At 72.1% G+C, this 56,563-nt stretch carries 54 protein-coding genes and 1 pseudogene (1 of these 55 cut by a window edge); 39 read left to right on the plus strand and 16 right to left on the minus strand.

The annotated features are described in order from the left end of the window. Positions 1–143: 143 nt before the first annotated feature. From mshD to pstB, 8 genes are all read left to right on the plus strand, one after another. On the plus strand, positions 144–1,193 hold the full coding sequence (mshD, locus tag J5Y04_RS37720; protein WP_209417062.1) for a mycothiol synthase: 1,050 nt from the start codon (positions 144–146) through the stop codon (positions 1,191–1,193). Between the two features lie 289 nt (positions 1,194–1,482). Beyond that, a complete protein-coding gene (locus tag J5Y04_RS37725; protein WP_209417063.1) occupies positions 1,483–3,660 on the plus strand; it encodes an RNA degradosome polyphosphate kinase in 2,178 nt (725 codons plus the stop codon). 192 nt (positions 3,661–3,852) lie between these two features. Then, positions 3,853–4,938: a CHAD domain-containing protein gene (locus J5Y04_RS37730; RefSeq protein WP_209417064.1), complete on the plus strand. Its 1,086-nt coding sequence runs from the start codon at positions 3,853–3,855 to the stop codon at positions 4,936–4,938. A gap of 82 nt (positions 4,939–5,020) precedes the next feature. Beyond that, positions 5,021–5,446, plus strand: coding sequence for an NUDIX hydrolase (locus J5Y04_RS37735; protein WP_209417105.1), 426 nt, complete (start codon positions 5,021–5,023; stop codon positions 5,444–5,446). A 264-nt stretch (positions 5,447–5,710) separates the two neighbouring features. After that, entirely contained in the window at positions 5,711–6,844 is a 1,134-nt protein-coding gene (gene pstS, locus J5Y04_RS37740) for a phosphate ABC transporter substrate-binding protein PstS (protein WP_307853514.1), read from the plus strand. Positions 6,845–6,988: 144 nt separating this feature from the next. Beyond that, a complete protein-coding gene (pstC, locus tag J5Y04_RS37745) occupies positions 6,989–7,969 on the plus strand; it encodes a phosphate ABC transporter permease subunit PstC (RefSeq protein ID WP_209417065.1) in 981 nt (326 codons plus the stop codon). 76 nt (positions 7,970–8,045) lie between these two features. After that, on the plus strand, positions 8,046–9,122 hold the full coding sequence (pstA, locus tag J5Y04_RS37750) for a phosphate ABC transporter permease PstA (RefSeq protein ID WP_209417066.1): 1,077 nt from the start codon (positions 8,046–8,048) through the stop codon (positions 9,120–9,122). A gap of 70 nt (positions 9,123–9,192) precedes the next feature. Continuing rightward, on the plus strand, positions 9,193–9,969 hold the full coding sequence (gene pstB, locus J5Y04_RS37755) for a phosphate ABC transporter ATP-binding protein PstB (RefSeq protein WP_209417067.1): 777 nt from the start codon (positions 9,193–9,195) through the stop codon (positions 9,967–9,969). A gap of 138 nt (positions 9,970–10,107) precedes the next feature. Here the strand turns inward: pstB and J5Y04_RS37760 are convergent, their stop codons facing one another. Then, on the minus strand, positions 10,108–11,103 hold the full coding sequence (locus J5Y04_RS37760) for an inorganic phosphate transporter (protein WP_209417068.1): 996 nt from the start codon (positions 11,101–11,103) through the stop codon (positions 10,108–10,110). Positions 11,104–11,108: 5 nt separating this feature from the next. After that, the gene (locus tag J5Y04_RS37765; RefSeq protein ID WP_148643415.1) at positions 11,109–11,729 is read right to left on the minus strand and encodes a DUF47 domain-containing protein; all 621 of its coding nucleotides are present in this window, start codon (positions 11,727–11,729) and stop codon (positions 11,109–11,111) included. 492 nt (positions 11,730–12,221) lie between these two features. Here J5Y04_RS37765 and J5Y04_RS37770 point away from each other — a divergent pair, with 492 nt between their 5' ends. Then, positions 12,222–12,614 (plus strand): metal-sensitive transcriptional regulator, encoded by a 393-nt coding sequence (locus J5Y04_RS37770; RefSeq protein WP_209417069.1) that lies wholly within the window; start codon positions 12,222–12,224, stop codon positions 12,612–12,614. A gap of 9 nt (positions 12,615–12,623) precedes the next feature. On the opposite strand, the gene J5Y04_RS37775 is transcribed toward J5Y04_RS37770, so the two are convergent. Beyond that, positions 12,624–12,821 (minus strand): hypothetical protein, encoded by a 198-nt coding sequence (locus J5Y04_RS37775; protein WP_209417070.1) that lies wholly within the window; start codon positions 12,819–12,821, stop codon positions 12,624–12,626. A gap of 172 nt (positions 12,822–12,993) precedes the next feature. Beyond that, positions 12,994–13,902 carry a hypothetical protein gene (locus J5Y04_RS37780; RefSeq protein ID WP_209417071.1) on the minus strand — a complete coding sequence of 303 codons (909 nt, stop codon included), beginning with the start codon at positions 13,900–13,902 and terminating at the stop codon, positions 12,994–12,996. Positions 13,903–14,061: 159 nt separating this feature from the next. On the opposite strand from J5Y04_RS37780, the gene J5Y04_RS37785 reads away from it, so the two are divergent. Next, on the plus strand, positions 14,062–14,253 hold the full coding sequence (locus J5Y04_RS37785; protein WP_209417113.1) for a hypothetical protein: 192 nt from the start codon (positions 14,062–14,064) through the stop codon (positions 14,251–14,253). A 60-nt stretch (positions 14,254–14,313) separates the two neighbouring features. Here the strand turns inward: J5Y04_RS37785 and J5Y04_RS37790 are convergent, their stop codons facing one another. Both J5Y04_RS37790 and J5Y04_RS37795 read right to left on the minus strand, forming a co-directional pair. Then, a complete protein-coding gene (locus tag J5Y04_RS37790; protein WP_209417072.1) occupies positions 14,314–15,030 on the minus strand; it encodes a phosphatase PAP2 family protein in 717 nt (238 codons plus the stop codon). Positions 15,031–15,222: 192 nt separating this feature from the next. After that, a complete protein-coding gene (locus J5Y04_RS37795) occupies positions 15,223–16,428 on the minus strand; it encodes an NlpC/P60 family protein (RefSeq protein WP_374106203.1) in 1,206 nt (401 codons plus the stop codon). 239 nt (positions 16,429–16,667) lie between these two features. On the opposite strand from J5Y04_RS37795, the gene J5Y04_RS37800 reads away from it, so the two are divergent. The 6 genes from J5Y04_RS37800 to J5Y04_RS37825 all read left to right on the plus strand — a co-directional run bounded on the left by J5Y04_RS37800 (position 16,668) and on the right by J5Y04_RS37825 (position 24,277). After that, the gene (locus tag J5Y04_RS37800) at positions 16,668–17,018 is read left to right on the plus strand and encodes a hypothetical protein (RefSeq protein ID WP_241002623.1); all 351 of its coding nucleotides are present in this window, start codon (positions 16,668–16,670) and stop codon (positions 17,016–17,018) included. A 167-nt stretch (positions 17,019–17,185) separates the two neighbouring features. Then, on the plus strand, positions 17,186–18,001 hold the full coding sequence (locus tag J5Y04_RS37805) for a hypothetical protein (RefSeq protein ID WP_307853515.1): 816 nt from the start codon (positions 17,186–17,188) through the stop codon (positions 17,999–18,001). Further along, positions 17,991–19,286, plus strand: a complete 1,296-nt coding sequence (locus J5Y04_RS37810) for a hypothetical protein (RefSeq protein WP_245206275.1) — start codon at positions 17,991–17,993, stop codon at positions 19,284–19,286. Before J5Y04_RS37805 ends, J5Y04_RS37810 begins: the two co-directional genes overlap by 11 nt. Positions 19,287–19,293: 7 nt before the next feature. Continuing rightward, positions 19,294–20,868 carry an SCO6880 family protein gene (locus J5Y04_RS37815; RefSeq protein ID WP_209417073.1) on the plus strand — a complete coding sequence of 525 codons (1,575 nt, stop codon included), beginning with the start codon at positions 19,294–19,296 and terminating at the stop codon, positions 20,866–20,868. An 18-nt stretch (positions 20,869–20,886) separates the two neighbouring features. Continuing rightward, positions 20,887–22,236: an ATP-binding protein gene (locus J5Y04_RS37820; protein ID WP_209417074.1), complete on the plus strand. Its 1,350-nt coding sequence runs from the start codon at positions 20,887–20,889 to the stop codon at positions 22,234–22,236. Positions 22,237–22,483: 247 nt separating this feature from the next. After that, a complete protein-coding gene (locus J5Y04_RS37825) occupies positions 22,484–24,277 on the plus strand; it encodes a bifunctional UDP-sugar hydrolase/5'-nucleotidase (RefSeq protein ID WP_209417075.1) in 1,794 nt (597 codons plus the stop codon). A gap of 67 nt (positions 24,278–24,344) precedes the next feature. Here the strand turns inward: J5Y04_RS37825 and J5Y04_RS37830 are convergent, their stop codons facing one another. The 5 genes from J5Y04_RS37830 to J5Y04_RS37850 form a co-directional block, all read right to left on the minus strand. Next, positions 24,345–25,838: a cell wall metabolism sensor histidine kinase WalK gene (locus J5Y04_RS37830; protein ID WP_209417076.1), complete on the minus strand. Its 1,494-nt coding sequence runs from the start codon at positions 25,836–25,838 to the stop codon at positions 24,345–24,347. A gap of 68 nt (positions 25,839–25,906) precedes the next feature. Beyond that, positions 25,907–26,680 carry a response regulator transcription factor gene (locus tag J5Y04_RS37835; RefSeq protein ID WP_209417077.1) on the minus strand — a complete coding sequence of 258 codons (774 nt, stop codon included), beginning with the start codon at positions 26,678–26,680 and terminating at the stop codon, positions 25,907–25,909. Positions 26,681–26,760: 80 nt separating this feature from the next. Then, positions 26,761–28,008 carry a S1C family serine protease gene (locus J5Y04_RS37840; protein ID WP_209417078.1) on the minus strand — a complete coding sequence of 416 codons (1,248 nt, stop codon included), beginning with the start codon at positions 28,006–28,008 and terminating at the stop codon, positions 26,761–26,763. An 89-nt stretch (positions 28,009–28,097) separates the two neighbouring features. Next, positions 28,098–29,150 (minus strand): LacI family DNA-binding transcriptional regulator, encoded by a 1,053-nt coding sequence (locus tag J5Y04_RS37845; protein WP_209417079.1) that lies wholly within the window; start codon positions 29,148–29,150, stop codon positions 28,098–28,100. Positions 29,151–29,295: 145 nt separating this feature from the next. After that, the gene (locus tag J5Y04_RS37850; RefSeq protein WP_209417080.1) at positions 29,296–30,027 is read right to left on the minus strand and encodes a response regulator transcription factor; all 732 of its coding nucleotides are present in this window, start codon (positions 30,025–30,027) and stop codon (positions 29,296–29,298) included. Positions 30,028–30,758: 731 nt separating this feature from the next. On the opposite strand from J5Y04_RS37850, the gene J5Y04_RS37855 reads away from it, so the two are divergent. The 7 genes and pseudogenes from J5Y04_RS37855 to J5Y04_RS37880 all read left to right on the plus strand — a co-directional run. Further along, positions 30,759–31,052, plus strand: a complete 294-nt coding sequence (locus tag J5Y04_RS37855; protein WP_209417081.1) for a MoaD/ThiS family protein — start codon at positions 30,759–30,761, stop codon at positions 31,050–31,052. Positions 31,053–31,057: 5 nt separating this feature from the next. After that, positions 31,058–32,539, plus strand: coding sequence for a hypothetical protein (locus J5Y04_RS37860; protein ID WP_209417082.1), 1,482 nt, complete (start codon positions 31,058–31,060; stop codon positions 32,537–32,539). Positions 32,540–32,693: 154 nt separating this feature from the next. Then, entirely contained in the window at positions 32,694–33,410 is a 717-nt protein-coding gene (locus tag J5Y04_RS37865; RefSeq protein WP_209417083.1) for a DUF2993 domain-containing protein, read from the plus strand. Positions 33,411–33,646: 236 nt separating this feature from the next. Then, positions 33,647–33,727: an Ms5788A family Cys-rich leader peptide gene (locus J5Y04_RS44090; protein WP_350517234.1), complete on the plus strand. Its 81-nt coding sequence runs from the start codon at positions 33,647–33,649 to the stop codon at positions 33,725–33,727. A gap of 255 nt (positions 33,728–33,982) precedes the next feature. Then, the gene (locus tag J5Y04_RS37870; RefSeq protein ID WP_209417084.1) at positions 33,983–34,816 is read left to right on the plus strand and encodes a sulfurtransferase; all 834 of its coding nucleotides are present in this window, start codon (positions 33,983–33,985) and stop codon (positions 34,814–34,816) included. Positions 34,817–34,857: 41 nt separating this feature from the next. Next, positions 34,858–35,148, plus strand: a complete 291-nt coding sequence (locus J5Y04_RS37875; RefSeq protein ID WP_093861460.1) for a DUF1416 domain-containing protein — start codon at positions 34,858–34,860, stop codon at positions 35,146–35,148. An 81-nt stretch (positions 35,149–35,229) separates the two neighbouring features. Further along, positions 35,230–35,481 (plus strand): annotated as a pseudogene (locus tag J5Y04_RS37880) (DUF3099 domain-containing protein); the annotation flags it as partial. 89 nt (positions 35,482–35,570) lie between these two features. Here J5Y04_RS37880 and J5Y04_RS37885 read toward each other — a convergent pair. Further along, positions 35,571–35,954, minus strand: coding sequence for a DsrE family protein (locus J5Y04_RS37885; protein WP_148643399.1), 384 nt, complete (start codon positions 35,952–35,954; stop codon positions 35,571–35,573). Between the two features lie 273 nt (positions 35,955–36,227). On the opposite strand from J5Y04_RS37885, the gene J5Y04_RS37890 reads away from it, so the two are divergent. From J5Y04_RS37890 to J5Y04_RS37900, 3 genes are all read left to right on the plus strand, one after another. Then, a complete protein-coding gene (locus tag J5Y04_RS37890; RefSeq protein WP_209417110.1) occupies positions 36,228–36,812 on the plus strand; it encodes an FABP family protein in 585 nt (194 codons plus the stop codon). Positions 36,813–36,972: 160 nt separating this feature from the next. Next, complete coding sequence (locus tag J5Y04_RS37895; protein WP_148643398.1) at positions 36,973–37,437, plus strand: Fur family transcriptional regulator; 465 nt, start codon at positions 36,973–36,975, stop codon at positions 37,435–37,437. A gap of 10 nt (positions 37,438–37,447) precedes the next feature. Continuing rightward, positions 37,448–38,410 carry a folate-binding protein YgfZ gene (locus J5Y04_RS37900; RefSeq protein WP_209417086.1) on the plus strand — a complete coding sequence of 321 codons (963 nt, stop codon included), beginning with the start codon at positions 37,448–37,450 and terminating at the stop codon, positions 38,408–38,410. Positions 38,411–38,494: 84 nt separating this feature from the next. Here the strand turns inward: J5Y04_RS37900 and dtd are convergent, their stop codons facing one another. Next, entirely contained in the window at positions 38,495–38,935 is a 441-nt protein-coding gene (dtd, locus tag J5Y04_RS37905) for a D-aminoacyl-tRNA deacylase (RefSeq protein ID WP_148643396.1), read from the minus strand. A 548-nt stretch (positions 38,936–39,483) separates the two neighbouring features. Between dtd and J5Y04_RS37910 the strand changes: the two genes are divergently transcribed. The 3 genes from J5Y04_RS37910 (at position 39,484) to J5Y04_RS37920 (ending at position 41,481) form a co-directional block, all read left to right on the plus strand. Further along, positions 39,484–40,119 (plus strand): ABC transporter substrate-binding protein, encoded by a 636-nt coding sequence (locus J5Y04_RS37910; RefSeq protein WP_245206276.1) that lies wholly within the window; start codon positions 39,484–39,486, stop codon positions 40,117–40,119. A gap of 74 nt (positions 40,120–40,193) precedes the next feature. Then, a complete protein-coding gene (locus J5Y04_RS37915) occupies positions 40,194–41,153 on the plus strand; it encodes an asparaginase (RefSeq protein WP_209417087.1) in 960 nt (319 codons plus the stop codon). A 112-nt stretch (positions 41,154–41,265) separates the two neighbouring features. Then, positions 41,266–41,481 (plus strand): dodecin, encoded by a 216-nt coding sequence (locus J5Y04_RS37920; RefSeq protein WP_148643393.1) that lies wholly within the window; start codon positions 41,266–41,268, stop codon positions 41,479–41,481. 291 nt (positions 41,482–41,772) lie between these two features. Here J5Y04_RS37920 and J5Y04_RS37925 read toward each other — a convergent pair whose 3' ends face one another. Then, positions 41,773–42,264 carry an inorganic diphosphatase gene (locus tag J5Y04_RS37925; protein ID WP_148643392.1) on the minus strand — a complete coding sequence of 164 codons (492 nt, stop codon included), beginning with the start codon at positions 42,262–42,264 and terminating at the stop codon, positions 41,773–41,775. Between the two features lie 76 nt (positions 42,265–42,340). Here J5Y04_RS37925 and dacB point away from each other — a divergent pair, with 76 nt between their 5' ends. From dacB to folE, 6 genes are all read left to right on the plus strand, one after another. Beyond that, positions 42,341–43,981 carry a D-alanyl-D-alanine carboxypeptidase/D-alanyl-D-alanine-endopeptidase gene (dacB, locus tag J5Y04_RS37930; protein ID WP_209417088.1) on the plus strand — a complete coding sequence of 547 codons (1,641 nt, stop codon included), beginning with the start codon at positions 42,341–42,343 and terminating at the stop codon, positions 43,979–43,981. A gap of 132 nt (positions 43,982–44,113) precedes the next feature. Next, positions 44,114–45,292, plus strand: coding sequence for a zinc-dependent metalloprotease (locus J5Y04_RS37935; RefSeq protein ID WP_209417089.1), 1,179 nt, complete (start codon positions 44,114–44,116; stop codon positions 45,290–45,292). 298 nt (positions 45,293–45,590) lie between these two features. Beyond that, entirely contained in the window at positions 45,591–46,718 is a 1,128-nt protein-coding gene (tilS, locus tag J5Y04_RS37940; RefSeq protein ID WP_209417090.1) for a tRNA lysidine(34) synthetase TilS, read from the plus strand. A gap of 71 nt (positions 46,719–46,789) precedes the next feature. Continuing rightward, on the plus strand, positions 46,790–47,344 hold the full coding sequence (gene hpt / locus J5Y04_RS37945) for a hypoxanthine phosphoribosyltransferase (protein ID WP_045692298.1): 555 nt from the start codon (positions 46,790–46,792) through the stop codon (positions 47,342–47,344). 238 nt (positions 47,345–47,582) lie between these two features. Next, on the plus strand, positions 47,583–49,634 hold the full coding sequence (gene ftsH / locus J5Y04_RS37950) for an ATP-dependent zinc metalloprotease FtsH (protein WP_209417091.1): 2,052 nt from the start codon (positions 47,583–47,585) through the stop codon (positions 49,632–49,634). A gap of 110 nt (positions 49,635–49,744) precedes the next feature. After that, a complete protein-coding gene (gene folE, locus J5Y04_RS37955; protein WP_209417092.1) occupies positions 49,745–50,350 on the plus strand; it encodes a GTP cyclohydrolase I FolE in 606 nt (201 codons plus the stop codon). A 21-nt stretch (positions 50,351–50,371) separates the two neighbouring features. On the opposite strand, the gene J5Y04_RS37960 is transcribed toward folE, so the two are convergent. Next, a complete protein-coding gene (locus J5Y04_RS37960; RefSeq protein ID WP_209417093.1) occupies positions 50,372–51,160 on the minus strand; it encodes a ferritin-like domain-containing protein in 789 nt (262 codons plus the stop codon). A gap of 130 nt (positions 51,161–51,290) precedes the next feature. Beyond that, positions 51,291–52,451 carry an esterase family protein gene (locus J5Y04_RS37965; protein WP_209417094.1) on the minus strand — a complete coding sequence of 387 codons (1,161 nt, stop codon included), beginning with the start codon at positions 52,449–52,451 and terminating at the stop codon, positions 51,291–51,293. A gap of 376 nt (positions 52,452–52,827) precedes the next feature. Here J5Y04_RS37965 and J5Y04_RS37970 point away from each other — a divergent pair, with 376 nt between their 5' ends. The 4 genes from J5Y04_RS37970 to folB form a co-directional block, all read left to right on the plus strand. Next, on the plus strand, positions 52,828–54,663 hold the full coding sequence (locus J5Y04_RS37970; RefSeq protein WP_209417095.1) for a phosphatidylglycerol lysyltransferase domain-containing protein: 1,836 nt from the start codon (positions 52,828–52,830) through the stop codon (positions 54,661–54,663). Between the two features lie 86 nt (positions 54,664–54,749). Continuing rightward, positions 54,750–55,655 (plus strand): dihydropteroate synthase, encoded by a 906-nt coding sequence (gene folP / locus J5Y04_RS37975; RefSeq protein ID WP_374106204.1) that lies wholly within the window; start codon positions 54,750–54,752, stop codon positions 55,653–55,655. Between the two features lie 31 nt (positions 55,656–55,686). Then, positions 55,687–56,169, plus strand: a complete 483-nt coding sequence (locus tag J5Y04_RS37980) for a nuclear transport factor 2 family protein (RefSeq protein WP_174315652.1) — start codon at positions 55,687–55,689, stop codon at positions 56,167–56,169. A gap of 247 nt (positions 56,170–56,416) precedes the next feature. Then, positions 56,417–56,563: the start of a dihydroneopterin aldolase gene (folB, locus tag J5Y04_RS37985; RefSeq protein ID WP_030288941.1), read on the plus strand. Its footprint extends 213 nt past the window's final position; the window shows 147 of its 360 coding nt (coding positions 1–147); it begins with the start codon at positions 56,417–56,419; the stop codon falls past the right edge of the window.

Here is a 56,563-nt window from a genome sequence, read left to right on the forward strand (position 1 = left end):
AAGCTAAGCCTCACAGCGCCGATGGTACTGCAGGGGGGACCCTGTGGGAGAGTAGGACGCCGCCGAACAATCATTCACAAAGAACCCCCGATCCATCACGGATCGGGGGTTCTTTGCATTTCCGGTTGACGTATCGTCAGGGCATGGACGATCAGGACGCTCAGCAGGAACGGGTCTACAACGGCACTCCGGCGACCGGCGAGGGCGCCGTGGTCGCCCGGGAGGTACTGCCGCCGGAGTCGCGGGACGGCGCACTGCGCGTCCTGGCCGCAGCCCAGTCCGTGGACGGCCGGGAGGCGGTGTCCGAGCAGGGGCGGCTCCGGTTGCGCTCCTCGGACGCGGCCCGCGCGGGCGTGATCCACTTCGTGCAGCGGGCCGGCAAGGAGCCGGGGGACGAGGCCGGAACCGGCCTGGACGTCGTCGGCTACGGCCAGCTCGAAGTCCCGCAGGCCGGCGCGGCCAACCCCTCCGCCGAGCTGGTGGTCGCCCCGGACGCCCGCGGGCGCGGGTTCGGCCGTCCCCTGGTGGACGCCGTGCTCGCCGAGGCCCGCCGGGCCGGCCGGGACCACGTCGACTTCTGGGTGCACGGGAGTCACCCGGCCGCCCGCCGACTGGCCGAGCGGTACGGTGCCGAGCTGGTCCGCGAGCTGCGGCAGATGCGCCGGACCGGGCCGCAGGCCGAGGAGGTCGCCCTCCCGGACGGCGTCGAGCTGCGGACCTTCCGTCCGGGTGCCGATGACGCCGAGTGGCTGCGGCTGAACGCGCTGGCCTTCGCCCACCATCCGGAGCAGGGCGCCTGGACCGCGCGGGACCTCGCCGACCGGCTGGCCGAGCCGTGGTTCGACCCGGCGGGCTTCTTCCTCGCGACCCGTGACGGCAGGGTCGTGGGCTACCACTGGACCAAGGTGCACCCGGCGACGGCCACCGGGCCGGCCCTCGGCGAGGTGTACGTGGTCGGGGTGGACCCGGCCGAGCAGGGCAGCGGCCTGGGCCGGGCGCTCACCGCGGCCGGTCTGCGGCACCTCACCGGCGGCGGCCCGGGGGAGCGCGGGCTGGAGACCGTACTCCTCTACGTCGATGCCGACAATCCGGCCGCTGTGCGGGTATATGAACGGTTGGGGTTCACCATCCACGAGGTGGACCTGATGTACCGCGCCGAGTACCGCACACACCGGGAGCCGAGCGGGGTATAGCGGAGAGTCGGGTTCCGGGCAACGGGCCGGTCGCACAAACACCAGCCCGACCGCGACCCTGACCGACTCAGCTTTCCTCCTGGCCATGCGGTGTTTACCGTGGATTCAATTGCTGCCGTGAAGATCACAGGATGAAGTCCGTAGTGTCTCGCTCGTGCAGCGTCGGCGGCGCCCGCCGGCCGGTCCCGTGTTGACCGCGCCGGGCGGGTGGGCGTTGGCGTTGGGCGAGGACGACGGCCCGCAGAGCCTGTCGCGTCCGGACCCCGTCCTGCTGGAGGAGCTGGAGCCCATGAGCATTCCTCGCCCCGTCTCTGCCCCGCTGTCCCCTCCGGCCAGGATGTCCAGCGCCCTGGGGATACCGCCGGAGCTGCCGGCCGCGGACGAGCAGGACCTCGACGAGCTTCCCCAGGGTCGCTTCCTGGACCGTGAGCGCAGCTGGCTCGCGTTCAACGAGCGCGTCCTGGAGCTGGCCGAGGACCCGGCGATCCCGCTGCTGGAGCGCGCCAAGTTCCTGGCGATCTTCGCGAGCAACCTGGACGAGTTCTTCATGGTCCGGGTGGCGGGCCTGAAGCGCCGGATCGCCACCGGAGTGGCCCAGCGCAGTGCCTCCGGCCTCCAGCCGCGTGAGGTGCTGGACCTGATCTGGACCCGCTCGCGCGAGCTCATGGCCCGGCACGCCGCCGCCTTCCAGCAGGAGGTCCTGCCGGACCTCGCCGCCGAGGGCATCGAGATGGTCCGGTGGCCGGAGCTGGCGGAGAAGGAGCAGGCCCGCCTGCACACCCTGTTCCGGCAGAAGATCTTCCCGGTGCTCACCCCGCTGGCGGTGGACCCGGCCCACCCCTTCCCGTACATATCGGGGCTCTCCCTCAACCTCGCCGTGGTCGTCCGCAACCCGGTCTCGGGCCACAAGCACTTCGCCCGGGTGAAGGTCCCGCAGTCCCTGGCCCGCTTCCTGGAGGCCTCGCCGCAGCGGTACGTGCCGCTGGAGGACGTGATGGGCGCGCACCTGGAGGAGCTCTTCCCGGGGATGGAGGTGCTCGCGCACCACGCCTTCCGCGTCACCCGGAACGAGGACCTCGAAGTCGAGGAGGACGACACCGAGAACATCCTCAAGGCGCTGGAGAAGGAGCTGATGCGGCGGCGCTTCGGCCCGCCGGTGCGGCTGGAGGTCGAGGAGTCGATCGACCCCTACATCCTGGACCTGCTGGTGCGGGAGCTGAACATCACCGAGGCGGAGGTCTTCCCGCTGCCCGGACCGCTGGACCTGACGGGTCTGTTCGGCATCGCCGACCTGGACCGCCCGGAGCTGAAGTACCCGAAGTTCGTGGCCGGCACGGCCCGCGGGCTGACCGACGTCGAGTCGGCCTCGCAGCCGGACATCTTCGCCGCGATGCGGGAGCGGGACGTGCTGCTGCACCACCCGTACGACAGCTTCTCCACCTCCGTGCAGGCCTTCCTGGAGCAGGCCGCGGGCGACCCGGACGTGCTGGCGATCAAGCAGACGCTGTACCGGACGTCCGGCGACTCGCCGATCGTCGACGCGCTGATCGACGCGGCGGAGTCCGGCAAGCAGGTGCTCGTCCTGGTCGAGATCAAGGCGCGCTTCGACGAGCAGGCCAACATCAAATGGGCCCGCAAGCTGGAGGAGGCCGGCTGCCACGTCGTCTACGGCCTGGTGGGGCTGAAGACACACTGCAAGCTGTCGCTGGTGGTCCGCCAGGAGGGCGACACCCTGCGCCGCTACTCGCACGTGGGCACCGGCAACTACCACCCGAAGACGGCCCGGCTCTACGAGGACATCGGACTGCTGACCTCGGACCCGCAGGTCGGCGCCGACCTCTCGGACCTCTTCAACCGGCTCTCCGGCTACTCGCGCCGGGAGTCCTACCGCCGGCTGCTGACCGCGCCGCGCGGGCTGCGGGACGGGCTGATCTCGCGGATCCACGGTGAGATCGCCCACCACCGGGAGGGCCGCCCGGCGTACGTGAAGCTCAAGGTCAACTCGATCGTCGACGAGGCCGTGATCGACGCGCTCTACCGGGCCTCCCGGGCCGGGGTGCCGGTGGACGTCTGGGTGCGCGGGATCTGTGCGATCCGGCCCGGGGTGCCGGGACTGAGCGACAACATCAGGGTCCGCAGCATCCTCGGACGCTTCCTGGAGCACTCGCGGATCTTCGTCTTCGGCAACAACGGCGATCCCGAGGTGTGGATCGGCAGCGCCGACATGATGCACCGCAACCTGGACCGCCGGATCGAGGCGCTGCTGCGGATCACCGACCCGGCCCACCGGGCCGAGCTGTCCGGGCTGATCGACCTCGGGGTGTCGGACGAGACCGAGTCCTGGCACCTCGGGGCGGACGGGGCATGGGAACGGCACGCCCAGGACGCCGACGGGAAGGCGCTGCGGCACGTCCAGGACCTGCTCATCGACTCGCGCCAGCGCCGCCGGGCCGCCGCGGCCCGGTGACCGGGCCCCGCTGCCACGGCGCCCGGCCACGACCACCGACGCGGACGACCGCGACCGGGGCCGAGGCGGGCCACGGACGCGGGCCACTGATGCGAGCCACTGATGCGAGCCGCTGAGCGGTCGGGGAGCCGCCGCAGCGGTCGGCCACCAGCCCCGGGGGACGGCCCCGGGGGAACGGGGATCTACCTAGTCATGACCGATGCGCCGATGACGGCCCAGGCGGCCTCCACAGCGACCGCCGGGGACGTCCTCTCCAGCCATCTCACCGCCCAGGCCGGCGTCTTCCTGCGTGCGCTGCCGCAGGCGGTGGGCGAGGTCGGCGCCAGACCGGGGACGGCCGTCGTCCCTCCCGTCGGCACGGCGGACCTGCTGCGGGCGGTGCGGCGGATCGGCGGGCTGCTGCACACCTTCGGCGCCACGTTCGAACAGACCTGGGCGCAGGAGTCGCGCACCGAGCTGCGCTGGCTGCTCAACCTGCTGGCGCTGGAGCCGGGGTACGTCCGCCGGTCGGCCCGGCTGCTCGGCGCCCTGGACGCGCTGAGCGGCACCGAGGCGGACGGCCCCGGGATGCTCGCGGGTCACGCCGGGGCGCCGAAGGCCCGGGCGCTGCTCGACCGCCAGCTGACCCTGGCGCGGACCAGGGCGCACACGTCGGTGCTCCAGGAGCTGCGGTCGGCGCGGCTGCACGCGCTGGCGGACCGGATGACGCTGCTGGTCTCCGAGGCACCGCTGCTGGAGGCGGCCGACGGCCGGGCCGGTGCGGTGCTGCTGCCGCAGGCCGCGGCGGCGTTCACCGCGCTGACCGCGAGCGCCCAGCAGCTGCCGTTGCAGCGGGCCTCGACCCCGTACGGCGGGGACGGACTGCGCCGGCTGGGCTCGGTTCCGCCCGCCCGGGGCGTGGTGGACGCGGACGCGGCGCTGGCGGCGGACGACGCGCCGTGGGGCCGGGTGCGGATCCTGGTGAAGCGGGCCCGGTACGCACTGGAGGTGTGCGGACGGCCGACCGCGGAGCTGGACGAGCTGGACGAGGTGCTGGGCCGGCACCAGGAGGCGGCGGACGCTGCGGTCACCGCCGCCACCGCGGCACGGACGCCGAGGATCACACCCGCCACCGCGTACGTGCTGGGCGTGGTGCATGCTGATCAGCGACTGGAGGTGGAGGCGGCGCGGTACGCCTTCGGCCGCCGGTGGCCCGAGCTCCCGCCAGGCCTGGACGGCTGGCTGGAGATTCCCCCGGCCGAGGGCTGGGGGCCTTCCCCCGCACCCCGGATGGCATGAGTTGCGCAACCGCCTGAGCACCGAGCAGGCCGACGGTCCCTCCACGAGCAGCCGCCCGGTCGGCGGGCGGCCGCCGGTCGTCCTGGCGGCGGGGGCGGTGCTCTGGCTGCCCGGGCGGCCGAAGAAGAGCGGCCGGCTGGGGCGGCCGCGGATCGCGGTGATCCACCGGCCCAAGTACGACGACTGGAGCCTGCCGAAGGGCAAGCTCGACCCGGGGGAGGGCGTGGTGGAGGCGGCGCTGCGCGAGGTGCGCGAGGAGACCGGGTTCTCCTGCGTGCTGGGGGAGGAGCTGCCGGCCCAGCACTACCTGGCGCAGGGGCGTCCCAAGGAGGTCCGGTACTGGGCGGCGGTGCCGTCGGCCGGGGCGTTCCGGCCCAACCGGGAGGTGGACCGGCTGGAGTGGCTGACGGCCGGGAAGGCCCGTGCCCGGCTCACGCACGACCGGGACCGGCTGCTCGTGGACGCGCTGCTGGAGGCGCTCGGGGCGAGGCCGGTCCGGCGGTCCTGAGGTCCCGTCGCGGGTCGTGAAGGAACGATGGAAGTGATCTCCCCGCGCCCTTGCCGTGACGCAACCGTTACTACCTGACGTAGTTTCCTGCCATCCGTTCGAGGTTCACTCCCCGTTCACTTACGACCGGCTGTCGTGTCACTTCCCCGGCCTAACTTCGGGTTCACCGGAGGGCCGAACGGGCCCCGGACCACAGCAAAACCCGCGCCACGCCGTGTTCGCACGGCCCGCGCGCCGGGCAATGCCACAGAAAGGGACACCCCTGTGAAGCTCCAGCGGAACGGCCGCTCCAAGGCCCTCGCCATCGGTGCCATGGCGCTCGTCAGCTCGCTGTCGCTCGCCGCGTGCGGTTCGGACGAGAACAACAACAACGCCGGCGGCTCCGGCAGCGGCTCCGCCTCCGCCGCCGCCATCAACTGTGGCAGCAAGCCCACCGCCCTGATCGCCGCGGGCTCCACCGCGCAGGGCACCGCGATCGACGTGCTGAAGACCAACTTCGGCGCGGCCTGCTCCGGCGCCAGCATCAACTACGGCGGCGGCGGCTCCGGCGCGGGCGTCCAGCAGTTCACCCAGGGCAAGGTCCAGTTCGCCGGCTCCGACTCGGCGCTGAAGCCGGCCGAGGTCGACGCCACCAAGACCACCTGCACCGGCGGCCAGGGCATCAACCTGCCGCTCGTCGCGGGTCTGATCTCGATCGTCTACAACGTCGAGGGCGTCGACAACCTGGTCCTGGACGGCCCGACCACCGCCAAGATCTTCGACTCGCAGATCACCAAGTGGAACGACCCGGCGATCACCGCCCTGAACCCGGGCGCGAAGCTGCCGGACGCCGACATCCAGGCCTTCCACCGCTCGGACGACTCCGGCACCACGGACAACCTGACCAAGTACTTCGCCAAGACCTCCGGTGGCGCCTGGTCCTACCCGGCCAGCAAGACCTGGGCGGGCAAGGGCGGCCAGTCGGCCAACACCTCGGCCGGTGTCGCGGCCCAGGTGAAGCAGGTCAAGAACTCGATCAGCTACGCCGAGCTGTCGTACGCCCAGATCAACAACCTGAAGAGCGCCGCCATCAACACCGGCGCCTCCAAGCCGGTCGAGGCCACCGCCGCCAACGCCGCCAACACCTTCGCCAAGGCCAAGATCGCCGGCACCGGCAGCGACCTGGCGCTGACCCTCGACTACGCGACCAAGGACGAGGGCTCGTACCCGCTGGTCCTGGTCACTTACGAGATCGTCTGCGACAAGGGCAACAAGGCCGACACCCTCGACACGCTGAAGGCGTTCCTGGCCTACGGCATCAGCGACGCCGGCCAGAAGGCGATCGGCGAGAAGGGCTACGTCCCGCTCCCCAAGGAGCTGACGGACAAGGTCAACGCGGTCATCCCGACCCTGGCCTGACCCAGTGGACCTCCGGTGGAGCGGCCCCGTGGACGAGGGGGGCCGGGGCCGCTCCACCGGAAGCAGTGACCGAGAAGCACGTCCGGGGCACCGCCGCCAGGGTGCCGCCCCCTCGGGGCAGCACCACCAGACCGGAGTAGACCAATGACTTCATCATCCCCTGCCGCCCCGCGAGGCAGGGAACGCCGCAAGCGCGACAGCCGTGTCGGCGACAAGATCTTCATGAACCTGTCCCGCGGGTCGGGCATCCTGCTGCTGGTCGTCATGGCCGCCATCGCAGGCTTCCTGACCTGGCGCTCGGGCATCGCCCTGGGCAAGAACGAGGGCAACTTCCTCACCACCTTCGAGTGGACGCCGGACGCCCCGAAGCCGGTCTTCGGCATCGCCGTCCTCGCGTTCGGCACCATCGTCAGCGCGCTGATCGCGATGACGATCGCCGTCCCGGTGGCCATCGGGATCGCGCTGTTCATCTCGCACTACGCGCCGCGCCGGATCGCGCAGCCGTTCGCCTACCTGGTGGACCTGCTCGCGGCGGTGCCCAGCATCATCTACGGCCTCTGGGGCGCGCTCTTCCTGGTGCCGCACCTGGACGGCCTGACCAGCTGGCTGGACGAGTACCTCGGCTGGACGTACATCTTCGACCAGTCGCGCGCCGGCACCACGCCGCGCACCCTCTTCACCGTGGGCATCCTGCTGGCGATCATGATCCTGCCGATCATCACCGCGGTCAGCCGCGAGGTCTTCCGGCAGGTGCCGCGGATGCACGAGGAGGCGGCGCTCGCGCTCGGCGCGACCCGCTGGGAGATGATCCGCACCGCGGTGCTGCCGTTCGGCCGCCCCGGCATCATCTCGGCGTCGATGCTCGGCCTCGGCCGCGCGCTCGGCGAGACCATCGCGGTCGCGGTGGTGCTCTCCTCCAACAACGTCCTCTCGCTGCACCTGCTCGACCCGGGCGGCGGCACCTTCGCGCAGAACATCGCGCTGAAGTTCAGCGAGGCGCAGCCCTTCGGCCGGGACGCGCTGATGGCCTCCGGCCTCGTCCTGTTCGTGATCACCCTGCTGGTGAACGGTGCCGCGCGGCTGATCGTCGCCCGCCGCAAGGAGTACTCGGGGGCCAACGCATGAGCGAGCGCAGCGAGCGAATCAGTAAGAGGTGCGTGGTGCGCGCATGCGCCCCGACGAGCTTTGCGAGGAGGGCCGCATGAGTTCCGCTACGACCTCGGTTCCGGCGGACGCGCGCCCGGTCGGCCGCCCGCTGACCGCCAACCGGCTGCCCAAGTGGGCCCCGGCCGCGACCACCGCCGGCTCGATCGCCCTCGGCTGCGGCATCGGCGCCCTCGGCGGCCTGGAGAGCCACATCCAGTGGGGCCTGATCTCCGCGCTCCTCTTCCTGGCCATCAGCTACCTGTCCTCGGCCAGGGTCGAGGGCCGCCGTCAGGCCAAGGACCGGCTCGCCACCTCGATGGTCTGGGTCGCCTTCATCCTGGCCGTCATCCCGCTGCTCGCGCTGACGGTCTACACGGTCCAGCAGGGCGCCGAGGTGGTGGACGGGAACTTCCTGAGCCACTCCATGAAGGGCGTGCTCCAGTCGGGCCCCGGCGGTGGCATCTACCACGCGCTGATCGGGACCCTGCAGCAGGTGCTGCTGGCCTCCCTGATCGCCGCGCCGATCGGTCTGCTGACCGCCGTCTACCTCGTCGAGTACGGCCGCGGCCGGCTCGCCAAGGCGGTCACCTTCTTCGTCGACGTCATGACGGGCGTCCCGTCGATCGTCGCCGGTCTGTTCATCCTCTCGCTGTGGAACCTCGCCCTCGGCTTCAACTACTCCGGCTTCTCGGGCAGCCTCGCGCTGGCGATCCTGATGATGCCGGTGGTGGTCCGCTCGACCGAGGAGATGCTGAAGCTCGTCCCGAACGAGCTGCGCGAGGCGTCGTACGCGCTCGGTGTGCCGAAGTGGAAGACCATCCTGCGGATCGTCCTGCCCACCGCCATCGGCGGCATCACCACCGGTGTGATGCTCGCGGTCGCCCGCATCACGGGTGAGACCGCCCCGGTGATGATGCTGGTCTTCGGTGCCGACTACATCAACAACAACCCGTTCGACGGGCCGCAGCAGTCGCTGCCGATGTACATCTGGCAGCAGTACGCGATGGTGAACAACCAGTACGGCTACGCCCGTGCCTGGGGTGCGGCGCTGGTGCTGATCGCCTTCGTGATGGGGCTCAACCTCATCGCCCGGGGCATCGCACGCTGGCGCTCGCCCAAGGCCGGCCACTGAGCCTCCGACTGACGTACGACACGGATTCCCGAGCGGCCCCCGGCCGCGGGCTGAGAGAAGACGAAAGATCATGGCCAAGCGCATCGACGTCAGCGGACTGTCCGCCTACTACGGCACCACCAAGGCCATCGAGGACATCTCGATGAGCATCGAGCCCCGCTCGGTGACGGCCTTCATCGGCCCCTCCGGCTGCGGCAAGTCCACCTTCCTGCGGACCCTCAACCGGATGCACGAGGTGATCCCCGGCGCCCGCGTCGAGGGCAAGGTGCTCCTGGACGACGAGAACCTGTACGCCTCGAACGTCGACCCGGTCGCGGTCCGTCGTTCGGTCGGCATGGTCTTCCAGCGCCCGAACCCGTTCCCGACCATGTCGATCTACGACAACGTGATCGCCGGCCTGAAGCTCGCGGGCGTGCGCAAGAAGTCCGTCCTGGACGACGTGGTGGAGAAGTCCCTCAAGGGCGCCAACCTCTGGAAGGAGGTCCACACCCGGCTGAACAAGCCGGGGGCCGGCCTCTCCGGCGGCCAGCAGCAGCGCCTCTGCATCGCCCGCGCCATCGCGGTCGAGCCGCAGGTCCTGCTGATGGACGAGCCCTGCTCCGCGCTCGACCCGATCTCCACCCTCGCCATCGAGGACCTGATCGGCGAGCTGAAGAACCAGTTCACCATCGTCATCGTGACGCACAACATGCAACAGGCGGCCCGCGTCAGCGACCGTACCGCCTTCTTCAACCTGGCCGGGGTCGGCCAGCCGGGCAAGCTGATCGAGCTGGACGACACCCAGCGGATCTTCTCCAACCCGTCCGTGCAGGCGACGGAGGACTACATCTCGGGCCGCTTCGGCTAAGGAGCGCCTGGGACACGGACTGCTTCGCGGTGCTGCATGGCGGTGCCGCCGCGAAGTATGAAGAAGGGCCCGCCCCCGAGATGTGGGGGCGGGCCCTGTCAGTTCCACCGGAACCGCGTCCGCGGCGGTCCGGGGTGCTCAGCCCCAGAAGAGGTGGACGAACCAGTACATCAGCGCTGCGACGACGGCGGCCGCCGGCATCGTGATGAACCAGCCGAGCACGATGTTCTTCGCCACGCCCCAGCGGACCGCGCGGATCCGCTTGGTGGCGCCGACGCCCATGATCGCCGAGGTGATCACGTGGGTGGTGGAGATCGGCGCCTTGAAGACGAACGACGTGATGTACATGACGGTCGAGGCGGTGGCCTCGGCCGCGAAGCCCTGCGGCGGGTCCAGCTCGATGATCTTGCGGCCGAGGGTCCGCATGATCCGCCAGCCACCCGCGTAGGTGCCCAGCGAGAGCATGGTGGCGCAGGAGATCTTGACCCAGGTCGGGATGTCATTGCCGGTCTGGTGGCCCGAGATGGTGAGCGCCATGACCACGATGCCCATCGTCTTCTGGGCGTCCTGCAGGCCGTGCGCCAGCGCCATCGCCGCGGCGGACGCGGTCTGGGCGACCCGGAAGTTGCGCTTGGCGCGGTGCGGGTTGGCCCGCTTGAAGATCCAGAGGATCGCCAGCATCACCAGGAAGCCGCCGATCAGGCCGACGATCGGGGAGACGATCATCGGGATGACGATCTTGTCCAGGACGCCGCTCCAGATCACCTCGGTGCCGCCGGCCAGCGCCGCGCCCACCATGCCGCCGAACAGCGCGTGCGAGGAGGAGGACGGGAGGCCGAAGTACCAGGTGACCAGGTTCCAGGTGATCGCGCCGACCAGCGCGGCGAACAGGATCGCCATGCCCTGGTTGCCGGTCGGGGTCTCGATGATGCCGCTGGAGACGGTGTGCGCCACGCCGCTGCCGAGGAAGGCGCCGGCCAGGTTCATCACCGCGGCCATCGCGAGCGCGGCCCGCGGGGTCAGCGCCCGGGTGGAGACCGAGGTGGCGATGGCGTTCGCGGAGTCGTGGAAGCCGTTGGTGTAGGTGAAGAAGAACGCAACGCCGAGGACGGCGATGAGTGCAGCCATGTCCACGAGGGTCAGGACTCCTTGACGGCGATGGTCTCCACCGTGTTGGCGACGTGCTCGAAAGCGTCCGCCGCCTCCTCAAGGACGTCCACGACCTGCTTGAGCTTGAGCACCTCGATGGCGTCGTACTGGCCGGAGAACAGGTGGGCGAGCAGCTTGCGATGGATCTGGTCGGCCTGGTTCTCCAGCCGGTTGACCTCGATCCAGTACTCGGTGAGGTTGGACATGGTCCGCAGGTTCGGCATCGCCTCGGCGGTGAGCTCGGCGGCGCGCGCCAGCACCTCGATCTGCTGCTCGATCCCCTTGGGCAGGGTCTGGATGTCGTAGAGGACGACCAGGTCGACGGCCTCCTCCATGAAGTCCATGATGTCGTCCAGCGACGACGCGAGGCTGTAGATGTCCTCGCGGTCGAAGGGCGTGATGAAGGACGAGTTCAGCTGGTGGAAGACGGCATGGGTGGTGTCGTCCCCGGCGTGCTCGGCGGCGCGCATGCGCTCGACGATCTCCGCGCGGGCCGACACGTCTGCCCCCAGCAGTTCCAGCAGGAGCTTCGACCCGACGACGAGGTTCTCCGCGGCCGCGGCGAACATGTCGTAGAAGCTCGTCTCCTTCGGGGTCAGGCTAAAACGCACGGAAATCTCCGATGTGCGGGGTAGGGACTGAACGATGCTAGGTGCAACCAAGCGCAATCGCGCAAACGGGGTGGTGGGGAGGAGCCGGAACCTCCCCTTCCGGTTGGCCGCCGCAGCAGTGGACCCGGCCCGCACACCCATGTGCGGACGTGAGCCCTCAGTCTGACGGAACCTCGTACGGATTGCCCCTGCCGTGCACGTGGAAGACGGCGGTGTCGGTCCGGACGGAAGCACCCCTCCGGCGGTCGTCCGTCCGGCGCCTTCCAGCCGCTCCCGGCCCGTTCCGGGCGTGCTCCAGCCTGCGCCGGACCGGGTCCGGACCGGGACCGGACCAGCGCCGGACCAGCGCCGGACCAGCGCCGGACCGGGTCCGGACCGGGGCCGTGCCCGCTCGGGGCCTGCGGACCGGGCCGGAGGAACACCAGGACCGGTCACGGTGTTGGACACTGGTGGTCGACGCAGCCACCGAGGCACCCAGACGAAGGCGGGCCGATGACCACGACGGAAGCGCGCACCGAGCCGGACCACGCGCCCGGTACCGAACCGAACGGTGACCAGCCCGCGCCGGCCGCCGCCGAGGCGGCCCCGCACACCGGGCACGGGCAGCACGGGTACAGCGCCCAGAAGGACGCCCACCTCAAGCGGCTTCGCCGGATCGAGGGCCAGATCCGCGGCCTCCAGCGGATGGTCGACGAGGACGTCTACTGCATCGACGTGCTCACCCAGGTGTCGGCCAGCACCAAGGCCCTGCAGTCCTTCGCGCTCTCGCTGCTGGAGGAGCACCTGCGGCACTGCGTCGCCGCGGCCGCCGAGGAGGGCGGCACCGAGCTGGACGCCAAGGTGGCGGAGGCCACCGCCGCGATCGCCCGGCTGCTGCGCAGCTGACGAGGGGCGCTACCGCCCGCCCCCCGGCGGCCCGTCGGCGGACGCCCCGCCGTCGGGCCGGTCCAGCAGCACCTCGTCGATCCGTTCGGTCGGCAGCCGGTCGTCGGTACTGGCCGTGGCGGCGATCATCAGCTCACCGGCCAGGTCGATCTCGTCGAGGGCCGCGTCGTCGTGGCCGCCGCTGCGGCCGCCCGTGGACGAAACCACCTGCACCACCCCTTCAGCGCCTCGCCAGCCCGGGCGGCAGCCACCCGACGTCCAGCCTAGGCACTTCGGAGCCCGCCCACATGGCACGGACGGGCCATCTCGGCGCCGCCGAAACGGGTGGGCCCACCCTCTCCGGGTGGCCCACCGACACCGGCGGCGCCCCTGCGTCAGGCTACTTCGGGCTCTCCGTGGGCTTCATCGCGTAGATGTCGGAGGCCGGCGGCTCGGCCGCCTCGACCGGCTTGCCGAAGTCGGCCAGCGAGGTGGTCGACGTCACCTTCACCTGGTCCTTCGCCTCCTTGGAGCCGGCCACCCCGGCGAAGGTGAACACCTCGACCACCTTGTGCAGCCGGCCCTGCTCGTCCAGCCAGGCGTCGTACGGGACCTCCTTGACCGTGAAGGTCTGCGCCGCCATCCGCAGGCCGTCCCCGCCCCGCCCGCCGGTGGCCTCGGCCGCCTTGGTGAGGTCCAGGGTGCCGCGGTAGTGCTTCAGCGCCACCCCGCCGACCGTCTCGGTGCCGACCAGGTCCGCCTTCTGGGCCCCGCGCAGCGCACCGGTGGCGGAGGCCGGGTCGGTGGCCCCGCTGGAGACCAGGTTGCCGTCCGGCAGCTGGCGCACGTCCAGCTTGACCCACTTGCCCTCGGGCACCTTGGCGCCGCTGTTCTGCAGGTAGACGGTGCCGGGCAGGACCACCTCGACGATCTTCCCGGTGGTCGCCGCGCCCGGCGGCACCGCCACCTCCAGCCGCCCGATCCGCTTCACGTAGTCGTAGCCGCCGGTGCCGGTGAAGACGGCCTTCTTGTCGGCGGACTCGGTGACCAGCTCGGTGCCGGTGTGCGCGGAGCCCGTCCGGCCGGTGATGTCGGCGGCGTTGCGGACGGCCGTCAGCGGGTCGGCGGAGAGCTGGTCCGGGGCGGCGGCCTTCCGGTCGGCCGAACCGCTGGAGGCCCCGGAGCCGCCCGTACAGCCGGTCAGCCCGGCCAGGGCGGCGGCGACCACGAAGGCCCCGGCCGCCGACCGCAGGTGTGGCAGCGGGCGGCCGTGCCGCCGGCCGCTGCGCTGCACGCCGGTCATCTTCATCTCGCGACAACCCCCTCGGGCCCGACTGCCCCGCCGGCCACCACCACCGGGTGGGCAGAGCTCTTGCCGGGCAAACGAGTTGAGGCCCGAGGGGTTACGCGGAACCCGGCGCGCACTGGACGTCGCGCGCCGGGGTCCCGGAGCGTTACGGTGAGGCGCGTGCACAGTGAGCTGCCGGCTGACCCCGGCACCGCCCGGATGCCCGAGCACCGCGTTGCGATCAGCGAGCGCGGTTCCTTCTGCTTCGCGACCTGTAGCTGTGGCTGGTTCTCACCGGCCCGCCGCTCCCGCGACCTGACCCGGCGCGAGGCCGCCGACCACCTCGCCGCGAACGACGGCCCCGGGTCGTAGCCCGCTCCCGGCCCCCGGCCCGCGTGCGGCCCGGGGAAGGTGGGGGAGGCGGGGAAGGGCTCAGGCGGCCAGGTCGGACTCCGGCGGCTGCTCGTCGGTCCGGACGGTGCCGCGGCCCTCGCCGCCCCGCCGCCGGCCGCCGCGCGGGCGGGGACCGCTCTGCGGTGCCCGGATCAGCGGTGCGGCGACGGTGCGGCCCAACGCGTGGCAGAGCGGGACCAGGACGGCCATCGCGATCGGCGCCAGCAGCAGGACCACCGCGGTGGCGAGCGCGAAGCCGCCGATCACGTCGGTCGGGTAGTGGACGCCCATGAACATCCGGCAGAAGCCCTGGAGCAGGGCGAGTCCGCCGGCGATCCAGCCCAGCCGCCGGTTCACCAGGAACAGCGCCACCGCGATGCCCATCGACATCGTCGAGTGGTCGCTGACGAAGGAGTGCGTGCCGGCCTTGCCGTCCACCAGCACGTCCAGCCCGGCGTGGTCGACGAACGGGCGCGGCCGGTCCACGATGGCGGCGATCGGCAGGTTGGCCAGCTCGGCGATGGCGACCGACAGCGGAGCCCACAGCAGGCCCGCGACGGCCACCGGGGCGTCCGGGCGGCGTCTCGCCTGCAGCCAGCCGACCAGGCCCAGCAGGGCCAGGCCGATCAGGATGCCGTATTCGCCGATCCAGGAGACCAGGTGGTCCAGCCACTCCGGGGAGCGCTTGGCAAGGCCGTTGACGGCGTAGAGCAGGCCGAGGTCGGGGTTGGTCGTGTCGGCAAGCGGCGTCGACACGCCGCACCTCCTTCTGGTCCGCAGCAGCTGTTGGTTCCGGCCGTGGCCCCGCCCGCCCCTCCCTGCCGGGAAGGTGACGTGGGGCCATCGGACACAACGTCATAACCGATGCACAGCGTTCCACGGAAACACGCAGTTATGGAAACTTGACTCAGCGTCCACAGGGCGCGCACACCCGGCGGTCCGGGGCGGTCAGCTCTTTGCAGGTGTTTGACCTGGACCTGCCGGAGCGGGCCCGGCGGCGACGGCCGCCCGGGAGGTCGGGGCGGCCGGTGCCGCCGCGGCGGCCGCCGGGTTGGCCGGGTTGGCCGGAGTGGACTGGCCGCCCGGAGCCGGGCCGGCCGGGGCGGGATCGGCCGGGCGGCTCGGGGCGGTGATGCTGCCGTCCGCGTTGCGCCCCGGCAGGGCCTGGGCGCCGTCCGAGGTGACCCGGGTGGCGCCGATGTACTCCCTGGTGTCGATCTTGTCGTAGCGGATCACCGCGCCGGTGTGCGGAGCGTTGATCATGTAGCCGCCGCCGACGTAGATGCCGACGTGGTGGATGCTGCGGGGGTCGGTGAGGTCCGTCGCCCAGAACACCAGGTCTCCCGGGCGGAGCTGGTCGCGCGAGGGGTGCTGTCCGGCGTACCACTGGTCGTTGGCCACCCGGGGGAGCGTGATGCCCACGCTGGCGTACGCGGCCTGGGTGAGCCCGGAGCAGTCGAACCGCCCGTTCTGCGAGGGCAGCCCCTCGCCACCCCACAGGTACGGGGTGCCGAGCTTGGTCTGCGCGAAGTAGATCGCGCCGGACGACTGCTGGGAGACCTCCACCGGCGCCGTCGGCGCGGTGAAGCTGCGGGCCATCGCCTGGATGTTCTTCACATAGCCCTGCGTCTCCCGGTACGGCGGCACCCCGTTGTACCTCGTCACCGCGTACGGGCCGGCGTTGTAGGCGGCCAGCAGGTTGGCCTGGCGGTCGCCCGGCACCTTGGCGACGTCCTTGGCGAGCGCGCAGTCGAACGTGGCCGCCGAGGCGATCGCGTCCAGTGGGTCCCAGACATCCTTCTTGCCGTCATTGTTGCCGTCCGTGCCGTATGTTCCCCAGGTCTCCGGCATGAACTGCGCCATTCCCTGCGCGCCCACGCCCGACCGGGCGCGCGGGTCGAAACCGCTTTCCTGGTACAGCTGCGCCGCGAGCATCGGCGGGGAGATCTCCGGACAGAGCGAGCCCCACTGCTGGATCGGCCCCTGGTAGGCCGCCGGAACGGTGCCCGGCGAGAGGGCGGCGCGATTGGCCGACTGCTGCGGCGTACCACTCGCCGCATACGTCCCGACCGTGACAAGTCCGATGAAGCCGACCGCGACAACTCCCGCAGCGGCGGCGGCCGTACCGGCCTTCCGGAGTACCATCAGCACCATCCCGACGAATCGTCAGTCGAAGTGTCCCGGAAGGCGTTGCTCACCGCAATCATCAGAGATACAAAGAGTGAGCGCTATCCTTCGTACGGTGGACATCCTCGCGTACGTGTCCCATACCTCACGACCAATCCGCGAGAAGCAGCCAAGTCGACATCAGATCTGGCCAAGAATAGGCACCGACCCTTCGCGCGGACGGGGTCTGGGCCCTTGAATTTGCCTGATCGGGCGGTGAGATGGAAATGAACCTGAGCAGCGTGAACAGCATCGCGATCGGCCACCTGGCCGAGGACCCTCCTAAGAAGCCGAATATCGACACCATCATCGGCGGGATCGCCCCCGACTGGGGCCCGTTCGCGAGTCTCGGGTCGGAGGCCCGGGTGATGGTCGAGGTCGTCATGGCCGTGGCGATCCTGGCCTGCCTCGGCATCGCCGTCTGGGGCGCGGCCAAGCAGCGCATCGGCGCCACCGCCATGCGCGACAGCTTCGGTGCCGAACAGGGCAAGGGGCTGATCATCGCCGGGCTGACCGGCGTGTTCATCATTGGATCACTCGGCACTCTGTTCACCATTGTCTACGGCATGGCCATCTGACGATCGGACAGCAAGGACGGGACCGGCGGTGAGCCCGCCCGGCCGTCCGGCCGTCACGATCCGCCGGAGTCCCCGCCGGGAGTCCACCCACCACCCCGCCCTCCGCGCCCGCCCACGGGCGGAGGGGCCCCGGAGCCGCCCCGGCTCCCCGCACCAGGAGGGCCGCCGTGCCGTTGTCCGACGACCAGCCGCACACCCGTACGCGGCTGCCGGTCGGTGAACAGCCCTCTTCCCAGCCGCCCGCCCGTCAGTCCCGGCCGCTGCGCACCATGCTGACCGTCCTGGTGGTCGTCACCCTGCTCGTGGTCGCGATCTCCATCGCCAACCGCGGCAAGGCCGACCCCGGCACCACCGCGGGCCGCTCCGCCGACGCCGCCCCCACCGCGGCCTCCGGCGCCGGGCCCGCCCCCAGCGGCGACCAGCCCGTGAGCACCACGAGCAACGGCATCGCCAGCGGCTTCCCGCACACCGACCAGGGCGCGCAGTCGGCCGCCGCCAACTACGCGGTCGCCATCGGCTCCGCCGACATGTTCCGCACCGACAGCCGCCACACCATCGTCGCCACCATCACCGACCCGTCCGCCACGGCAGCCCTCCAGAGCCGCCTGGACCAGGGGTTCAGTGGCGACACGGCCGCCCGCTACGGCCTCGACGCCCAGGGGCGCGCCCCCAAGGGGCTCACCTTCGTCAGCCGCACCGTTCCGGCCGGCACCAAGTCGGTCGGCTACAGCGATGCCGACGCCAAGGTCGAGGTCTGGTGCACCGGCCTCACCGGCCTCGCCGGCGAACGCTCCGTCCAACCCGTCACGGAGAACTGGTTCACCCTCACCCTGAGCCTGCGCTGGACGGGCGCCGACTGGAAGCTCACCGACTACGCAAGCCGGCAGGGCCCAGCCCCGATGCCGGGCGACCAACAGGCCGCCACCGCCGAGGAGATCACCGGCGCCGTCCAGCAGTTCGGGGGTTTCCGCTATGCCCGTTGATGCCGTCACCAGGAAGATGTCCCGGGTCGGTGGGGTGATGGGAGCGATGGTCGCTCTTCAAGTCGCCTCTTTGGCGCTGGCCTCACAGGCCTTGGCCGAGCCCACGCCCAGCCCCACGGCCTCGCCCAGCGGCAATGACTGTGACGTGCTGCCACTTCCCGGTAGCGGTGTCTACTGCGCCTCCAAGCCCGGCGGTGGCTCCATCCCCGGGACGAACGCCGTCGGCGGCGTCACCGACCCGCTCGGGTCGCTGGCCAAGGGGTGTGCGCAGGCGGCGGCGTGGGTCGTGCGGAGCCTGTCGGGGGCGATCGACGGGACGACGCAGGTCGACTTCACCAATGCGTCGTTCCTGCAGCAGTACGCGGTGGTGTTCGCCGCGTCGACGATCATCACGCTGGTGCTCTGGCTGCTGGCGGTGACGAAGCGGGCGGTGCGCGGGGCGCCGTTGACGACGGCGATCTCGGAGGCGATCGGCTTCCTGTGGCTGACCGTGGTGGCGTCGGCGTTCACGCCGCTGATCCTGTACACCGTGGTGAGCGCGACGGACGGGCTGACCAAGGCGATCGCGGTGGGCACGAAGTCGGACACCGGGACGTACCTGGGCGGGTTCGCGGACACCCTGGAGAAGGGGTCGATGGGCGGCGGCCCGCTGATCCTGATCATCGTGTCGCTGGTGGCCGTGCTGGCGGCGGCGGTGCTCTGGGTGGAGCTGCTGATCCGGGCGGCGATGCTGTACGTGGGCGCGCTGCTGGGGACGGCGGTGTACGCGGGGCTGGTGGACAAGCAGCTGTGGAAGCACGTGCGCCGCTGGGCCGGGGTGATGCTGGCGGTGGACCTGGCGAAGCCGATCATCGTGATCATCCTCGGGCTGGCCGGCGCGGTGGCGACTGGCGCCGGGGCGGGAGACGATTTCGCCCGGGTGCTGTCGGGGCTGGCGATCCTGTTCCTGTCGATCTTCGCGAGCGCCTCCGTCTACCGCTTCGTGCCGGGCTTCGGTGACGAGATCATGAGCATGCGCAACGCCCGGGCCCACGCGGTGTCGGCCGGTTCGGCGATGATCAATGGGACGGCGAACCTGGTGAAGCAGGGCATCAGCACGCACGGCGACCGCGGCCCGCAGGGTGCCGGCGGGGGCGGTGCGGGCTCGGGTGGCGGCTCGGTCGCGACGGGCATCGCCGCCCACGCCGCGCGCACCCCGGCGCCGCCACAACAGGCCGCACCGCCGGCCTCGGTGCCGATGCGAGACGTACCGATCCGCGACAGCAATCCAGCGAAGGGAGGGTGACGGGTAAGTGAGCAGCGAACCACTCGGTCAGTACGGTGCCCAGTACGCCCAGCCGTACGTGCACCAGCGCCGCACCTACCTGATCGGCAAGGCCCGCCCGAACGCGCCGATCGGCCGCAACCGGGAGTCCGGCGAGATCGTCCTGATCATCTTCGGGGCGTTCCTCGGCATGCTCTGGGGCCTGATGATGCCGGTCCTGCCGTTGCGCATCGCGGGCCTGGTCGGCCTGCCGCTGCTGGCGATCGCGGCGGTCTACGTGCCGTACCGGCGCCGGACGTTCTACAAGTGGGTGGAGATCAACCGCACCTACCGCCGGACGGTCCGCAGCGGCCGGGCGGTGTGGAAGTCGGACGCGATGGACGCGGGGACCCGGCTGGACGGCCGTGAGGTCGAGGTCGGCCCGCCGCCGGGGGTCGGGCGGCTGCGCTGGCTGGCGGCCCCGTTCGGGCCCGACGAGGTCGGGGTGCTGATGCACCTGGAGCGGCGCACGGTCACGGCGGCGATCGAGATCGAGGGCCCGGGTGTCGGCCTGCGCGACTCGGAGGACCAGGAGGCGCTGGTCGACCGGTTCGGCACGCTGCTGAAGCACGTCGCCAACGGGGACGGCTTCGTGACCCGGCTGCAGATCCTCGCCCGGACGCTCCCGGCCGACCCGGACGCGCACGCCAAGGACGTGGAGCGGCGTGGCGACCACGACGCACCGCGCTGGCTGCAGGACTCGTACGACCAGCTGCAGTCGATGGTGTCGACCTCCTCGGAGCAGCACCGGGCGTACCTGGTGGCCTGCATGCACTACACCCGCGACCTGGCGGCCGAGGCGCACGCGATGGGCCGGACGGCGACCGGGCGCCGTGCCCGGGACGACGAGGGCCTGGCCGCGGTGATGGCCCGTGAGCTGACGGACATCTGTGCCCGGCTGGCCGAGGCGGACATCCGGGTGCGCCAGCCGCTCGGCCAGGCGCGGCTCTCCTCGCTGCTGCACTCGATGTACGACCCGGACCACCCGATCGACCACATCCAGGCGATGTCCCGGCGCAACGCCTGGCCGGCCGAGCTGGACGCGACGGACCCGCAGTTCCTCCAGGCGAAGACCCGGGAGTCGGTGACCCGGGCGCCGTGGTGCCACGCCACCGCCTGGATCAAGGAGTGGCCGCTGACCCCGGTGGGCGTCAACTTCCTGGCGCCGCTGCTGGTGCACACCCCGGACGTGATCCGGACGGTCGCGGTGACGATGGACCTGGAGCCCACCGACGTCGCGATCGAGCGGATGCTCACCGAGAAGACCAACGACGAGGCGGAGGCCAGCCGCGCCGCCAAGATGAACCGCACGGTCGACCCGCGCGACCTGGCCCACACCGGCCGGGTCGACCAGCGCGGTGACGACCTGGCGTCCGGCGCGGCCGGGGTCAACCTGGTCGGCTACATCACGGTCTCCTCGCGCAGTCCCGAGGCGCTGGCCCGCGACAAGCGGACCATCCGGGCCTCGGCCGGCAAGAGCTACCTCAAGCTGGAGTGGTGCGACCGCGAGCACCACCGTGCGTTCGTCAACACCCTGCCGTTCGCCACCGGCATCCGCCGCTGATCCACCTGGAGGCCCCGCATGGCGATCGGCAACCTCACCGACGCGTTCACCAGCCTGATGTTCGGCAAGGTGGAGACCACCCGTCTGCCGGTGCGCACCTCCACCGGGCAGGCGCAGGCGGTCTACCTGCCCACGGCCGCCCCGGGGCTGGGGGATTCGGGCGTGATCATCGGCCGCGAGGTGTACAGCGGCAAGGGGTACGTCTACGACCCCTTCCAGTTGTACGGGCAGCAGCTGCCGGCCCCGCACTGGCTGGTGCTGGGCGAGTCCGGCAACGGCAAGTCGGCGCTGGAGAAGACGTACGTGCTGCGCCAGCTGCGCTTCCGGGACCGGCAGGTGGTGGTGCTGGACGCACAGGGCGAGGACGGGGTCGGCGAGTGGAACCTGATCGCCAACGCCCTGGGCATAAAGTCGATCCGGCTCGATCCGATGGCCGCCCGGGACGGCGGGGTGAAGCTCAACCCGCTGGACCCGGCGATCACCCAGACCGGGCAGCTGTCGCTGCTGCGCACCATCATTGAGGTGGCGATGGGGCGCGGGCTGGAGGAGCGGGCCGGCTTCGCGCTGAAGGCCGCGCACGCCCACGTCGTGGCGACGGTGACCGACCGTCAGCCCGTGCTGGACGACATCATCAACACCCTGCGCAGCCCCGAGCTGTCCTCGGTGGAGTCCCTGGGCGTGGCGGTGGACGAGGTGCAGTCCTGGGGCCTGGACGTGGCGCTGGTGCTGGACCGGCTGGTCGACGGTGACCTGCGCGGCATGTTCGACGGATCGACCACCGACGGCATCGACCTGGACGCGCCGCTGATCGTCTTCGACCTCTCGCACATCGACCGCAACTCGATCGCGATGCCGATCCTGATGGCGATCGTCGGCGTCTGGCTGGAGCACACCTGGATCAGGCCCGACCGGAAGAAGCGGATCTTCCTGGTCGAGGAGGCCTGGCACATCATCAACAGCCCGTTCGTCGCCCAGCTCTTCCAGCGGCTGCTGAAGTTCGGGCGCCGTCTCGGTCTCTCCTTCGTCGCCGTGGTCCACCACCTGTCGGACGTGGTGGACGGTGCGGCGGCCAAGGAGGCCTCGGCGATCCTGAAGATGGCCTCCACCCGGACCATCTACATGCAGAAGGCCGAGGAGGCGAGAGCCACCGGCCGGGTGCTGGGTCTGCCGCGCTGGGCGGTGGAGATCATTCCCACACTTTCGCCGGGCATCGCGGTCTGGGACGTGAACGGCAACGTCCAGGTGGTGAAGCACATCATCACCGAGGCCGAGCGGCCGCTGGTGTACACCGACCGCGCGATGACCGAGGACGCGGTGGCCGAACGGGACCGCGCGGAGCGGCAGTTGGCGGCAGAGCCGGGAGTCTGACCGGGGCCCGGCCGCCCCTCCGGAGCAGCCCCGGAGCGGGCCTTCGGCCGAGGGGCCGGCCGGTCCGGGAGCGCCGGCGGAGCCCGGTGTGCGGCGACGATTCGTCAGTAGGTAACCCTGTCGTTACGTTCAGGGTCCTGACAGCTACGCGCGTTGACTCTAGGCTGCACTCGCGCAACGACATCGTCGCCCGCCCGGACCTTGTCCACAGCTGGGCGCTCTCTCAAGGTGCAGGGGACCCCTCAGAATGCTCACTGCCAGATCCCGACGTGCAGCCCTGGCCGCGATCGCCGCGGCCGGCCTCGTCGGCACGGTGGCCATGCCGACCGCCGCCCAGGCCGCCGACGCGAAGCGGCAAAAGACCGTCAACCTCCAGCTGCTGGCGATCAACGACTTCCACGGCAACCTGGAGCCCCCGGCCGGCTCCTCCGGCACCATCAAGGAGATCGACCCGGCCACCGGCCAGGTCGTCTCCACCCCGGCGGGCGGCATCGAGTACCTGGCCACCGCGCTGCGCCAGGCCCGCATCCCGGCCGACGACTCGATCACCGTCGCCGCCGGTGACATCGTCGGCGCCTCCCCGCTGACCTCGGCGCTCTTCCACGACGAGCCGACCATCGAGGCGATGGACAAGCTCGGCCTGGACGTCACGGCGGTCGGCAACCACGAGTTCGACGAGGGCGCCAAGGAGCTCGTCCGCCTCCAGGAGGGCGGCTGCCACCCGGTGGACGGCTGCTACGAGGAGGGGCGCAAGTTCAAGGGCGCCAACTTCAACTACCTGGCCGCCAACGTCACCAACGAGAAGACCGGCAAGCCCATCCTGGCCCCGTACTGGGTGACCAAGTCGCAGGGCGTGAAGGTCGGCTTCATCGGCGCCACCCTGGAGGGCACGCCGAACATCGTGACCGCCGAGGGCGTCAAGGGCCTGAAGTTCGGCAACGAGGTCGCCACGATCAACAAGTACGCCGCCGAGCTGAAGAAGCAGGGCGTCAACTCGATCGTCGCGCTGATCCACGAGGGCGGCTACCCGGCCAGCAGCACGTACAACTACGACTGCGGCACCGCCGGTCAGGGCATCTCCGGCCCGATCGTCGACATCGCCAAGAACCTGGACCCGGCGATCGGCGCCATCGTCACCGGTCACACCCACAACGCGTACGCCTGCACCATCCCCGACCCGCAGGGCGTGCCGCGCTCGGTGACCAGCGCCGCCTCCTTCGGCCGGCTCTACACCGAGATCGACCTGAAGCTCGACAAGACCACGGGCAGCATCGTCCGCCCGTCGGTCAAGGCCGAGAACCACGTGGTGCGCCGGACCGTCGAGAAGGCCCCGGACATGACGGAGCTGATCGCGCACTACTCCAAGCTGGCCGCCCCGATCGCCAACCGCCCGGTCGGCTACGTCGGTTCGGACATCAACGGCCGCGGCAGCAGCGACCTCGAGAAGCCGCTCGGTGACGTGATCGCCGACGCGCAGCTGGAGGGCCTGGCCCCCGCCGACAAGGGCGGCGCGCAGGTCGCGTTCATGAACCCCGGCGGCATCCGCTCCGACCTGGTGTACAAGGCGAGCGGCGCCGAGGGCGACGGCGTGGTGACCTACGGCGAGGCGTTCACCGTCCAGCCGTTCACCAACATGATGCAGGTCAAGACGCTGACCGGCGCCCAGCTGGTCCAGCTGCTCCAGCAGCAGGTGAGCGGCCCGAACGACGCGGCGCCGAAGATCCTGCAGGGTTCGAAGAACCTGGCCTACACGCTGGACATGCGGAAGACCGGCGCGGACCGCGTGGTGGTGGACTCGATCCGCCTCAACGGCGCCCCGATCGACCCGGCCGGCAAGTACCGGGTCGCGGCCAACGAGTTCCTGGCCGGCGGCGGCGACGGCTTCCCGGCTTTCGCGGCCGGCACCGACAAGCTGGTCGGCGCCTCGGACCTGGACGTCTTCGCCGCCTACCTCGGCGCGCACAGCTCGGCGGCCTCGCCGCTGAAGGCGCCGGCGCAGGACCGCATCAAGGTCATCGGCCCGGGCAGCGACATCGACTGACCGTGAGCCGGCAAGGACGGGCGGGGCGCTGTCGGGGCGCCCCGCCCGTTCTGCGTTCCCGGCACCGTCAGGTGGGGGTCGGCCCGCCCGGCAGGCGGACGGTGGCCAGCGCGCCCGGGCCGCCGTCCTGGGCCGGGCCGAGCGACACCTCGCCGCCGGACTCCCGCACGCTCTGCGCGACGATCGACAACCCGAGCCCGGAGCCGGGGAGCTGGCGCGAGGACGGTGAACGCCAGAACCGGTCGAAGACGTACTGCAACTCGTCCGGGGGGATGCCCGGTCCGTGGTCGCGAACGGTCAACACGCCCTGCTCTAGGCGGACTTCGATGGTGCCGCCCGGCGGGCTGTACTTGACCGCGTTGTCCAGCAGGTTGATCACCGCCCGTTCGAGGGCGGCGGCGTCGCCGTGCACGAACCAGGGCGCGACGTCGGTCTCGAAGGCCAGCCCGGGACCGCGCAACTTGGCCCGGGCGACGGCGCGTTCGGCGATCTCGTGCAGAGCGACGACGGACAGGCTGCGGACCGGCTTGGGCGAGTCCGGCCGGGAGAGCTGGAGCAGGTCGCCGATCAGGACGGTGAGTTCCTGCATCTGCGCCTTCATGTTGCCGAGCAGCTTGGTCTTGGTGGCCGGGGGCAGCGGGCGGCCGGTCTCGTTGCTGCGGATCAGCAGGTCGACGTTGGTGCGCAGCGAGGTGAGCGGCGTACGGAGCTCGTGCCCGGCGTCGGCGATCAGCCGGGTCTGGCGGTCCCGGGAGTTGGCGAGGGCGGTGGACATGGAGTTGAACGAGGTGGAGAGCCGGGCGATCTCGTCGCTGCCGTGCACCGGGATGGTGGTGCCGACCTCCTCGGTGCGGGCGATGTGCTCGACCACGTCGGTGAGTTGGTCGACGGGCTTGAGCGCGGAACGGGCGACCAGACGCCCGGCGAGGCCGGCCAGGATGACCCCGCCGAGGGCCACTCCGCCGAGGATGAAGGCGAGTTGCTTGAGGGATTCCTCGACGCTGGTGACCTGGTCGGCTACCAGGTAGCCGTAGACCTTCCCCTCGGACATGAAGGTCGAGACGCGGACCCGGACGTCCTCGCCGGTGTTGAACGTCCCGTCTCGATAGGTGTAGTGGCCGGGCCGGGAAGGGTTCTGGAGGGCCTTGAGATCGGACGCGGTGATGGTGATGGCGTGCTTGGCGCCGGTGAGCACGCACGGTTCACCGTCGGGTGAGATCACCTGGTCGGTCCACTTGGGGGCACCAACCAGTATCCGGCCGCCGGTTCCCGGCGTGGTGGCCGCGTTCGCCGCGGTCGCGGCTGCGAGTGCGCCGGTCGTCGTCGACGCGCACCAGTAGGAGTCCCTGAGCAGTTGCTGAGGTGGCCTGGCGCCGGGCGGTACGTTCTGGATCGGCGACGGAGGTGCGGTGGAAAGATTGCGGTCCACCTGGCCGTAGAGCTGCTTCTCCACGATGAACCAGCACGCCAGGGCGGAGAGTGCGATCGCCACCGCCACCGCCGCCGCCGTCAGGACGGTCAGCCGGCTGCGCAGCGACTGGGCGCGGTACCAGCTGATCACCCGCGGCCGACGCGGGGCGCGGGGCGGCGTCAGAGGCGGCGTCAGGGGCGGGGGCGGGGCGGTGCCGCTCACGCCGGGGTGCCGGCGGCCGGGCGGAGGGCGTAGCCGACGCCGCGCACGGTCTGGATGAGCCGGGGCATGCCGCCCTGCTCGGTCTTGCGGCGAAGGTACATCACGTACACGTCCAGGGAGTTGGAGGAGGGCTCGAAGTCGAAGCCCCAGACCGCCTTGAGGATCTGCTCGCGGGTGAGCACCTGGCGGGGGTGGGAGAGGAACATCTCCAGCAGCATGAACTCGGTGCGGGTGAGTTCGACGGGCTTGCCGGCGCGGGTGACCTCGCGGGTCGCGGTGTTCATCCGCAGGTCGGCGAAGGCGAGGACCTCGGTGTCGTCCTCGACGGCGGCGGCGCGGGCGGCGGCCTCGGTGGCGAGGGCGTTGCGCCGGAGCAGGGCGCGGACGCGGGCGAGCAGTTCGTCGAGTTCGAAGGGCTTGGCGAGGTAGTCGTCGGCGCCCACGTCGAGGCCGGTGACGCGGTCGCCGACGGCGTCGCGGGCGGTGAGCATCAGGACCGGGACGGTGTCGCCGCGCGAGCGCATCCGGCGGACGGCGGTGAGGCCGTCCATCCGGGGCATCATGATGTCCAGCAGGACGAGGTCGGGCTTGTCGCGCTCGACGGACTCCAGGGCCTCGTAGCCGTCGGTGGCGGTGGCGACCTCGTAGCCCTCGAAGGCGAGGCTGCTCTCCAGGGCGTCCCGGAGGGCGGGTTCGTCGTCGACCACGAGGAGCCGGGCGGAGACCTGCCCGGGCTCGGCGGGGGTGCGGTCGTCGGCGGACGGGCTCATGGGCGGTTGCCCTTTCTCATCGTCGGAGAGCCTGCTGGGGGCCTGCTCAGCCAGGGGACCTGCTCGGAGTAATTGTCCGTCTAGATGTTCTGGCCGGCCTGCAGCTTCGGCAGCACCTGCTTGACGTCGTTGATCGGGATGGCGAAGCCGAGGCCGACGCTTCCGGCGCTGCTGTTGCCGGCGGTGGAGCTGGAGCCGCTCGCGGAGTACATCGCCGAGTTGATGCCGATGACCTGGCCGCTCGCGTTGATCAGGGGGCCGCCGGAGTTGCCGGGGTTGAGCGCGGCGTCGGTCTGGAAGGCCTTGTAGGTGGCGGTCTCGCCGCCGCTCTGCGGCGTGCTGCCGCGCAGGCCGGGCAGGTTGGGGAAGCCGAAGCCGCCGTTGCCGCTGGTGGTGCCCTCGTCGACCTGGACGGTGACCTCGCGGTTCTCGGCGCTGATGATGCCCGAGGTGACGGTGCCGGTGAGGCCCTCGGGGTTGCCGATGGCGACGACCGGGTCGCCGACCCCGACGGTGGAGGAGTCGCCCAGGGTGGCGGGGGTGAGGTTCCCGGCGCCGCTCGCGGTGATCACGGCGACGTCCAGGGCCTTGTCGGTGCCGGTGACGGTGGCCCTGGCGGTGGAGCCGTCCTTGAAGCTGACGGTGACCTGGCCGCCGTCGGCCGCGCCGGAGACCACGTGGTAGTTGGTGAGGATCTGCCCGCCCTTGGTGAGGACGACGCCGGTGCCGGTGGAGGTGCCGTTCGCGGTCTTCACGGTTATCTGGACGACGCTGGGCGAGACGGCGGACGCGATGGCGGCGACGTCGGCGCTGCCGTCCGAGCGGGCGGAGACCGGACTGGCGACGGTCGCGGTCCGGCCGGCGGAGACGTGTCCCTCGGCGGCGACCACGCCGCCGGTCACCCCGCCGAGGACGGCCGCGACCGCGGCGACGGCGGTGACCAGGGCGACCCGGCCGCGGAGCAGGCCGCGCCGGGCCCGGCCGCCGTGGGAGGCCGGCTCGCCGGGCCGGGGCGGCTCGGGGGGCGTGGGCGGCGGCCCGGCGGGCGGGGGAGGGGGCGGGGTCCCGACCGAGGGGGTCCCGGCGGTGGGGTACCCGGGGGCCTGGTAGCCGGTGGCCGGCGGGAACCCGGTGGTCGTGCTGCCGAGGACGGTGCCCGGGATGACCTGACCCTGGGCGGGGTCCGGGTACGCCTGCGGCTGCTCGTCGCCGTACGTCTGTCCGTACGGCTGACCGCCACCGGACTGCTCGTCGTACCGTCCGGCGTACCGCTCGTCGTACCGCTCGTGGGGCTGGTTCTGCTCGCTGCCGTGCTGTCGATCGCTCATGCCGACCAACGTCCGCCCGGCGGATGAGGATTTGATGAGAGCGGGCTCAGAACGCTCCGAGAAGCCCGTTGACTTCTCATAAAGCCTGGTCAGGCCGGGGTCGGCGCCCCGGTCGGGTTGCAGCCGCAGGAACGGCGGATGACCAGGCGCGACGGGAACTTGCGGACCCGTTCGGTGTCCGATCCGGGCACCATCAGCGAGTCGTCCAGCACCAGGTCCACGGCGGCCCGGGCCATCGCGTCGCGGTCGGAGGCGACGGTGGTGAGCGGCGGGTCGGCGAGCGCGGCCTCGGGCACGTCGTCGAAGCCGGCCACCGCGAGGTCCTCCGGCACCCGCAGGCCGACCTCGCGGGCCGCTCGCAGCACGCCGATCGCCTGGTCGTCGGTGGAGCAGAAGACGGCCGACGGGCGCTGCTCCGAGCGCAGCACGCCGAGCGCGACCTCGTAGGCGCCGTAGCGGTGGAAGGGCGCGTCGATCAGGTACGGCTCGGTGGGCAGACCGTGGGCGTCCATGGCCCGCTGCCAGCCCTCGACGTGGTCGATGACCGGGTCGCCGGGCGCGGGGGACTCGACCGGGCCGCCGAAGCAGGCCACGTACGCGTGCCCGTGCTCCTCCAGCAGGTGGCGGACGACGGCCTCGGCACCGCCCACGTCGTCGGTGACCACGGCGACGTCGTCGATCGCCTCGGGTCGGCGGTGCAGCAGCACCACCTTGGCGCCCTCCATCGCGGCGAACTCCTCGGCGGCCCGCTGCGAGGGGCCCTGGCTGACCAGGATCAGGCCGGAGACCCGCATGCCGAGGAAGGCGCGGACGTAGTGGACCTCGCGGTCGTCCACGTAGTCGGAGTTGCCGATCAGCACGAGCTTGCCGCGCTCGGACGCGGCGCGTTCCACGGCGTGCGCCATCTCGGCGAAGAACGGCTGGCGGGCGTCGGGGACGACCATGCCGATCAGGTTGGTGCGGCGGGAGGCCATCGCCTGGGCGACGCTGTTCGGCCGGTAGCCGAGCTGCTCGATCGCCGCGAGCACCTTCTCCTTGGTGGCGGGCGCGACCGGGCGCGGCCCGTTGTTGATGACGTAGCTGACGACCGCGGTCGAGGTCCCAGCCAGTCGGGCTACATCGTCGCGCGTCACTTTGGCCACGGGGGGATTCTACGCGTGTGGCGTCCGCTCGGGCAGTGTGAGCCCGGCTACCGGACGATGTCCGCAGGACAGTCCGGGGCGAATCCGGACGGGCCGGGCGGGGATGCCGCCCGGCCTCCGGTCAGTCCTCGGTTCAGGCCTCGGTTCAGGCCTCCAGCGGGGCTGAGGTGCGCTGGGCGAGGTCCGGCCGCTCGCCCTTGTCCGGCTTCTCGGGGACGACGAAGCGGTAGCCGACGTTGCGCACGGTGCCGATCAGCTGCTCGTGCTCGACGCCGAGCTTGGCCCGCAGCCGGCGGACGTGGACGTCGACCGTCCGGGTGCCGCCGAAGTAGTCGTAGCCCCAGACCTCCTGGAGCAGCTGCGCCCGGGTGAAGACCCGGCCGGGGTGCTGCGCGAGGTACTTGAGCAGCTCGAACTCCTTGAAGGTGAGGTCGAGCACCCGGCCCTTGAGCTTGGCGGAGTAGGTGGCCTCGTCGACCGAGAGGTCGCCGCTGCGGATCTCCATCGGGCTGTCGTCGGTGACCACCTGGAGCCGTCCGAGGGCGAGCCGCAGCCGGGCCTCGACCTCGGCGGGGCCGGCGGTGTCCAGCAGGACGTCGTCGATGCCCCACTCGGCGGTGACGGCGGCCAGGCCGCCCTCGGTGACCACCAGGATCAGCGGACAGCCGATGCCGGTGGAGCGCAGCAGCTGGCAGAGGCTGCGGATCTGCGGCAGGTCGCGCCGGCCGTCGACCAGGATGACGTCGGCGCTGGGGGTGTCGACCAGGGCCGAGCCCTCGGCCGGTGCCACCCGGACGTTGTGCAGCAGCAGGCCGAGAGCGGGCAGCACCTCCGCTGAGGGCTGCAACGCGTTGGTGAGGAGGAGGAGAGAACTCATACCCGGTAGTCCCCTTTCCGGGTCGTCGCGGTCGCGTGACGGCTGCCGCCACAGCCGGTTGGCGCTCGATCTGGGTGGTGTCGCGAGCAGCGCGTCCCGGGAGGGGCGGCGGCGGGCGACGGGAGGGTGGGGGAGCACGAGGACACCGGGTTGCCACCGGAGGACTCGCCGGCGTGCACGACCGAACGGCTCGCGCGCCAGGGGTCCCGCAACCCCCGCGGCACCGTTTCTGCCCTGCTCATCCCGCGAACCTTCCGGGTCTGTCCCGTGCCGGGCGGCGGCCCGGCGCCGGGTGTCCGTACACCCCGGCCGCTCCCCGGCACGTCGTTGTGCCGTGAAATGGCGGGGCGGTTCCCGCGACGCGCCGGGGGTGGACCGACGAATCGCAAGAACGTCCGTACTGGCGTCCTGAAAGCACAAAAGGATCCGGGGGCGACTCTGCCCGGATCCCTCAGGGGTCGAGGATAGCCGACCGGCCCCCGCCCCGGGAGGGCCCGAAAGCCGCGGTTCGCCGATGACGGGCGTGCCGGGGGTGAGCCTGGCCACAGCTTCGGCGGCCCGCCGGGACCCGCCGGGCCAGGGCGGTTGCCGGTCGCGGCGGCGGACACGCCATCATGGGACGCACATCGGCGGCACCGTGCGCGTACACCTTTCGGGTGGAAGCCGGCCGCTCCGATGGCGACCCGACCGGGGTATCCGGGCCGGGGCGAGGACGACGAGAAGGGGTTGCCATGGGTGCGACCACGGAGCCGGCGGGCGCCGCCCCGGTGAGCGGGACGATCCGCTACTGGGCGGCGGCGAAGTCGGAGGCCGGGCTGGCCGAGGAGCCGTACGAGGCGGCGACCCTGGCGGAGGCGCTGGCCGGGGCCAGGCAGCGGCACGCCGACCGGCCGAAGCTCGTCCGGCTGCTCGGGCACTGCTCCTACCTGGTGGACGGCTCGCCGGTCGGCGGGCGCGACCACACGACCGTGGCCCTCACCGAGGGCGGCACGGTCGAGGTGCTCCCGCCGTTCGCGGGAGGGTGAGCGGCGTGACGGATCCGAACCAGGTGAACGGCGGCCCGGACGGCTGGCAGCAGCAACAGCCGCCGCCGCAGGCACAGCCCCAGCAGCACCCGCAGCACCCGCAGCCTCCGTACGGGCAGCAGCAGGCGTACGCGCCGGAGCCGTATGCGCAGCAGGGGCACGCGGCTCAGCCGTACGCCCCCGGCCAGGGCCACGCGCCGGGGCAGGAGACGTACGGACAGCAGTCGTACGGACAGCAGCCGCAGTACGGGCAGCAGCCGCAGTACGCGCAGCCGCCGTACGGGCAGCAGCCGCCGTACGGACAGGACCAGCAGCACGGCCGGCCGCCGTACGGACAGCCGCCCGTGGACGCCGCCGCGACCGCGCTGCTGCCGCCCGTCCCGCCGATGGACGACGCCGCGACGACCCTGCTCCCGCCTGTCCCGCCGATGGACGACGCCGCGGCCACGACGCTGCTCCCGCCGGTGGTGGTGGGGGGTGCGGCGCCACCCAAGGCCCCCGCCCAGGCCCAGGCCCCCGCCCCGGCCTTCGCGCAGCCCCCGGCCCCCGCCCCGGCCCCTGCACCGGCTCTCGACCAGCCGACCATGACGCTCAAGCGCCCGGTCGCCCCGGTCGCCCCGGTCGCCCCGGTCGCCCCGGTCGCACCCGCCGCCCACGGCGCTCCGCACCACGGCGCTCCGTACGCCGGCGTTCCCGCGCAGCCCGCCCCGGCTGCCGCGCCCACCGGCCCTGCCGCGCCCGCCGCCCCCGCGCGGACGCCCCGGACCGGCTCGCCGATCATCGACCCGGGCTTCCAGCCGGCCCTGATCACCGCCGCCGTCGCCGCCCTGCTGGCCGGCGGCGCGGCGCTCGGGCAGTTCGCGCTGGCCCTGGTCGTCGCGGCGCTCCAGGCGCTGACGGCGGCCGGCTGGTTCCGCCTCAACGGCATGTGGCCGGCCCGTCAGGGCATCGCGCTGGCCGCGCTGGCCGGTCTCACGGCCGACGTGGCCGTGCTGCTGGCCGACTCGCACGGCGGTGCGGCGGCCGTGGTCGGCACCCTCGGCGGGTTCTTCCTGCTGGTCCTGGTGCTGCAGACGTTCCGGCCCGCGGACCCGAAGGAGCGGTTCTACGCGCTGACCGTGCTCGGTTCGGCCACCGTGGTGACGGTGCTCTGCACCATGCTGCTGCTGGCCGACTGGGTGCCGGCGGCGGCCGGCGCCGTCGCGCTGGCCACGGTGCTGGCGGCCGCGCCGCTGCCCGGCCCCAAGCAGCTGGGTCCGGTGCCGGTGGGGCCGGTGCTCGGCCTGCTCGCGGCCGTGGTGTTCGGCCTGGTCGTGGGTGCGCCCCTGGCGTTGGGGGCCCTGGCCGGCCTCGGCGCGCTGGTCGGCCGCCGGGTGGCCGGGTACGACTTCCCGTCCCGCTTCGTGCACATGACGGCGGGCGTGGCGCTGCCGCTGGCGGTGGCCTCGCCGCTGGTCTGGATCGCCACCCGCCTGCTGGCCGGCTGAAGCCCGGCGCCCGCCTCTGCGACGTCCTGCCCCGGAACCATGCTCCGGGGCGGGACGTCGTACGGTCGTGCCGGGAGCGGCCCGGCACCAGGATGTGCGGGGCCGGAACGACGATCAGCAGGACGACGGCGACGGGCGACGACGGGGGAGAGCGATGCGCGGTTGGCTGAAAGCGACGATCGGACTGGCGGTGCTCGGCGGCCTGCTGGTGGGGGCCGACCGGATCGCCGTTGGGGTGGCCGAGGACGAGGCCGCCGACCAGATGGTGAAGAGCGGCCGGATGAGCCAGCGCCCCGACGTGTCGATCGAGGGATTCCCGTTCCTCACCCAGGTGCTGTCGATGAAGCTGGACGACGTCAAGATCTCGGCGGACGGGCTGACCGTGGGCGACGGCACCCACCAGGTGGCGTTGCACTCCTTCAAGGCCAGGCTGGCCGGGGTCGCGGTGAGCGACAGCATGACCAGCGCCGTCGTGGACAGCGGCAGCGGCACCGGCCTGATCTCGTACGCGGACCTCGCCCTGCTGCTGCCCCCGGCGTCCCAGTTGGTGCCGAGCGCGGGCAAGCTCGGGCTGGGCTCCGGCTCGCGGCTGAGCCTCTCCTACGGCGGCCCGGGGAAGATCAAGGCCGCGCTGGGGCCGCTCCCGATCGGCGAGGGCTCGGTGCACAGCGAGGGCAACACCGTCACCGCGGACGGTTTCAAGCTCAGCAGCATGGCCGGAATGCTGGCCGGACTGGCCAACCAGCAGGTCGAGCCGGTGAGCTTCACCCTCACCGCCCTGCCCGCCGGGCTCAGGCTGGCCTCGGTGTCCCCGCAGGAGGAGGGCCTCCAGCTGACCTTCGACGGCAAGGACGTCAAGGTCATCGGCTGACCGCGGCCGTCCGCGGCTGTCTGCGGCACCACCCACCGACCATTCCGCTCCGCGAGACGCGCTGTCCAGCGCCGGCCGCGGAGCGGTGTCGTTCCCGCCCCTCTGCGGACCTCCGAACGGCCGTTGGCCGGTTCCCACCGCCCGTGGAATCGTCAAATCTCAGTATTCGATTCATCTGGTCTCAGAATTCGATACGCTGATGACAGCGGGCGCCCGGTGTCCCTAGCATCGTCGGCATGAAGCGACAGACGGACCTCACGAAGCGGCGGGCGGTAGACCTGTGCCGCGTGGCCGCCTGTCTGTGTCGAATGCGCTAACTCGGCGTACTGGCAGGGCCGTTGAAGCCCGCCGCCGATTCCCCAGGTGACTGGCCCGGATTTCGGGGCCGCCGTCGCCGCTGCCCATCGCAGATCACCGCCCGGCCGCACCGCGCACCCCTTCCCGTCCCAGTATTCGGACGAGAGTTCGGACCGGCCACCGCCGGGCGACCCGCAGCACACTCCCCAGCCTCCGGCCGGGGGACCCCTCCAGCAGCACCTTCCGCAAACCGCCCCCGGATGGAGAACACCACCATGAGCCGCAGCGACGTCCTGGTCGACGCCGACTGGGTCCAGGCCCACCTGGACGACCCGAAGGTTGCCATCGTCGAGGTCGACGAGGACACCACCGCGTACGAGAAGAACCACATCCGCAACGCCATCCGGATCGACTGGAAGAGCGACCTCCAGGACCCGGTCCGCCGCGACTTCATCGACCAGGCCGGGTTCGAGGCGCTGCTCAGCGCCAAGGGCATCGCCAACGACGACACCGTCGTCCTCTACGGCGGCAACAACAACTGGTTCGCCTCGTACGCCTACTGGTACTTCAAGCTGTACGGCCACGGTGACGTCCGCCTGCTGGACGGCGGCCGCAAGAAGTGGGAGCTGGACTCCCGCGACCTGGTCTCCGAGGTGCCGGCCCGCGCCGCGACCGAGTACAAGGCGCAGGCCGTCGACTCCTCGATCCGCGCCTTCCGCGACGACGTGGTCGCCGCCATCGGCACTCTGAACCTGGTCGACGTGCGCTCGCCCGACGAGTTCTCCGGCAAGCTGCTCGCCCCGGCCCACCTCCCGCAGGAGCAGTCGCAGCGCCCCGGCCACGTGCCGAGCGCCCGCAACATCCCGTGGGCCAAGAACGCCAACGACGACGGCACCTTCAAGAGCGACGACGAGCTCAAGGCGCTGTACGAGGCCGAGGGCATCGACCTGGCGAAGGACACCATCGCCTACTGCCGCATCGGCGAGCGCTCCGCGCTCACCTGGTTCGTGCTGCACGAGCTGCTCGGCCAGGAGAACGTGAAGAACTACGACGGTTCGTGGACCGAGTACGGCAGCCTCGTCGGCGTGCCGATCGAGCTCGGCAACTGAGCCACCGGCTCGAAACCGTAAGTCAGAAGGGAAGACAAGACATGTGCGGTGCGAAGGCCGGCGGCCCGGACCTGGCAGGAGTTGACGTGGCGAACGAGACGATCATCCAGGGTTCCGTGACCCGAGACGGCGAGCCGGTCAACGGCTACGTCCGGCTGCTCGACGAGGGCGGCGAGTTCACGGCCGAGGTGCCCACCTCGGCGACCGGCCAGTTCCGGTTCTTCGCCCGCCCGGGCAAGTGGACGCTGCGTGCGCTGGTCCCGGGCCAGACCGTGGACCGCCAGGTGGTCGCCTCCCAGGGCAACCTGACCGAGGTCGCGATCGCGGTCTGATTCCACCCCCCCCCGCGAGTACGACGGGCGGGTCACCGAGGGCCCCTGCCGAGCAGGGGCCCTCGGGCATACCGTGGAACCGTGCAGGCACGCCGGCGCCACCGCTACTACTTCGCCATGATGGCCGTCTGCCTCGGGCTGTTCGTGCTGGCCTGGGGCGCGGTCCGGTTCTGGTCCGTCCCGGCCGCGATCGGCATGTGCCTGGTCGCGATGGTCATCCCGCCGGCCGCCGCGGTCTTCGCCAACAAGCGGGACCCGGAGGACGACTGGTGGAACGACCCGCGCTGGGACGACCCGAAGTGGGACGACCCCGGCCATGACCGGGACCGACCCGACCGGGACCGACCCGGGCAGGACCGACCCGACCGGGACCGACCCGGGCAGGACCGACCCGACCGGGACGGCCCCGGCCCGTGGGGGCGTCAGTAGACGAGTGCCTGGACGCCGTCGGCCGTGATCTCGCTGACGAAGACCTGGGCGCCCGCGATGCGGACACCCTCGACGGTGTCCTTCTGCTCGATCCCGCGCCGCGCCGCGCACTGGGTGCAGAGGGTGACGGTCCCGGCCGCCAGGACCGACTCCAGGAGGTCCGGCAGCGGCGCCGCGTGCGGCAGCTCGAACTCGGCGGCGCGCCCGGGCAGCGCGAACCAGGACGACTCCCCGGTCAGCCAGAGCGAGACCTCGATCCCGCTGGCGACGGCGACCGCCGCCACCGTGAAGGCCTGCGAACAGCGCTCCGGCGCGTCCGCCCCGGCGGTGACCTTGATGACGAGCTTCTTCGCGCTCTGCGATGCGTTCGACGACATGCCGACACCCTAGATCGCCGACGTGGTGGGGCTCACCGAGACCCGTCGACACCCGGCGGATAGAGTGAGCGCAGCAAAATCCACCCACACTGTCGCCGCCCTGGGAGCCCCCCGTGTCCGGTCTGGAAATCTTCTTCGACGGTCTGCTGGCCCTCATGGCCGTGCTGATCACCTGGTTCGCCATCTTCTCGGTGATGAAGCTGTACCAGGGCCAGCGCTGATCCGCTGCCGTACGGTTGAAGCAGACCCACACCGACGACAGTGACCAGGAACATGATCGAGATCCCCTCTGACCTCCACAAGGACGTCGTTCCGCTCGCCTTCCTCCTCGGTACCTGGGAAGGCGCGGGCGTTTACGACTTCCCGGGCACGGAGAAGTGCAACTTCGGCCAGGAGGTCGTCTTCCGGCACGACGGCCGGCCCTTCCTCGAGTTCCGCTCCCGCACCTGGGTGCTGAACAACGAGGGCGAGAAGGTCCGCCCGCTGGAGAACGAGCACTCGTTCTGGCGCATCACCAGCAACCACGACGGCACCAGCGGTGTCCGGGGCATCGAGATCTCCTCCGTCCGTGACGACGGCACCGTCGAGATCTGGTACGGCGAGCTGGCCGACGGCAAGCCGCAGATCGACGTGTCCACCGACGCGGTGGCCCGGATCGAGGGCTCGGCGCCGTACTCCGGCGGCAAGCGCCTGTACGGCTTCGTCAACGACGAGCTGCTCTGGGTCGGCGAGAAGGCCGCGCCCGAGGTGCCGCTGCGCCCGTACATGTCGGCGCAGCTGAAGAAGGTGCTGAGCCCGGCGCAGCTGATCAAGGACATCAACGACCTGCCGGACGACGGCATCGCGTTCTTCCGCTGAGCAGGGCCCGCTGAGCAGAGCCCGCTGAGCACGGCCCGCTGAGCACGGCCGTCCGCCGGGTTCAGCCCGCCGGGCAAGGCTCACGCACATGAGGTAGGGACCGGCCACCGGCCGGTCCCTACACTTGCCTCAGGACCCCCGACTTGGCAGGGACAGCACCGTGGCGGACACCGGCACCACCGACTGGCAGCTCTCCGGAGACTGGAAGGCCGACCTGCGCGAGCGCGGCTACCGGCTGACGCCCCAGCGCCAGCTCGTGCTGGAGGCGGTCGACGCCCTCGACCACGCGACCCCGGACGACATCCTCTGCCACGTCCGGCAGACCGCCAGCGGCATCAACATCTCCACCGTCTACCGGACCCTGGAGCTGCTGGAGGAGCTGGGCCTGGTCTCCCACGCGCACCTCGGCCACGGCGCCCCGACGTACCACCTGGCCGGCCGTCACCACCACCTGCACCTGGTCTGCCGGGACTGCGACCAGGTCACCGAGACCGGGACGGAGATCGCCCGGCCGCTGATCGAGAGCCTGCGCGAACAGCACGGCTTCGACACCGACCTCAAGCACTTCGCCATCTTCGGCCGCTGTGCCGACTGCACCGCCAAGCGTGCCGGGGGCCAGTCGTAAGCTGGCCGGTATGAAGAGCCCGCTGCTTGCGCTGCCCGGTGCCGTCCCCGCCGAGGGAACCGACGAGGGCGTGGCCGCCCACTACGGTGACATCTTCCGCGAGCAACGCAACCTCGCGCAGGGCACCGGCTTCGTCGACCTCTCGCACCGCGGCGTGCTCACCGTCACCGGCGACGACCGGCTGTCCTGGCTGCACCTGCTGCTCACCCAGCACGTCAGCGCGCTGCCGCCGCAGCAGGCCACCGAGGCGCTGGTGCTCTCCCCGAACGGTCACGTCGAGCACGCGCTCTACCTGGTCGACGACGGCACCACCACCTGGGCGCACGTCGAGCCGGGTACCGCGCCGGCGCTGATCGGCTACCTGGAGAGCATGAAGTTCTTCTACCGGGTGGAGGTCGCCGACGCGACCGCCGACTACGCGGTGGTGCACCTGCCCGCCGGTTCCACCGCCTCGGCGGAGGGCGCGGCGGCGGTGCGCGAGCTGCCCTACGGGCGGGACCTCTTCCTGCCGCGGGCCGAGCTGGCGACGCTGACCGGGGGCTACGGCCCGGCGGCCGGGGTCTGGGCGTACGAGGCGCTGCGGATCGAGGCCCACCGGCCCCGGCTCGGTTTCGAGACCGACCACCGGACCATCCCGCACGAGGTGGACTGGCTGTCGACCGCCGTCCACCTGCAGAAGGGCTGCTACCGCGGGCAGGAGACGGTCGCCCGGGTGCACAACCTGGGCCGGCCGCCGCGCCGCCTGGTCTTCCTGCACCTGGACGGCACCGAGGAGGTGCTGCCCCCGCACGGGACGGAGGTGCGGCTGGCCTCGGACCCGGACGGCCGGGCGCTGGGCGTCGTCACGTCCTCGGCGCGCCACCACGAGCTGGGGCCGATCGCGCTGGCCGTGGTCAAGCGGAACGTCCCGGTGGACGCGGTGCTGCTGGCCGGGACGGTTCCGGGGACGCAGGACGTGATCGTCCCGCAGTAGGCCGGACCCCGGCGTGGGTCGGATCCTGCGGCAGGCCACCCCGCAGTGGGCCAGACCCCGCAGCAGGTCAGCCCCCGACGTGGGTCAGACCTCGACCAGGACGGTGAACGGGCCGTCGTTCACCAGCGCCACCTGCATGTCCGCCCCGAACCGGCCGGTCTCCACCTTGGCGCCGAGCTCGCGCAGCCGGGCGACCACCTCGTCCACCAGCGGCTCGGCGACCGGGCCGGGGGCGGCGGCGTTCCAGGTGGGGCGGCGGCCCTTGCGGGCGTCGCCGTAGAGGGTGAACTGGCTGATCACCAGCAGCGGGGCGGCCAGGTCGGAGCAGGACTGCTCGACGCCGTTCTCGTCCGCCTCCAGCAGCCGCAGGGTCCAGAGTTTGCGGGCCAGCTGGGCGGCCTTGGCGGGGGTGTCGTCGTGCGTGACGCCGACCAGGACGCAGAGTCCGGGCCCCTCGATCGCGCCGACGGTCTCTCCGGCCACGGTCACCCGGGCCTCGGTCACTCGCTGCACCACTGCTCGCATGCGGCCATTGTGCCGGAGCGGGCGGGACCTCCCGCGGGCCCCCCGGGAGGTCCGCGGAGCGGCGCCGGGGCGGGCTCCTGACCGGCCCGGGCGGATCCGGACCCGGGGGGCGCGTACGACTGCCGCGCGCGCCGGGTGGTGCGCAACTGCGCGTGGCCGGGCGCCGTTGTTCCTGCGGAAAGCCCCGGTCGTATCAGCCACCCCCGTTCGCCAGGGGGCCGTTCGGGTGCACGGGCGGTGCACCGGCGGTGGGCGGGGTGGCACGCTGGGGGACCGTACGAGGGGTCCGGGGCGCCAGAGGTCCGCCGCGCCGGGCCCGGTTCGGGTTCGGCCGGGCGGTCGAGTCGATGGGTCAGGCGTTCTGGTGGTGTCGCCCCGGCGGGTGGTGCCACCCGGGGGCGGGAACCTTCGGGGGCGCCCCGGCGTGCCAACGGACGGGTGTGCGCGGCGGGTGCGCGCGAAAGCCCGCCCGGGGGACGGGCCGGACCAGCGGCAGGCGACGGGGTGCCGCGAGCGGGCGGGATCGGACGACGGCAGGTGGTTGGTTGATGGACGCGAGCAGCGCGGCGCAGGACCGGTCGGGGCGGGCACCCGGGGGCGCGGAACCGGCGGGGGCCCGGGCCTGCCCGGCGGAGGGCGGGACGGACGGGGGGACGGAGGAGCCCGACCTGGAAGGGCTGGGCCTGGACCAGCTGCGGACCCTGCGCAGGGAGACCCTGGAGCAGGAGGCCGACCTCTCCTACCTCCGGCGGCTGCTGCACGGGCGGATGGACATCCTCCGGGCCGAGCTGGACCGCCGGCCGGGCTCCGCCGTCCTGGCGGCGGCGGGGGGCGAGGCCACGGCGGGCGGCGCCCTGCTGGACCGGCTGCCGGCCATCCTCACCGACGCGCCGTCGACGGTGCGGCGCTCGGCCCGGCACGTCACGCTGGGGCCCCCGCGCGGTCACCAGTCCCAGCTCGAGGCGGACGAGTTGATGGGCGACGTGCAGCTGGCCGACCTGGCCGCCCATCCGGAGTCGGAGCTGCTGGCCGCGCTGGACCGCTTGCGGGCGCACGAGCGCGAGGTGTCCGGACGGCGGCAGCGGCTGCTGCGGACGGCGGACGGCTGCAGTGCCGAAATCACCCGCAGGTACCGTGATGGGGAAGCACGGGTCGAGGACCTGCTCGCAGGCGGCCCACTCTGACCGGGTGAGCACGTCCGGGGGCGGGCAGGGCCCGGCTCGCCCCCGGCCCACCCTCGCCCCGGAAGGCTCCCGTCATGTCCCACCCCGCCGCCCTGCCCGTCCTCGCCGAGGTCATACGTTCGGGCTTCACCGAGGGCCGGCACCACGGTTCGCTGGTGCTGCTCGCCGCCGACGGCTCGGTCGAGTTCGCCCTGGGCGCCCCCGACGCCCCGGTCTTCCCGCGGTCGTGCGCCAAGCCGTTCCAGGCGGTGGCCACGCTGCGGGCGGGCCTGGAGCTGGAGGGCGAGCTGCTGGCGCTGGCGGCGTCCAGCCACTCTGCAGAATCGTTTCACCGTGACGGTGTGAGGCGGATCCTGGCCGCTGCCGGGCTGGACGAGTCCGCCCTGCAGACCCCGGCGGACCTCCCGCTGGACGAGGCCGAGGCCGAACTGCACCTGAAGTCCGGCGGTGGGCGCGCGCCGATCCTGATGGACTGCTCCGGCAAGCACGCCGGCTGGCTGGCCGCCTGTGTCGCCAACGGCTGGCCGACGGGGAGCTACCTCGACCCGGCGCACCCGGTCCAGCAGCTCGCCCGGGAGGCCTTCACGGAGGCCACCGGCGAGCCGGTCGCCCACGCCGGGGTGGACGGCTGTGGCGCGCCGCTGCTGGCCGTCAGCCTGACCGGCCTGGCCCGCGGCTACCGCGCGCTGCTGCTCGCCGCGGAGGGCACCCCGCAGCGCCGGGTGGCCGACGCGATGCGCGCCCACCCCGAGTACGTGGCCGGCACCCGCCGTGCCGACACCTGGCTGATGCGGGCGGTGCCGGGGGCGCTGTCCAAGATGGGCGCCGAGGCGGTGCAGGTGGTGGCGCTGCCGGACGGCCGGGCGCTCGCCTTCAAGATCGACGACGGCGCCGAGCGGGCCCGCGGGCCGGTCCTGGCGGCCGGGCTGCGCCGGCTCGGGGTCGTGACGCAGGACGACACCGTCGAGCGGATCGGCACCGCCCCGCTGTTCGGCGGCGGCGTGCCGGTGGGCGAGGTCCGGGCGGCGTTCTGAGGCGTCCGGGGGCGCCCCGGACACGTCCTACGGCTGCCGTCGCCGGGGTGCGGAGCGACCGGAGGCGGTGCACGGTGGACCGGGGGCCGTCGTACAGCTGAGGGAGTCCGTCATGAGTGAACACGTCTACCGGGTGACCGAGATCGTCGGGTCTTCGACCGAGTCCGTCGACGCCGCCATCCGCAACGGTGTCGAGCGGGCGTCCCGGACCCTGCGGAACCTGGACTGGTTCGAGGTGACGCAGGTCCGGGGCCACCTCGAGGACGGCCGGATCAAGCACTACCAGGTCGGCCTGAAGATCGGCTTCCGGCTGGACGACGAGGGCTGAGTCCCGGCCCGCCCCGGCACCACGGGCGGGGCACCGGGTGCGGGCGCGCCCGCCCCCCCGACGACAGTCCGCGGCCGCCTCCGCCGCCGACGGCACGGCCCCCTGGGCACAACCGCGCCCGGGGGCCGGGCCGCTGCCGTGCCGCTGCGTGCCCGTCCGCTCCGCCCGCCCGCTCCGCCCGTCCGCGGACACGGCGAAGGCCGGGGTCCGCGGACGATTCCGCACACCCCGGCCTCCGACTGCCTCGACCTACCTCGAACTGCCTCGGGCGAACGAGATGGGCACGACGGCTCAGTGACCGCCCTGCTCCGCCAGTCGCTTGATCGACGCGGTGACCTCGGCCTCGGCCTCGGCGCGGCCGACCCAGTTGGCGCCCTCGACCGACTTGCCCGGCTCCAGGTCCTTGTAGACCTCGAAGAAGTGCTGGATCTCCAGGCGGTCGAACTCCGACACGTGGTGGATGTCCTGCAGGTGCTCCCAGCGCGGGTCCGTCGCCGGGACGCAGAGCAGCTTGTCGTCGCCGCCGGCCTCGTCCGTCATCTTGAACATGCCGATGACGCGGCACTTGATCAGGCAGCCCGGGAAGGTCGGCTCCTCCAGGATGACCAGGGCGTCCAGCGGGTCGCCGTCGTCCGCGAGGGTGCCCTCGACGTAGCCGTAGTCGGCCGGGTAGCGGGTCGAGGTGAACAGCATGCGGTCAAGGCGAAGACGACCGGTCTCGTGGTCGACCTCGTACTTGTTGCGCGAGCCCTTAGGGATTTCGATAAGGACGTCGAACTCCAACGGTTCCTCCAAGGTAGGGACTGACAGAATCCAAGTGTCTCCTACGGGAGTGAGTGCTCAGGAAAGGGGCCGGTCGGTGGGCGCAGGGGTCGGGGCGGGGCACCGCCGAAGAGGGACGGCGGCGGGGCTGTTCGGGGCGGTGCTCCTGGTCGCCGGGACGGTCCTGTCCTCGGGCGGTGGCGCGTACGCGTCGCCGTCACCGTCGCCGGGCGGGCAGACCACCGGCCAGGGGGAGGGCGAGGACCGGGACGGCAAGCACGGCGAGAAGAGCGACAAGGGCAACGGCGACAAGGGCAGCAACGGCGACAAGGGCCCCGGCAACAACGGCAACAACGGCAACAACGGCAAGGGCAAGGGGCGTACCGGCGCCACCGAGACGCCCCACCCGGGCGGTACCGGGACGGCCGCCGCCTCGCCGTCCGCCGGCCGTCCGGCCCCCGCCGCCGGCGCCGTGCTGGCCTCCGCCGAGACCGGCCCGGCCGCGGGACTGCCCACCACCCAGGGCCTCCAGCAGGCGCTCGCCGCCGCGCTCGGCGACAAGAACCTCGGCACCGTCAGCCTCGCCGTCGCGGACGCCGCCGACGGCCGGCTCCTCTACGGCTCGGGGGAGAACACCCCCGCCACGCCCGCCTCCACCACCAAGCTGGCGACCTCGATCGCGGCGCTCTCGCTGATCCCGGGCGACACCCGGCTCACCACCCGGGTCGTCAAGAGCGCCGACCCCGGCGGGATCACCCTCGTGGGTGGTGGCGACCCGACCCTCACCGCGCTGCCCGCCGACCAGGTGCAGATCGCCGGCCTGCCCGCGGACGCCGACACCGCCCCCGCCTCGCTGGACGCGCTGGCCCGGCAGACCGCCGCCGCGCTGAAGGCCGCCGGCACCACCGCGGTCAAGCTCGACTACGACCTCTCGATGTACTCCGGCAACCCGCAGCACAAGTACCACGACGCGGCCAACATCGCCCTGGTCACCCCGCTGATGGTGGACGAGGGCAAGGCCGACCCGAAGAGCCGGGAGGATGCGCCCGCCCGCGTCGCCGACCCCGCGGGGTCGGCCGCCGAGGCCTTCGCCAACCTGCTGAAGGCCCAGGGAATCACCGTCGAGGGGAAGGCCAAGGCGGCCGCCGCCCCGGCCGCCGCCGGCGCGCCCGTCCTCGGCCGGGTGGACTCGCCGACCGTCGACCGGCTGGTCGAGCGGATGCTGACCACCTCCGACAACACCCTCGCCGAGGCGATCGCCCGTCAGGCCGCGCTCGCCGCCCACCAGCCGGCCAGTTTCGAGGGCGCCGCCACCGCGGTCACCCAGGAGCTCGGCCGGCTCGGTGTGCCGACGGCGGGCGTGGTCCTGGGCGACGGCAGCGGGTTGCACCAGGGCAACGCGATCCCGCCGACCGTCCTGGTCCAACTGCTCGCGCTGGCCGCGTCGGACCAGCACCCGGCCCTGCGCCCGGTGCTCACCGGCCTTCCGATCGCCGGCTTCACCGGGACCCTCGGCAAGCGCTTCGGCTCCGGCTCCGGCGCGGCCGAGGCGGCCGGCCTGGTCCGCGCCAAGACCGGCAGCCTCAGCGGCGTGAACACCCTGGCCGGGACGGTGGTGGACGCTGAGGGCCGGCTGCTGGCCTTCGCCGTGATGACCAGGACCGGCGCACCCGTCGACACCGCGCGCGCCGCCATGGACCGCATCGTCGCCCGCCTCGCCGCCTGCGGCTGCCACTGACGGACCGACAGGAGGCCCACGGGTGCGATGCCGCGCGGACGGGCGCCGTCCGCGCGGTCTCGTCCGGGTCGCCGGGCAGACCGTCGGGACCTGTGGCTCCCCCCGGTGGGCGGGAGCACGTACGGTGAGGGCATGACGAGCGCGAGCGGCGGTGCTGACATGGTCGACTGGAATCTCGCGGTCGCAACCGCGACCAGGCTGGTGCGGCCCGGACCGGAGGTGAGCCGCGCGGAGGCGGCGGCCGTGGTGGCCGAGTTGCGGCGGCACGCCCTGGAGGCGGAGGAGCACGTCCGGGCGTTCACCGGCATGCGCTCCAGCAGCCTCGCCGAGGCCGCGGCGACCCCGGTGCTGATCGTGGACCGCCCCGGCTGGGTGCGGGCCAACGTGGCGGGCTTCCGCACCATCGTCCAGCCGCTGGTGGAGAAGCTCCAGGCGCGCCGGGCGAGCAGTGCCGCGGCCGGCGTCCTCGGCTCGGTGGGGGAGAAGGCCACCGGGATCGAGGTCGGCGCGCTGCTGGCCTTCCTGTCCACCAAGGTGCTCGGCCAGTACGAGACCTTCGCCCCGGCCGAGCCCTCGCTGGAGGCGCCGGACAGCCCGGCCGCGCTGTTCGACAAGCCCCGGCTGGGCCCCGACGGTCCCGGCCCGGGCCGGCTGCTGCTGGTGGCGCCGAACATCGTGCACGTCGAGCGGGAACTGGACGTCGACCCGGCCGACTTCCGGCTCTGGGTCTGCCTGCACGAGGAGACCCACCGCACCCAGTTCACCGCGGTGCCGTGGCTGCGCGACCACATCCAGTCCGAGGTGCAGTCCTTCCTGTCCGAGACGGACGTCGACCCGGGCGCGCTGCTGGACCGGCTGCGGGACGCGGCCGGCTCGCTCGGCGGCCTGCCCGGCCTCGGCGGCCGCGGGGAGGCCGGGCAGGCCTCCGCAGGCCTGCTGGAGATCGTCCAGTCGCCCGCCCAGCGCGAGATCCTGGGCCGGCTGACGGCCGTGATGTCGCTGCTGGAGGGCCACGCGGACGTGGTGATGGACGGCGTCGGCCCGGCGGTGGTGCCGAGCGTCGCCGAGATCCGGGAGAAGTTCCAGCAGCGCCGGGACCGCGGAGCCAACCGGCTGGACCTGGTGCTGCGCCGGCTGCTCGGCATGGACGCCAAGCTCCGCCAGTACCAGGACGGCGCGGTCTTCGTGCGCGGGGTGGTGGACCAGGTCGGCATGGAGGGCTTCAACCGGGTCTGGACGTCGCCGAACACCCTGCCGACCAAGGACGAGATCCACGACCCGGGGGCCTGGGTGGCCCGCGTCGCGCGGTAGCGCGCCCGGCTCGGGGGCCGCGCCGGCCGGGGACCAGGTGCGGTCCTCGGCCCGAAGGCGGTCGGCGGCGGTCAAACCCGTTCGTACGAGTGGTCCAGTCGTGCAGATGGCGGGTGAAGATACGTTTCTCCATTCACCCGAACGTGGGACGGTGGTCGTACCGGTGGCGCGGGTGGCGTAGCGGGTGCCTCCTTTCTGCCACCATCTGTGAGCGCCCGGTAACACGGTGCTCACAGATGCGCGGCCCCCGCCGCGCCCACCGCCGTCCTGTCCCCCCTCCGCCAAGGAGCCGTCCGCCGTGGGCCCACACCCCGCTGTCGCCGCGATACGCCTGGCCGTACGCCGCACGCTCACCGACCTCGCCGCCGAGGCCGGCACCACCTTCACCGCGCCCGTGCGCGAGCCCCGCGAGCGCCCGAGCGGGGCGCCGCTGGTCGGCGCGACCGTCGGGACGACCCTGATCGGCAACGCCCACCGGCACCCCTCGGGGCTGCCGCGGACCCCGGCCGCGCCCGGCTCGCCGCTGGTCCTGGTGGCCGTCAGCGGGGGCGCGGACTCCATGGCGCTGGCCATCGCGGCCGCCTTCGAGGCCCCCAAGATCGGCCTGCGGGTCGGCGCCGTCACCGTCGACCACGGCCTCCAGGCCGGCTCCGCCGACCGCGCCGCCCAGGTCGCCGAGCGGCTGCGCACGCTCGGGCTCGACCCGGTCGAGGCGGTCCCGGTCCAGGTCGGCCGCGCCGGCGGTCCCGAGGCCGCCGCCCGGGACGCCCGCTACGCGGCCCTGGACGAGGCCGCCGAGCGCCTCGGTGCGGTCGCCGTCCTGCTCGGCCACACCCGCGACGACCAGGCGGAGACGGTGCTGCTGGGCCTGGCCCGCGGCTCCGGATCCCGCTCGCTGGCCGGGATGCCGGCCCAGAAGGGCCGCTACCGCCGCCCGCTGCTGGAGCTGGACCGGGCCGCCACCCGGCAGGCCTGCTCCGCCCAGGCGATCCCGGTCTGGGACGACCCGCACAACTGCGACCCCGCGTACACCCGCTCCCGGGTGCGGCACGAGGTGCTGCCGGTGCTGGAGAAGCACCTCGGCGGCGGAGTGGTCGAGGCGCTGGCCCGCACCGCCCGGCTGTTCCGGGACGACGCCGACGCGCTGGACCAGTGGGCGGCACTGGCCGAGCGCGACCTCCGGACGGGAGAGGGCACCCTGGACGCCGCCAAGCTGGCCGAACTGCCGCCCGCGGTGCGCCGCCGGGTGCTGCGCCGGGCCGCGCTGCGGGCGGGCTGCCCGGCCGGGGACCTCTTCGCGCGCCACCTCGAAACGATCGACCTGCTGGTCACCGGATGGCGGGGCCAGGGGCCGCTGCACCTACCCGGGGGCGTCGAAGCCACCCGCAGGTGTGGCACGCTGGTCTTTCGGCGGCAGGGCGACTGACGGGCAGGCATGCCCCCGGGGCGCCGGGCCGCCGGCCATACAGACCCCGAACGTTTGAGGACGTATCCCCGGTGGACCAGAACGACATGGGCGCTGACCTCGCGAAGGTGCTCATCAGCAAGGACGAGATCGACGCCAAGCTCCAGGAGCTGGCCGAGCGCATCGACCGGGACTACGCAGGCAAGGACCTGCTGATCGTCGGCGTCCTCAAGGGTGCCGTGATGGTCATGGCGGACCTCGCCCGCGCCCTGCACTCGCAGGTCACCATGGACTGGATGGCGGTCTCCTCGTACGGGATGGGCACCAAGTCCTCCGGCGTGGTGCGGATCCTCAAGGACCTCGACACCGACATCGCCGGCCGGGACGTCCTGATCGTCGAGGACATCATCGACTCCGGTCTGACCCTGTCCTGGCTGCTCGGGAACCTGGGCTCGCGCGGTCCGGCCTCGCTGGAGGTCTGCACCCTGCTGCGCAAGCCGGACGCGGCCAAGGTCGAGATCGACGTCAAGTACGTCGGCTTCGACATCCCCAACGAGTTCGTGGTCGGCTACGGCCTGGACTACGCGGAGAAGCTCCGCAACCTCCCCTTCATCGGCACCCTCGCCCCGCACGTCTACGGCGGCTGAGAAACGGTTCCGGGCCCCGTTCGGGCTACGGGCGGGAACAGTACGCCGTTCCCGCCCGTTGGATCGGGGGGAAAGAGAAGTACGTCGTGTCGCTGTGCTCCCGCCACGGGTGGGTCGGACTGCGGTACGGTCCAATAAAACCGCTCTTCACATGAGCAGAGACCAGATGCGCCGGCGGCCCACGGCCACGCGGCGCCGTCGAGTGGCAGGAGGGACGGGGCGGCAACGCCCCGCATGGATGGACGTCAAGCGATACTTCCGTGCGCCGATCATGTGGATCGTGCTGGCCGTCCTCGCCGTCATCGTGCTGATGCAGGTCGTTTCTGACTCGAACGGCTACAAGACGGTGGACACCGGGCAGGTCGTCGCAGCGATCGATGCCAAGCAGGTCAAGTCGGCGCAGATCACCACCGGTGACTCGAACACGATCAAGATCCAGCTGAAGGACGGCGCCAAGCTGTCCGACGCCGGTACGGGCAAGACCCCGTCCGGCAGCAAGTTCCAGGCCTCGTACATCGGCGACCAGGGTGTCGCGATCGCCGACAAGCTCCAGGCCCAGATCAACGACAACGACCAGAGCACGCTCTCCGAGGGCTACACCATCAGCCCGGAGAAGCAGAGCACCTTCGTCAGCCTGCTGCTGTCGATGCTGCCCATCGTGATCATCGTTCTGGTCTTCCTGTTCCTGATGAACCAGATGCAGGGCGGCGGCTCGCGCGTCATGCAGTTCGGCAAGTCCAAGGCCAAGCTGCTCACCAAGGACACCCCGAAGACCACCTTCGCGGACGTCGCGGGTGCGGACGAGGCGGTCGAGGAGCTCCACGAGATCAAGGAGTTCCTGCAGGAGCCGGCCAAGTTCCAGGCCGTCGGCGCCAAGATCCCCAAGGGCGTGCTGCTGTACGGCCCGCCCGGTACCGGCAAGACCCTGCTGGCGCGTGCCGTCGCCGGCGAGGCCGGGGTGCCGTTCTACTCGATCTCCGGCTCGGACTTCGTCGAGATGTTCGTGGGTGTCGGCGCCAGCCGCGTCCGCGACCTCTTCGAGCAGGCCAAGGCGAACGCCCCGGCGATCGTCTTCGTCGACGAGATCGACGCCGTCGGCCGGCACCGCGGTGCGGGCCTCGGCGGCGGCCACGACGAGCGCGAGCAGACCCTCAACCAGCTGCTGGTCGAGATGGACGGCTTCGACGTCAAGGGCGGCGTGATCCTGATCGCCGCGACCAACCGCCCCGACATCCTGGACCCGGCGCTGCTGCGCCCGGGCCGCTTCGACCGCCAGATCGCGGTGGAGCGTCCCGACCTCCAGGGCCGGCTGGACATCCTCAAGGTGCACCAGAAGGGCAAGCCGATCGCGCCCGACGTCGACCTCTCGGCCGTCGCCAAGCGCACCCCCGGCTTCACCGGCGCGGACCTGTCGAACGTCCTCAACGAGGCCGCTCTGCTGACCGCCCGCTCGGACAAGAAGCTGATCGACAACGGCATCCTGGACGAGGCCATCGACCGCGTCGTGGCCGGTCCGCAGAAGCGCACGCGGATCATGTCCGACAAGGAGAAGAAGATCACCGCGTACCACGAGGGCGGCCACGCCCTGGTGGCGGCGGCGTGCCCCAACAGCGACCCGGTGCACAAGATCACCATCCTGTCCCGCGGCCGGGCCCTCGGCTACACCATGGTGCTGCCGGACGAGGACAAGTACTCCACCACCCGCAACGAGATGCTCGACCAGCTGGCCTACATGCTGGGCGGGCGTGCGGCGGAGGAGCTGGTCTTCCACGACCCGACCACCGGCGCCTCGAACGACATCGAGAAGGCCACCGCCACCGCGCGGGCCATGGTCACCCAGTACGGCATGACCGAGCGCCTCGGTGCGATCAAGTTCGGCAGCGACAACTCGGAGCCGTTCCTGGGCCGTGAGATGGGCCACCAGCGCGACTACTCGGAAGAGGTCGCCGGGCTGGTCGACGAAGAGGTCAAGAAGCTCATCGAGAACGCGCACAACGAGGCCTGGGAGATCCTGGTCGAGAACCGCGACGTGCTCGACAACCTGGTCCTGGAGCTCCTGGAGAAGGAGACCCTCAACAAGGAGCAGATCGCCGAGATCTTCGCGCCGATCGTCAAGCGCCCGGCCCGGCCGGCCTGGACGGGCTCGTCCCGTCGGACGCCGTCCACCCGGCCGCCGGTGCAGTCGCCGAAGGAGCTGGCGCTCACCAACGGCGCCGCCGCCACCGAGACCGCCCCGGTCGACGTGGTGAAGCTCCCGCCGCTGCCGGCGGAGCCGCCGACGGAGGGCTGATCCGGCGCCTGGAAGCACGGAATGGATGCCGCGTCACCGGGGTTTGTACCCTGGAGGCGCGGCATCCGTGCTGTTCAGTCAAGTCATCTCCACTAGTTAGCGAGGCCCGCATGATCGACCCGGTGACGCTCGACGGTCCGCCCGCCGTCGGGACCTTCGACCAGAAGCGGGCCGAGAACGCCGTCCGCGAGCTGCTGCTCGCCGTGGGGGAGGACCCGGACCGCGAGGGGCTGCTGGAGACGCCGGCCCGGGTGGCCCGGGCCTACAAGGAGATATTCGCGGGCCTCTGGCAGGAGCCGGAGGACGTCCTGACCACCACCTTCGACCTCGGCCACGACGAGATGGTGCTGGTCAAGGACATCGAGCTGACGTCCGTCTGCGAGCACCACCTGGTGCCGTTCCGGGGCGTGGCGCACGTCGGGTACATCCCGTCGGCCAGCGGCAAGATCACCGGTCTCTCCAAGCTCGCCCGGCTGGTCGACGTCTACGCCCGCCGCCCGCAGGTGCAGGAGCGGCTCACCAGCCAGGTCGCCGACGCGCTGATGCGGATCCTCGAACCGCGCGGGGCGATCGTCGTGGTCGAGTGCGAGCACATGTGCATGTCGATGCGTGGCATCCGCAAGCCCGGGGCCAAGACCATCACCTCCTGCGTGCGCGGCCAGCTCCGTGACCCGGCCACCCGCGCCGAGGCGATGAGCCTCATCATCGGGCGGTAGTGCGGGCGCCGCGGCGGGCGGTCAGAGCGTCTCGTGCTCGGCGTGCGGCGGGGCCGGGGTGCCCAGGGCGTTGCGGCGCTCGGGCATCCGGAGCCTGACCATCCGCCGCCAGCCGAACGCGAGGTCGTAGAGGTAGAGCGCGTGGACGCCGGCCGTGACCACGGCCCGCTGCCAGTGCGGCCACCGGAGGATCCGCGCCATCCGGGCGGTCACCGCCAGGCCGACGTCCCGGTGGGTGCGGATCTCGCCGCGCGCACAGGTCTCCAGGGTGTGCCGGATGTACGGGCCGTGGCCTTCGGCGGTGAGCCGGAGCAGCTCCTCGTGGCAGTAGGCGAGGTGGTTGTCCTCGTCGGCGGAGATCATCCGCATCGCCCGGCCGAGGTCGGGGTTGTCGCCGTACACCTTGACCAGCTGGCGCATCTGCTCGGCCGCGCGCTGCTCGGTCACCCGGCTGTGCGCCAGGTAGGTGATGATCTCGCGCTCGGCCAGCGGCACGTCGCTGTTGAGCCGCTCGTGCGAGAGGCCGACGCCCTGGCGCTCCAGCAGCATGCAGTAGTCGGTCTCGGCGGGGACGTCCACCTTGGGCAGGCCGCGCTTGTTCAGCAGCTGGGTGAAGATCCGGCCGTGCTTGCGCTCGTCGGCACCGTGCCGGGCGATCTTGGGGGCGAGGACCGGGTCCCGGGTGAGTGAGGTGATCCGCTCGTTCTCCCAGCCGCCCTGGTCCTCGCCACCGGCCGCGATGCTGCAGAAGAGTTGGTAGGCCTCGTCGTTGCGGTAGATCTCGTCGAAGAGTGATCGGGTGCTGAGCATGGGGCCTCCTGCTCGGATCCGGGCCGCCCCGGGCCGGTCGGCCGGGCGGTCGCGATACGTTCCCGCGCGGTGCCGTCCGGCCCGCCGGACCGGCGGGTAATCACCCGCCCGGCGGCGTGGCACCGGGCCGTCAGTTCCAGGCGAGCCGGGCGCTCATCCACTCCAGCGCGGCGGGCAGCTCACGGGTCCAGCTCTCGAAGTTGTGACCCCCGTCGTCCAGGAAGAGCGACTCGACCTTGAACTGGGGGTTGGTCTCCGACACCCGCCGGGCCAGCTCGACGAACTTCTGCGTCTCCGCGAAGCCGCCCTCCTTGCGGCTGTTCATCACCATCAGCGAGAGGTTCGGCGCCGGGAGGTTCTGCAGCCGCCAGTTGAGGTCGCTCTGGTCGGCCAGCCCCTTGTCGCCGCCGAAGAGGCTGCCGCCGGTGAACTGGTCCTCGGCGACCTTGAAGTCGCCGTGCATGCCCACCCCGCTGGCGAAGACCTCCGGGTAGCGCATCGCCAGCCGCATCGCGCAGCTGCCGCCGGTGGAGAAGCCGAGCACGCCCCAGGACGAGGCGGAGCGGCTGACCCGGTAGGTGGCGCGCAGGGCGTCGGGCACGTCCTTGGCGAACCAGGACTCGGTGCGCGCCCCGCCGGGGACGTCCACGCACTCGGTGTTGCGGGGCGGGGCGACGGTCGGGCGGGCCATCACGATGATCGCGGGCGCCATCTTGCCGGCCTTGCGCAGCTCCCAGGCCGTCTGCGGGACGGGGAGGTCCTTCATCAGGTTCAGGCTGGTGCCGGGGAAGCCGGAGATGGCCAGCAGCACCGGGAAGCGGACCATGGCGAGCTTCGGGTCGAAGTACTCCGGGGGGAGGTAGACGAACATCTGGTCCGACAGGCCGGTCTCCTTGCCGGAGACCCGGACCGACTCGATCTTGCCGACCTCCTCCGGCGGGCCCTTGGGCAGGTCGGTGACCGTCTCCATGCCGCCCTCGTTGCTGGGCTGGATCAGCTCGTCGGAGGCCGGGGCGCCGCCGTGGTGGTTCTCGTTGCTGGTGAGTGCCAGCTTGGCGCCGCCGGGGTTGAGCAGGTCGTCCCAGGAGGTGTAGAAGCCGAAGGAGTTGTTGACCGACAGTGCCATCACGGCCAGCACCGACACCTGAGTGACCGTCATCAGCCCGATCCGGCCGATCACCGGCAGGGGGCGCTGGCGGGCCAGCCGGGGCCAGAGCCAGAGTGTGGCGAGCAGGGCCGCCGCGCCGAGCGCGAGCAGCGAGTTCACCAGCGCGTCGCTGGTCAGTTCCATGCCGTCGGCCTTCCGCTGGAACACTGTCGGGGCACGCTTCATCGTCTGGCGGTCCGTCAGATCCGGCCATCGCGGCTGGGCTGTCCGGACGTCGGGTCGGGCCGGGAGGCCGGGGGTGATCCCGCGCAACCGGCGCCCTAGAATGCGGCGTCCACCGTACGTACCGCGTATGCGGGGGCCCGTGGCGCCACGCGGCGCAGGGCCCCGGCACCCACCCCTCGGCTCAATCGCAGCGCCCTGCCGAACACCGGTTTACCTTCCGTTTCCGGATGTTTGGTATGCGCATTGCCCGATGAAGGAAAAGGCATGAAGGTCCATCACAACTCCTCCCCCGGAGTGACAGGACTGCGCTCCGCAGCCTCTACGCTGAGCTTCCATGAGCGTTCCCGTGTCCGTTGAGCCGAGCCCCGAGCAGCCGCCCCGCCGTCGCGGCCTGCAGACGCTTCGTACCCAAGCGGCCGCCGTCCCGAGGGCCTGGCTCCCCGGTGCGGTCGGCTACGCCTGTCTGCTGATCGGACTGGTGGACATCGCGAGCGCGGTGTTCCCCAAGCTCCGGCACACCAAGGTGCACACCTTCGCCGGGCAGCTGCCGGGCGGCACCACCACCCTGGCCGCGGCCGGCACGCTGATGATCGGCCTGCTGCTGGTGCTGCTCGCCCACGCCCTGCGCCGCCGCAAGCGGCGGGCCTGGCGCGCCGTCTGCGTGCTGCTGCCGGTCGGCGCGGCGCTGCACATCCTGCGCTGGCACCAGATCGGCCCGGCGGTCGTCTCGCTGGTGCTGCTGGCGGTGATGCTGGTGCACCGGGGCGAGTTCTACGCCAAGGCCGACCCGCGCACCCGCTGGCGGGCCGTGGCCAACCTGGTCGTGATGGGCACCATCAGCGTGCTGCTCGGCCTGCTGATCGTCTCCGCCCGCGCCAAGTACGAGATCGGCCACCCGAGCCTGTTCCACCGCCTGGAGCACGTCGGGTACGGGCTGTTCGGCTTCGAGGGGCCGGTCGGCTACACCTCGGACAAGGTCTCCGACCTGGTCGCCTACCTGCTCGGCGGGATGGGCCTGATCACCGCCTTCACCACCGCGTACCTGGCGCTGCGCCCGGAGAAGCCCAAGCCGGAGCTGACCGCCGAGGACGAGGAGAAGGTCCGCGCGCTGCTCGACCGGCACGGCGAGCGGGACTCGCTGGGCTACTTCGCGCTGCGCCGCGACAAGAGCGTGCTGTTCTCGCCCACCGGCAAGGCGGCGATCTCGTACCGGGTCGTCTCCGGTGTGATGCTCGCCTCCGGCGACCCGGTCGGCGACGTCGAGGCCTGGCCGGGCGCGATCAAGGTCTTCATGGCCGAGGCCCGCGAGCACGCCTGGGTGCCGGCCGTGATGGGCTGCAGCGAGGTCGGCGGCGAGGTCTGGACCCGCGAGGCGGGGCTGGACGCGCTGGAGCTGGGCGACGAGGCGATCGTCGACACCGGCACCTTCTCGCTCTCCGGCCGCGCCATGCGCAACGTCCGGCAGATGGTCAAGCGGATCGAGCGCAACGGCTACTCCTGCCAGGTGCGCAAGGTCGCCGACCTCAGCCAGGAGGAGAAGTACCGGATCGCCGAGGCCGCCGCGCGCTGGCGCGGCACCGACACCGAGCGCGGCTTCTCGATGGCGCTGGGCCGCTTCGGCGACCCGGGCGACGACGCCTGCGTGGTGGTCACCGCCCACAAGGCGCCGGAGGAGGGCGAGGCCGGCGACGACCTGAAGGCCGTGCTGCACTTCGTGCCGTGGGGGCCGGACGGCATCTCGCTGGAGCTGATGCGCCGCGACCGCGCCGCCGACCCGGGCCTGAACGAGCTGCTGATCGTGGCCGCGCTCCAGGCCGTGCCGGCCATGGGCATCCGGCGGGTCTCGCTCAACTTCGCGATGTTCCGCTCGGCGCTGGCGCGCGGTGAGCGGATCGGCGCCGGTCCGGTCCTGCGGGCCTGGCGCGGGCTGCTGGTCTTCCTCTCGCGCTGGTTCCAGATCGAGTCGCTGTACAAGTTCAACGCCAAGTTCCAGCCCGAGTGGGAGCCGCGCTTCCTGGTCTTCCCGAACACCCGCGACCTGCCCCGGATCGGCTTCGCCGCCATGCAGGCCGAGGCCTTCATCACGCTCGGGATGCCGCGCTTCGGCCGCAAGCCGCAGCGGCAGGGCCTGATGCCGGCGCCGCGCCCGGAGGTCACCGAGGCCGCCTGAGCCGCGCCCCGGACCCGACCGGGCCCCCACCGGGAAACACCCGGTGGGGGCCCGGTTCGTCAAGGGCCGGTTCGATAATGGGGAGTATGAGCAATTCGCTGCCTTTCTCCCTGCCGGCCGGACTGCCGCGGCTCGACCGCTGTGCCGTGATGGGCGTGGTCAACGTGACCCCCGACTCCTTCTCGGACGGCGGGATGTGGCACGACCCCGCCCGCGCCATCGCGCACGGCCTCGCGCTGCGCGCCCGCGGCGCCGACCTGGTCGACGTCGGCGGAGAGTCCACCCGCCCCGGCTCGGCGCGGGTGGCCGAGGAGGAGGAGCTCGGCCGGGTGCTGCCGGTGGTCCGCGAACTGGCCGACGCCGGGGTGGTGGTCTCCATCGACACCATGCGCGCCTCCGTCGCCGAGCAGGCCGTGGCGGCCGGCGCCCGGATCGTCAACGACGTCTCCGGCGGCCTGGCCGACCCCGCGATGGCCCGGGTGGTGGCCGAGACGGGCATCCCGTTCGTGGTGATGCACTGGCGCGGGCAGTCCGCCGACATGGACCGGCTGGCGGTCTACGGCGACGTGGTCACCGACGTGGTCGGCGAGCTGACCGCCCGGGTGGACGCGCTGCTGGCGGCCGGTGTCAAGGAGGAGCAGCTGGTCCTGGACCCGGGCCTGGGCTTCGCCAAGACCGCCGAGCACAACTGGGCGCTGCTCGGCCGGCTCGACGCGCTCACCGCGCTCGGCCGTCCCGTCCTCGTGGCCGCATCGCGCAAGCGGTTCCTGGGTACGCTGCTCGCCGACCCGGAAACCGGGGAGCTGCGCCCGGCCCGGGAGCGCGACGACGCGACCGCCGCGGTGTCGGTACTGTCGGCCCGGGCCGGTGCCTGGGCGGTGCGGGTGCACGACGTGTCCGGCACGGCGGACGCCGTCCGGGTGGTCGCGGCCTGGCAGCGGGCGTCAGGGGCGGGCCCCTCCTGCCCGACGACGGGCAACGAGGGCGGGTGAAACGGGAGGGTCTGTGGCAGGTGACGGCAGGGTGAGCGGCGAGACCGCGGGTCAGCGGGGCCGGGAGGCGGACCGGGAGGCCGTCCTGGAGGCCAACCGGGCGCTGTACGAGGCGCTGGAGAACGGCGATCTGGAGGCGGTCGAGGACGCCTGGCTGGGGGCCGCCGAGGCCGACGACAAGGGCGGCGTGGTGTGCGTGCACCCCGGCTGGCCGGTGCTGCGCGGGCGGGCCCAGGTGACCCGCTCGTACATGCTGATCATGGCGAACACGGAGTACATCCAGTTCATCCTGACCGACGTCGAGGCCGAGGTTCACGGCGATGTGGCCCTTGTCACGTGCACCGAGAACATCCTTTCCGGCGGGGAGGCCGAGGAGGAGGGCGAACTCGGGCCGCTGGTCGGCGGAAAGGTCGTGTCGACCAATCTCTTCCGCCGCACCCCGGCCGGCTGGAAGCTCTGGTCGCACCACGGGTCACCCGTGCTGACCAGCGGTGACGACGAGGACGAGGACTGATCCGGGGACCGTCGGGAAATCGGCCCCCGACGGTCGCCCGGGAATTTCCGGTCGGTCACCGAACGTTCACGTCAATCGCCATTCCGGCGTGCGTGGCGACGGTTCGTGCCGGGTAGGACGGTCAGGCGTTGTCCGCGCTCGCAGGTAGATTCGAAACGGAGTGGCGGGCGCGACGCCCGCCTTCGCCCTGCCAGCCCACGTTGTGTCCGGGGCAGGGCCCGTCCGACTGGGAGCAGTGATTCGTTTGCTGGACCGCGTCACCCTGCGGGGCCTGCGTGCCCGGGGCCACCACGGCGTCTTCGAGCGCGAGCGTGTCGAGGGCCAGACCTTCGTGGTGGACCTGGTGCTCTACCTGGACACCCGCCCCGCCGCGTCCGGCGACGACCTCACCCGC

Origin of the sequence: Kitasatospora sp. RG8 (genome assembly GCF_017813315.1) — a bacterium.
In the GTDB taxonomy this organism is placed as follows: domain Bacteria; phylum Actinomycetota; class Actinomycetes; order Streptomycetales; family Streptomycetaceae; genus Kitasatospora.

Bases quoted from the DNA above. Each gene is read 5' to 3' on its own strand.
- mshD (WP_209417062.1), top strand. From the start codon at position 144: ATGGACGATCAGGACGCTCAGCAGGAACGGGTCTACAACGGCACTCCG.
- J5Y04_RS37725 (WP_209417063.1), top strand. From the start codon at position 1,483: ATGAGCATTCCTCGCCCCGTCTCTGCCCCGCTGTCCCCTCCGGCCAGG.
- J5Y04_RS37730 (WP_209417064.1), top strand. From the start codon at position 3,853: ATGACCGATGCGCCGATGACGGCCCAGGCGGCCTCCACAGCGACCGCC.
- pstC (WP_209417065.1), top strand. From the start codon at position 6,989: ATGACTTCATCATCCCCTGCCGCCCCGCGAGGCAGGGAACGCCGCAAG.
- pstA (WP_209417066.1), top strand. From the start codon at position 8,046: ATGAGTTCCGCTACGACCTCGGTTCCGGCGGACGCGCGCCCGGTCGGC.
- pstB (WP_209417067.1), top strand. From the start codon at position 9,193: ATGGCCAAGCGCATCGACGTCAGCGGACTGTCCGCCTACTACGGCACC.
- J5Y04_RS37770 (WP_209417069.1), top strand. From the start codon at position 12,222: ATGACCACGACGGAAGCGCGCACCGAGCCGGACCACGCGCCCGGTACC.
- J5Y04_RS37780 (WP_209417071.1), bottom strand. From the start codon at position 13,902: ATGAAGATGACCGGCGTGCAGCGCAGCGGCCGGCGGCACGGCCGCCCG.
- J5Y04_RS37795 (WP_374106203.1), bottom strand. From the start codon at position 16,428: ATGGTGCTGATGGTACTCCGGAAGGCCGGTACGGCCGCCGCCGCTGCG.
- J5Y04_RS37800 (WP_241002623.1), top strand. From the start codon at position 16,668: ATGAACCTGAGCAGCGTGAACAGCATCGCGATCGGCCACCTGGCCGAG.
- J5Y04_RS37810 (WP_245206275.1), top strand. From the start codon at position 17,991: ATGCCCGTTGATGCCGTCACCAGGAAGATGTCCCGGGTCGGTGGGGTG.
- J5Y04_RS37820 (WP_209417074.1), top strand. From the start codon at position 20,887: ATGGCGATCGGCAACCTCACCGACGCGTTCACCAGCCTGATGTTCGGC.
- J5Y04_RS37825 (WP_209417075.1), top strand. From the start codon at position 22,484: ATGCTCACTGCCAGATCCCGACGTGCAGCCCTGGCCGCGATCGCCGCG.
- J5Y04_RS37835 (WP_209417077.1), bottom strand. From the start codon at position 26,680: ATGAGCCCGTCCGCCGACGACCGCACCCCCGCCGAGCCCGGGCAGGTC.
- J5Y04_RS37840 (WP_209417078.1), bottom strand. From the start codon at position 28,008: ATGAGCGATCGACAGCACGGCAGCGAGCAGAACCAGCCCCACGAGCGG.
- J5Y04_RS37850 (WP_209417080.1), bottom strand. From the start codon at position 30,027: ATGAGTTCTCTCCTCCTCCTCACCAACGCGTTGCAGCCCTCAGCGGAG.
- J5Y04_RS37855 (WP_209417081.1), top strand. From the start codon at position 30,759: ATGGGTGCGACCACGGAGCCGGCGGGCGCCGCCCCGGTGAGCGGGACG.
- J5Y04_RS37865 (WP_209417083.1), top strand. From the start codon at position 32,694: ATGCGCGGTTGGCTGAAAGCGACGATCGGACTGGCGGTGCTCGGCGGC.
- J5Y04_RS44090 (WP_350517234.1), top strand. From the start codon at position 33,647: ATGAAGCGACAGACGGACCTCACGAAGCGGCGGGCGGTAGACCTGTGC.
- J5Y04_RS37870 (WP_209417084.1), top strand. From the start codon at position 33,983: ATGAGCCGCAGCGACGTCCTGGTCGACGCCGACTGGGTCCAGGCCCAC.
- J5Y04_RS37875 (WP_093861460.1), top strand. From the start codon at position 34,858: ATGTGCGGTGCGAAGGCCGGCGGCCCGGACCTGGCAGGAGTTGACGTG.
- J5Y04_RS37885 (WP_148643399.1), bottom strand. From the start codon at position 35,954: ATGTCGTCGAACGCATCGCAGAGCGCGAAGAAGCTCGTCATCAAGGTC.
- J5Y04_RS37890 (WP_209417110.1), top strand. From the start codon at position 36,228: ATGATCGAGATCCCCTCTGACCTCCACAAGGACGTCGTTCCGCTCGCC.
- J5Y04_RS37900 (WP_209417086.1), top strand. From the start codon at position 37,448: ATGAAGAGCCCGCTGCTTGCGCTGCCCGGTGCCGTCCCCGCCGAGGGA.
- dtd (WP_148643396.1), bottom strand. From the start codon at position 38,935: ATGCGAGCAGTGGTGCAGCGAGTGACCGAGGCCCGGGTGACCGTGGCC.
- J5Y04_RS37910 (WP_245206276.1), top strand. From the start codon at position 39,484: ATGGACGCGAGCAGCGCGGCGCAGGACCGGTCGGGGCGGGCACCCGGG.
- J5Y04_RS37915 (WP_209417087.1), top strand. From the start codon at position 40,194: ATGTCCCACCCCGCCGCCCTGCCCGTCCTCGCCGAGGTCATACGTTCG.
- J5Y04_RS37920 (WP_148643393.1), top strand. From the start codon at position 41,266: ATGAGTGAACACGTCTACCGGGTGACCGAGATCGTCGGGTCTTCGACC.
- J5Y04_RS37935 (WP_209417089.1), top strand. From the start codon at position 44,114: ATGACGAGCGCGAGCGGCGGTGCTGACATGGTCGACTGGAATCTCGCG.
- ftsH (WP_209417091.1), top strand. From the start codon at position 47,583: ATGGACGTCAAGCGATACTTCCGTGCGCCGATCATGTGGATCGTGCTG.
- folE (WP_209417092.1), top strand. From the start codon at position 49,745: ATGATCGACCCGGTGACGCTCGACGGTCCGCCCGCCGTCGGGACCTTC.
- J5Y04_RS37960 (WP_209417093.1), bottom strand. From the start codon at position 51,160: ATGCTCAGCACCCGATCACTCTTCGACGAGATCTACCGCAACGACGAG.
- J5Y04_RS37965 (WP_209417094.1), bottom strand. From the start codon at position 52,451: ATGGAACTGACCAGCGACGCGCTGGTGAACTCGCTGCTCGCGCTCGGC.
- J5Y04_RS37970 (WP_209417095.1), top strand. From the start codon at position 52,828: ATGAGCGTTCCCGTGTCCGTTGAGCCGAGCCCCGAGCAGCCGCCCCGC.
- folP (WP_374106204.1), top strand. From the start codon at position 54,750: ATGAGCAATTCGCTGCCTTTCTCCCTGCCGGCCGGACTGCCGCGGCTC.